This is a genomic window from Sedimentitalea sp. (assembly GCF_039973035.1).
GTDB lineage: Bacteria > Pseudomonadota > Alphaproteobacteria > Rhodobacterales > Rhodobacteraceae > Sedimentitalea.
The window spans coordinates 395,532-443,434 of record NZ_JBDWLR010000020.1 but is presented as its reverse complement, the minus strand read 5'-3'; the positions used below and the strand labels follow the sequence as shown (position 1 = coordinate 443,434).

The 47,903-nt window shown below is 59.2% G+C and carries 44 protein-coding genes and 1 pseudogene (1 of these 45 only partly in view); 23 read left to right on the top strand and 22 right to left on the bottom strand.

Going from position 1 to position 47,903, the window contains the following annotated elements:
- Positions 1-145 (top strand): annotated as a pseudogene (locus ABJO75_RS04995) (IS481 family transposase); the annotation flags it as partial.
- Positions 146-232: 87 nt separating this feature from the next.
- Here the strand turns inward: ABJO75_RS04995 and ABJO75_RS04990 are convergent.
- Positions 233-703, bottom strand: a complete 471-nt coding sequence (locus tag ABJO75_RS04990) for a glutathione peroxidase (RefSeq protein WP_348131944.1) — start codon at positions 701-703, stop codon at positions 233-235.
- A 196-nt stretch (positions 704-899) separates the two neighbouring features.
- Here ABJO75_RS04990 and msrB point away from each other — a divergent pair, with 196 nt between their 5' ends.
- A complete protein-coding gene (gene msrB / locus ABJO75_RS04985) occupies positions 900-1,349 on the top strand; it encodes a peptide-methionine (R)-S-oxide reductase MsrB (RefSeq protein WP_348131908.1) in 450 nt (149 codons plus the stop codon).
- Positions 1,346-1,852 carry a peptide-methionine (S)-S-oxide reductase MsrA gene (gene msrA / locus ABJO75_RS04980; protein ID WP_348131905.1) on the top strand — a complete coding sequence of 169 codons (507 nt, stop codon included), beginning with the start codon at positions 1,346-1,348 and terminating at the stop codon, positions 1,850-1,852. The genes msrB and msrA overlap by 4 nt, the downstream gene beginning before the upstream one ends.
- On the opposite strand, the gene ABJO75_RS04975 is transcribed toward msrA, so the two are convergent.
- From ABJO75_RS04975 to mtgA, 4 genes are all read right to left on the bottom strand, one after another.
- A complete protein-coding gene (locus ABJO75_RS04975; RefSeq protein WP_348131902.1) occupies positions 1,849-3,855 on the bottom strand; it encodes a hydantoinase/oxoprolinase family protein in 2,007 nt (668 codons plus the stop codon). The two genes, msrA and ABJO75_RS04975, sit on opposite strands and share 4 nt — an antisense overlap.
- 71 nt (positions 3,856-3,926) lie before the next feature.
- Positions 3,927-4,958: a tRNA epoxyqueuosine(34) reductase QueG gene (gene queG, locus ABJO75_RS04970; protein WP_348131899.1), complete on the bottom strand. Its 1,032-nt coding sequence runs from the start codon at positions 4,956-4,958 to the stop codon at positions 3,927-3,929.
- Positions 4,959-5,033: 75 nt separating this feature from the next.
- Positions 5,034-5,699 (bottom strand): glutathione S-transferase family protein, encoded by a 666-nt coding sequence (locus tag ABJO75_RS04965; protein ID WP_348131896.1) that lies wholly within the window; start codon positions 5,697-5,699, stop codon positions 5,034-5,036.
- A gap of 57 nt (positions 5,700-5,756) precedes the next feature.
- Positions 5,757-6,512: a monofunctional biosynthetic peptidoglycan transglycosylase gene (gene mtgA / locus ABJO75_RS04960; protein WP_348131941.1), complete on the bottom strand. Its 756-nt coding sequence runs from the start codon at positions 6,510-6,512 to the stop codon at positions 5,757-5,759.
- 150 nt (positions 6,513-6,662) lie between these two features.
- Here mtgA and ABJO75_RS04955 point away from each other — a divergent pair, with 150 nt between their 5' ends.
- The 7 genes from ABJO75_RS04955 (at position 6,663) to ABJO75_RS04925 (ending at position 14,630) form a co-directional block, all read left to right on the top strand.
- Complete coding sequence (locus ABJO75_RS04955; protein ID WP_348131893.1) at positions 6,663-7,115, top strand: GAF domain-containing protein; 453 nt, start codon at positions 6,663-6,665, stop codon at positions 7,113-7,115.
- Positions 7,116-7,208: 93 nt separating this feature from the next.
- Positions 7,209-7,781 (top strand): XRE family transcriptional regulator, encoded by a 573-nt coding sequence (locus tag ABJO75_RS04950; protein ID WP_348131891.1) that lies wholly within the window; start codon positions 7,209-7,211, stop codon positions 7,779-7,781.
- 4 nt (positions 7,782-7,785) lie between these two features.
- Entirely contained in the window at positions 7,786-8,409 is a 624-nt protein-coding gene (locus tag ABJO75_RS04945) for a LysE family transporter (RefSeq protein ID WP_348131888.1), read from the top strand.
- Positions 8,410-8,411: 2 nt separating this feature from the next.
- The gene (locus ABJO75_RS04940; protein ID WP_348131886.1) at positions 8,412-8,792 is read left to right on the top strand and encodes a GFA family protein; all 381 of its coding nucleotides are present in this window, start codon (positions 8,412-8,414) and stop codon (positions 8,790-8,792) included.
- Between the two features lie 11 nt (positions 8,793-8,803).
- Positions 8,804-11,251 carry an FAD-dependent oxidoreductase gene (locus tag ABJO75_RS04935; RefSeq protein ID WP_348131883.1) on the top strand — a complete coding sequence of 816 codons (2,448 nt, stop codon included), beginning with the start codon at positions 8,804-8,806 and terminating at the stop codon, positions 11,249-11,251.
- A complete protein-coding gene (locus ABJO75_RS04930) occupies positions 11,248-12,144 on the top strand; it encodes a homocysteine S-methyltransferase family protein (protein WP_348131881.1) in 897 nt (298 codons plus the stop codon). Before ABJO75_RS04935 ends, ABJO75_RS04930 begins: the two co-directional genes overlap by 4 nt.
- A gap of 47 nt (positions 12,145-12,191) precedes the next feature.
- A complete protein-coding gene (locus tag ABJO75_RS04925; RefSeq protein WP_348131878.1) occupies positions 12,192-14,630 on the top strand; it encodes an FAD-dependent oxidoreductase in 2,439 nt (812 codons plus the stop codon).
- Positions 14,631-14,714: 84 nt separating this feature from the next.
- Here the strand turns inward: ABJO75_RS04925 and ABJO75_RS04920 are convergent, their stop codons facing one another.
- A complete protein-coding gene (locus ABJO75_RS04920) occupies positions 14,715-15,125 on the bottom strand; it encodes a nuclear transport factor 2 family protein (RefSeq protein ID WP_348131875.1) in 411 nt (136 codons plus the stop codon).
- Between the two features lie 110 nt (positions 15,126-15,235).
- Between ABJO75_RS04920 and ABJO75_RS04915 the strand changes: the two genes are divergently transcribed.
- On the top strand, positions 15,236-15,889 hold the full coding sequence (locus ABJO75_RS04915; protein WP_348131872.1) for an RluA family pseudouridine synthase: 654 nt from the start codon (positions 15,236-15,238) through the stop codon (positions 15,887-15,889).
- 6 nt (positions 15,890-15,895) lie between these two features.
- On the opposite strand, the gene ABJO75_RS04910 is transcribed toward ABJO75_RS04915, so the two are convergent.
- Entirely contained in the window at positions 15,896-16,735 is an 840-nt protein-coding gene (locus tag ABJO75_RS04910) for an alpha-1,2-fucosyltransferase (RefSeq protein WP_348131869.1), read from the bottom strand.
- A gap of 118 nt (positions 16,736-16,853) precedes the next feature.
- On the opposite strand from ABJO75_RS04910, the gene ABJO75_RS04905 reads away from it, so the two are divergent.
- Positions 16,854-17,693: an alpha/beta fold hydrolase gene (locus ABJO75_RS04905; RefSeq protein ID WP_348131866.1), complete on the top strand. Its 840-nt coding sequence runs from the start codon at positions 16,854-16,856 to the stop codon at positions 17,691-17,693.
- A 44-nt stretch (positions 17,694-17,737) separates the two neighbouring features.
- On the opposite strand, the gene ABJO75_RS04900 is transcribed toward ABJO75_RS04905, so the two are convergent.
- Entirely contained in the window at positions 17,738-19,177 is a 1,440-nt protein-coding gene (locus tag ABJO75_RS04900) for an aldehyde dehydrogenase family protein (protein ID WP_348131863.1), read from the bottom strand.
- A gap of 167 nt (positions 19,178-19,344) precedes the next feature.
- Between ABJO75_RS04900 and ABJO75_RS04895 the strand changes: the two genes are divergently transcribed.
- Positions 19,345-19,998 (top strand): peroxiredoxin, encoded by a 654-nt coding sequence (locus ABJO75_RS04895; RefSeq protein ID WP_348131860.1) that lies wholly within the window; start codon positions 19,345-19,347, stop codon positions 19,996-19,998.
- On the opposite strand, the gene ABJO75_RS04890 is transcribed toward ABJO75_RS04895, so the two are convergent.
- From ABJO75_RS04890 to sseA, 4 genes are all read right to left on the bottom strand, one after another.
- The gene (locus ABJO75_RS04890) at positions 19,995-20,711 is read right to left on the bottom strand and encodes a glycosyltransferase family 25 protein (RefSeq protein WP_348131857.1); all 717 of its coding nucleotides are present in this window, start codon (positions 20,709-20,711) and stop codon (positions 19,995-19,997) included. The genes ABJO75_RS04895 and ABJO75_RS04890 overlap by 4 nt on opposite strands.
- Positions 20,712-20,840: 129 nt before the next feature.
- Entirely contained in the window at positions 20,841-22,973 is a 2,133-nt protein-coding gene (gene pnp, locus ABJO75_RS04885; protein WP_348131854.1) for a polyribonucleotide nucleotidyltransferase, read from the bottom strand.
- Between the two features lie 219 nt (positions 22,974-23,192).
- Positions 23,193-24,377 carry an amino acid aminotransferase gene (locus ABJO75_RS04880; RefSeq protein WP_348131938.1) on the bottom strand — a complete coding sequence of 395 codons (1,185 nt, stop codon included), beginning with the start codon at positions 24,375-24,377 and terminating at the stop codon, positions 23,193-23,195.
- The gene (sseA, locus tag ABJO75_RS04875) at positions 24,377-25,231 is read right to left on the bottom strand and encodes a 3-mercaptopyruvate sulfurtransferase (RefSeq protein WP_348131852.1); all 855 of its coding nucleotides are present in this window, start codon (positions 25,229-25,231) and stop codon (positions 24,377-24,379) included. The genes ABJO75_RS04880 and sseA overlap by 1 nt, the downstream gene beginning before the upstream one ends.
- A gap of 167 nt (positions 25,232-25,398) precedes the next feature.
- Between sseA and ABJO75_RS04870 the strand changes: the two genes are divergently transcribed.
- Both ABJO75_RS04870 and ABJO75_RS04865 read left to right on the top strand, forming a co-directional pair.
- Entirely contained in the window at positions 25,399-25,974 is a 576-nt protein-coding gene (locus ABJO75_RS04870; protein WP_348131849.1) for a hypothetical protein, read from the top strand.
- A gap of 21 nt (positions 25,975-25,995) precedes the next feature.
- Positions 25,996-26,337 carry a hypothetical protein gene (locus ABJO75_RS04865; protein WP_348131846.1) on the top strand — a complete coding sequence of 114 codons (342 nt, stop codon included), beginning with the start codon at positions 25,996-25,998 and terminating at the stop codon, positions 26,335-26,337.
- A gap of 12 nt (positions 26,338-26,349) precedes the next feature.
- Here ABJO75_RS04865 and smpB read toward each other — a convergent pair whose 3' ends face one another.
- Positions 26,350-26,826, bottom strand: a complete 477-nt coding sequence (gene smpB / locus ABJO75_RS04860; protein WP_348131843.1) for an SsrA-binding protein SmpB — start codon at positions 26,824-26,826, stop codon at positions 26,350-26,352.
- 174 nt (positions 26,827-27,000) lie between these two features.
- Between smpB and ABJO75_RS04855 the strand changes: the two genes are divergently transcribed.
- Positions 27,001-28,113: a lytic murein transglycosylase gene (locus ABJO75_RS04855; protein ID WP_348131840.1), complete on the top strand. Its 1,113-nt coding sequence runs from the start codon at positions 27,001-27,003 to the stop codon at positions 28,111-28,113.
- 30 nt (positions 28,114-28,143) lie between these two features.
- On the opposite strand, the gene ABJO75_RS04850 is transcribed toward ABJO75_RS04855, so the two are convergent.
- Complete coding sequence (locus tag ABJO75_RS04850; RefSeq protein WP_348131838.1) at positions 28,144-28,962, bottom strand: sulfotransferase family protein; 819 nt, start codon at positions 28,960-28,962, stop codon at positions 28,144-28,146.
- A gap of 143 nt (positions 28,963-29,105) precedes the next feature.
- Between ABJO75_RS04850 and ABJO75_RS04845 the strand changes: the two genes are divergently transcribed.
- A complete protein-coding gene (locus ABJO75_RS04845; RefSeq protein WP_348131835.1) occupies positions 29,106-30,683 on the top strand; it encodes a DUF5928 domain-containing protein in 1,578 nt (525 codons plus the stop codon).
- A gap of 88 nt (positions 30,684-30,771) precedes the next feature.
- Here ABJO75_RS04845 and ABJO75_RS04840 read toward each other — a convergent pair whose 3' ends face one another.
- From ABJO75_RS04840 to ABJO75_RS04825, 4 genes are all read right to left on the bottom strand, one after another.
- Complete coding sequence (locus ABJO75_RS04840) at positions 30,772-31,650, bottom strand: DmsC/YnfH family molybdoenzyme membrane anchor subunit (RefSeq protein ID WP_348131832.1); 879 nt, start codon at positions 31,648-31,650, stop codon at positions 30,772-30,774.
- Positions 31,650-32,429 (bottom strand): 4Fe-4S dicluster domain-containing protein, encoded by a 780-nt coding sequence (locus tag ABJO75_RS04835; RefSeq protein ID WP_348131829.1) that lies wholly within the window; start codon positions 32,427-32,429, stop codon positions 31,650-31,652. Before ABJO75_RS04835 ends, ABJO75_RS04840 begins: the two co-directional genes overlap by 1 nt.
- Positions 32,426-35,221, bottom strand: coding sequence for a molybdopterin oxidoreductase family protein (locus ABJO75_RS04830; protein WP_348131826.1), 2,796 nt, complete (start codon positions 35,219-35,221; stop codon positions 32,426-32,428). The genes ABJO75_RS04835 and ABJO75_RS04830 overlap by 4 nt, the downstream gene beginning before the upstream one ends.
- A gap of 118 nt (positions 35,222-35,339) precedes the next feature.
- On the bottom strand, positions 35,340-36,476 hold the full coding sequence (locus ABJO75_RS04825; protein ID WP_348131823.1) for a citrate/2-methylcitrate synthase: 1,137 nt from the start codon (positions 36,474-36,476) through the stop codon (positions 35,340-35,342).
- 33 nt (positions 36,477-36,509) lie between these two features.
- Here ABJO75_RS04825 and ABJO75_RS04820 point away from each other — a divergent pair, with 33 nt between their 5' ends.
- A complete protein-coding gene (locus tag ABJO75_RS04820; protein WP_348131821.1) occupies positions 36,510-37,361 on the top strand; it encodes a phosphate acyltransferase in 852 nt (283 codons plus the stop codon).
- Positions 37,362-37,409: 48 nt separating this feature from the next.
- Here ABJO75_RS04820 and xsc read toward each other — a convergent pair whose 3' ends face one another.
- The 4 genes from xsc to ABJO75_RS04800 all read right to left on the bottom strand — a co-directional run bounded on the left by xsc (position 37,410) and on the right by ABJO75_RS04800 (position 43,366).
- On the bottom strand, positions 37,410-39,185 hold the full coding sequence (gene xsc, locus ABJO75_RS04815; RefSeq protein ID WP_348131818.1) for a sulfoacetaldehyde acetyltransferase: 1,776 nt from the start codon (positions 39,183-39,185) through the stop codon (positions 37,410-37,412).
- 123 nt (positions 39,186-39,308) lie between these two features.
- Positions 39,309-40,766 (bottom strand): PLP-dependent aminotransferase family protein, encoded by a 1,458-nt coding sequence (locus ABJO75_RS04810; RefSeq protein WP_348131816.1) that lies wholly within the window; start codon positions 40,764-40,766, stop codon positions 39,309-39,311.
- A gap of 59 nt (positions 40,767-40,825) precedes the next feature.
- Positions 40,826-41,773 carry a class I SAM-dependent methyltransferase gene (locus tag ABJO75_RS04805; RefSeq protein ID WP_348131813.1) on the bottom strand — a complete coding sequence of 316 codons (948 nt, stop codon included), beginning with the start codon at positions 41,771-41,773 and terminating at the stop codon, positions 40,826-40,828.
- Positions 41,774-41,974: 201 nt separating this feature from the next.
- A complete protein-coding gene (locus tag ABJO75_RS04800) occupies positions 41,975-43,366 on the bottom strand; it encodes an aminotransferase class III-fold pyridoxal phosphate-dependent enzyme (protein ID WP_348131810.1) in 1,392 nt (463 codons plus the stop codon).
- Between the two features lie 406 nt (positions 43,367-43,772).
- On the opposite strand from ABJO75_RS04800, the gene ABJO75_RS04795 reads away from it, so the two are divergent.
- From ABJO75_RS04795 to ABJO75_RS04775, 5 genes are all read left to right on the top strand, one after another.
- Positions 43,773-44,771 carry an ABC transporter substrate-binding protein gene (locus ABJO75_RS04795; RefSeq protein WP_348131807.1) on the top strand — a complete coding sequence of 333 codons (999 nt, stop codon included), beginning with the start codon at positions 43,773-43,775 and terminating at the stop codon, positions 44,769-44,771.
- An 84-nt stretch (positions 44,772-44,855) separates the two neighbouring features.
- Positions 44,856-45,263, top strand: coding sequence for a RidA family protein (locus ABJO75_RS04790; protein ID WP_348131804.1), 408 nt, complete (start codon positions 44,856-44,858; stop codon positions 45,261-45,263).
- Positions 45,264-45,286: 23 nt separating this feature from the next.
- Positions 45,287-46,093: an ABC transporter ATP-binding protein gene (locus ABJO75_RS04785; RefSeq protein WP_348131801.1), complete on the top strand. Its 807-nt coding sequence runs from the start codon at positions 45,287-45,289 to the stop codon at positions 46,091-46,093.
- A complete protein-coding gene (locus ABJO75_RS04780; protein ID WP_348131798.1) occupies positions 46,090-47,358 on the top strand; it encodes an ABC transporter permease subunit in 1,269 nt (422 codons plus the stop codon). The genes ABJO75_RS04785 and ABJO75_RS04780 overlap by 4 nt, the downstream gene beginning before the upstream one ends.
- A gap of 289 nt (positions 47,359-47,647) precedes the next feature.
- Positions 47,648-47,903 carry the 5' end (the start) of a hypothetical protein gene (locus ABJO75_RS04775; protein WP_348131795.1) on the top strand. Its footprint extends 275 nt past the window's final position, so 256 of the gene's 531 nt are visible here — the first part of the coding sequence; the start codon lies at positions 47,648-47,650; its stop codon lies off the right edge, out of view.

The window sequence follows — 47,903 nt, the reverse complement described above, 5'->3', positions numbered from 1 at the left end:
TCGCTACGTTTGGCTTTACAACCAGCAGCTTCCGCAGTCAGCATTAGGCAGCAAAACGCCCTTGCAAGCCATGAAGGACTGGCACAAACTCAAGCCGGAATTGTTTGAGAAACAGCCATACTATCGTCCGGGATGTGACACCTAGCCACCAGTGCCGACCCCATTGGATGCCCGGCGGAGATCCTTTTCATACCGTCAGAGACAGATGCTGGCGACAGTCCCTCAATTGCCCCTACTGAAGTAGAGCTTCGATTTCCTGCGTGATCTTCCGAGAGGTGGGTTTGACAGAAGATCCCCAAGTCGCAGGCACGGTTCCATCCGGCGCGATCAGGACCTTGTTGAAATTCCACGTGGGCTCGAAACCGGTTTCCTTTCGAACCGCTTTGTAAAACGGATGGGCATCGGCCCCTTTTACCTTGCTGATATCAGTCATCGGCAGATCAAGATCGTAGTTCAGCTCGCAAAATTCCTTAACTTCGGATGCTGATGCGAGCTCCTGATTGAAATCGTCCGAGGGAACGGCGAGCACGATCAGGCCCTGATCCCGGTATTTGTCATACAGGCTTTGCAGGCCAGCATACTGCCCGGTAAACCCGCATTGCGAGGCGGTGTTCACCACAAGCACAGGTTGGCCACGCCAATCTTCGATGGTCAGTGACCCTCCGTCGATGGAAGGAAACGTTCCACCAACCTCACGTGCCATTCCCATCTGGGCGATGACTGCAAACAAAACTGCGAGAATCAATTCTTTCATGTCGTCCTCCAAGCACGTGAATGTTACGTCACGAAGTGCCTGTCAGATCAATACTAGCACGAGTGCGCGACGGGGATGAAACAAACCTTTGATTTCCGCCGCGCCAGACCATTTATTGTTTCGCACCACTTGGCGGAGGATCATCATGCCGAACTACACCAAAGACCCGGACCGTATCGCCGCGCTCAGCGCCGAGGAGTTCCATGTCACTCAGGAAAGCGGAACGGAACGCCCTGGCACCGGTGCGCTTCTTAACAACAAGGAACCGGGCATCTATGTCGATATCGTATCGGGCGAGCCGCTTTTTGCCTCATCAGACAAGTATGAATCCGGCTGTGGTTGGCCCAGCTTTACCAAGGCCATCGAACCGGCGCTGATCAACGAAATTGAAGACCGCACACTGGGCATGATTCGGACAGAAGTGCGCAGCACCCATGGTGACAGCCACTTGGGCCACGTGTTTCCCGATGGGCCGCGTGACCGGGGTGGCATGCGGTATTGCATCAATTCTGCCAGCCTGCGGTTTGTCCATCGTGACGAAATGGAAGCCGAAGGATATGGCGCCTATCTGGATCAAGTGGAGGACGTGGCATGACCGAACGTGCAGTACTGGCAGGCGGGTGTTTCTGGGGGATGCAGGATCTGATCCGCAGGAAACCCGGCGTCGAAAAGACCCGCGTAGGGTATACCGGCGGTGACGTACCCAATGCGACCTATCGCAATCACGGGACACATGCCGAAGGGATCGAGATAACCTTCGACCCGGCAAAGATCAGCTATCGCGAATTGCTGGAACTGTTCTTTCAGATCCATGATCCAACCACGATCAATCAGCAGGGCAATGATCGCGGTCTGAGCTATCGGTCGGCGATCTATTATGTCGATGAAGCGCAAAAACAGACCGCACTGGATACCATTGCCGATGTCGAGGCGTCGGGACTTTGGCCGGGTAAGGTCGTGACCGAAGTTGAACCAGTTGGCGATTTCTGGGAGGCAGAGCCAGAACATCAGGATTATCTGGAACGCATTCCCAACGGCTATACCTGCCACTTCGCGCGTCCGGGCTGGGTGCTGCCCAAGCGCGCCAAGGCGTCCTAGCCAGAGGCGTTCCGGGGCCGCCCGCTTGCTTCGACCGTCAGTATCGCTTCAACGAACACGTCGCGCGCCTCGGCGCGGGCGGTCTTGATGTCCTGCTCGACAGAAAACTGAATGCCTGCGGCCCCGGCGGAAAGGGCCGCTGCCTCGGTACTGGCACGCAACACGGATTGCAGACGTTCCAGTGCGTCAGAAGCCGCTGCAAAATCCTCAGGACCCGTTTCCAGATGCACCCGAAACCTGCCTTCGCTGGGCGATGTGATCGTGCCGGTGTGGCGCATCGTGATGCGTCCGACGACCGCACCAATGGCATTGGCGACACCAGCATGCTGCGGTAGGATCATCCGGCAATGCAGGCGCTCACCCACAGCAGGGTAATAGGTGGGGGCCGAGGCCCCAAGTCCGACGACATCAACATTAAGTGCTGCGTCCAGCGCGAGTAGCCCGCGATGCCCTCCAAGCCCTTTTTGCATCAGGACGTGACGCGCCAGCAGGTCCGGCGGCAATCCGAATTCCGTTGTTTCTTCGGCAAAGGCGGTTTCCAGCAGTGTAATCGCAGTCTGTTCGGTCAGTTGATCGACAATCATCTGCGCGAGGTCGGTGGCGTTTGCAGCTAACATGTCACCTGATCCCGTTCTGCGCCGGGCCAGCAGGGTCAGCGCCTTGTCCGCCGCCTCGCCGTCCCACTCGTTGAGCGTGCCGAGCACATGACTGGCATCCGACGGCGTGACACCCGCGATCTGGATCAACCCAAGATCAACCAGCCGCCCCAATGCGCCAGTTTCCATGCGACTGCGCAGGATCCGCCCCAATGGGTGGACCTGATCGCCGATCCGCGAAAGCAACTCTGTCTCACGGGGGGGCATGTCGCCCCTTGGCAATCCGGGCAGCGCGCGCACGAACCGGCCATCGTGATCTGTGGTCGTAGCATTGCGCAATTGCGCGTCCAGCGCGGCATGAATGACGTCGGGGGCATCCTGCGCGATCAGGGCAATGGGAATAACCCGGCGCGGGCCGAGAAACACGCCGCCCGCCAGCCCTTGGGTTTGCACATGGACCTGGCTGTCGCCGCCAAGCCCACTGGTGCGCATGGCAACCGCCTCGACCATGGTGCGAAATCCGCCGACACGGGCACCTTGCGGATCGATCGCCGGTTTGCCGTTGCGCAGCACCGCAACATCGGTGGTGGTGCCGCCAATATCTGAGACCAGCGCCTCGTCTGCACCGGTCAGCCAGCGTGCGCCGACTATAGATGCCGCCGGTCCGCTGAGAATGGTTTCGATGGGCCGCTCGCGCGCTTGGTCTGCTGACATCAACGCCCCGTCACCCCGCACCACCATCATCGGCGCACCGATTCCCAGATCGTTCAGAACATCCTGCGCGCGCCCGATCAACCTGTCGATCATCCCGATCAGACGGGCGTTCAAGATTGCAGTAACCGCCCGCTTGGGACCATTCAATTTGGCCGACAAGTGATGGGAACACGTGACCGGCGCGCCGGTGCGTTCGCCGATGATACGCGCCACTTCAAGTTCGTGCGCGGGATTGCGGGTCGCGAATTGTGAGGCGACGGCATAGCCGCTGACGCCGCTCGCGTTGGCGTCGAGAAACGCGATGAGGCCCGGAACATCAAGCGGGGCCGCTTCGCCGCCCGCATGGTTATGACCTCCGGCCAGGGCCACGACCGGATCACCCTTGAGAGCATCACGCAACCCATGTTGCTCCAAATCAGACGGGCGAAACCCGACAAAGACCAGCGCGACACCTTCGCCTTGCCCTTCGACCAATGCATTGGTGGCCAGCGTTGTTGAGAGGGAGGCCAGCGAAATGGCCTGTGGTTCAACACCAGACTGATCCAGCACCGCCCGAATTGCCGTGCCGATGCCAATTGCCAAATCGCCTCGCGTGGTCAACGCTTTGGCGCTGGCAATCACGTCCTTCTCGTCGCGCAGCAGCACCGCATCGGTATAGGTGCCCCCCGTATCCACCCCCAACAGCAGAGCCATCCGGGCCTCCTTTGAAACTCATTTCACCCGGTGTAGCCGCTAAATTTGCATCGTCCAGCCAGAAATGCGCGTCAGTCCAATTGTTGCACGGCCCAGCGTGCTGCATCCGCGACAGCGGGATCGGGGTCGTTGGAAAGCGCGGCCGCCACGTCGCGCAGGGTGGGATCGCCCGAGTTGCCAATGGCATAAAGCACATTTCGCACGAACCGGTCCCGCCCAATCCGCTTGATCGGAGAGCCTGAAAACATCTGCCGGAACGCTGCGTCATCCAATGCCGCGAGTTCGGCCAACCGTGGCGCCGTCAATTCGGGCCGGGCCGCATAGCGCATGTCACTCGCGGCAACGGCAAACTTGTTCCACGGACAGGCGGCCAGACAATCGTCGCAGCCATAGATGCGATTGCCCATCAGGGCGCGCAACTCTTCGTCCACTGGACCGTGATGCTCGATGGTCAAATAGGAAATGCAGCGACGGGCGTCCAATTGGTAAGGCGCGGGAAAGGCATCGGTTGGGCAGGCATCAAGACAGGCCCTGCACGACCCGCAGTGATCCACATCCGGCGCGTCCGGTTCCAGATCAAGCGTCGTAAAGACCGACCCCAAAAATGCCCAGTTGCCCCAATCCCGGCTTACGAGGTTGGTGTGCTTGCCTTGCCAACCCAACCCCGCAGCCTGCCCCAATGCCTTTTCCGGCACCGGAGCAGTATCCACAAAGACTTTCACCTCGCCGCCGCTTTCCGCGATCAGCCAGCGCGCCAGCCGTTTCAGGCGCTTTTTGACCATATCATGATAGTCACGATTGCGGGCATAGACCGAAATCGCGCCTCGGTCGGGCTGGCTGATCACCTCCATCGGATCCTCGTCGGGCGTATAGCTTTCCGCCAACATGATAACCGATTTCGCCTCGGGCCAAAGCGCCACCGGGTCACCGCGCCAATGCATCCGTTCGGCCATCCAACCCATTTGCCCGTGATAGCCAGCCTCGACAAACGCACCGAGCCGTTCGGGAACTTCGGGAACATCCCAGGGCCGACAGATTCGGCAGGAAACAAAACCCTCCGACAGGGCCTGCGCGATCAGGCGCGTTTTCAGGCGGTCGGGCATGTTTCATCTTTGCGGCAATACTCCGGGGGAGTCGCGCAAGCGACGGGGGCAGCGCCCCCATTCCACCGGATGCGATCAGAAATCCAGATCGGCATAGTGTGGCGGGGGCCGGAACCCGGAAACCTGATCAACCAAAATCGACCGGAACGCCGGACGCGACTTGATCTTGGCGTACCAGTCCTTAACCGCTGCAGACCGATTCCAGTCGACATCGGAAATGTAGTCGAGCGAGGATAAATGCGCGGCGGCCGCGAAATCTGCAAGGGTCATCACATCTCCCGCCAGCCAGCGGCGGTGATCCAGCAACCATGTCATGTAATCAAGGTGATACTTGATCGCCCGCGCCCCATCCTTGACGTTGCGACTGTCTGGGTACCCTTGCCCGGTGACTTTCTTGTTGATCCGCTCATAGAGCAGTTTCGATGTGACTTCGTGGTGAAATTTGTCGTCAAACCAGCCGATAAGTCGACGAACTTCGTACCGGTCCTCCGGTGTCTTCGGCAAAAGCGACGGTTCGGGGCGAGTTTCCTCGAGATATTCGCAAATCGCGGCGCTTTCGGCCATCATGCGCCCGTCCAGCTTCAGCACCGGCACCTTGGCCGCCGGATTGCGGCGCAGGAAATCGGCGTCCGCCTCCCAATACCGTTCCTCGACCAGCTCGACTTCGATTTTCTTTTCGGCAAGCGACAGCCGAACCTTGCGGCAGAAAGGGGACAACGGGACATGAAACAGGCGGGCCATAAGATTCCAAGCGATGGTCAGGGGTTTTCACTTCAATGCCCCGCCGCGCCGGGATTTTCAATCCTCGAAACAGGCGGCGCGCCCATCTGCGCGGATGGTGGCCGCACCGTCAACGATCTGGACCGCACGTTTGCGTACTCTTGCGGATGGTTTGCCTGCCGAGCGCGTTTTGGGCGACGGCAGCACAGCCGCCAGACGCGCAGCCTGTGTCGCGCTGAGCTTGGCGGGGGGCACCCCGAAATAGTGGTTTGATGCCGCGCCAACTCCAAACACGCCTTCGTCCAGCTCGGCGATATTGAGATAGACTTCGAGGATCCGTTTCTTGGACCAGACAGCCTCGACCGCCGGGGTGATCCCCGCTTCCAACGCCTTGCGCGGCCAACTGCGCCCTTGCCAGAGAAACACGTTCTTGACGACCTGTTGCGAAATGGTCGAGCCGCCGCGCTTGTTGCCCTCTGAAATCGCGGCTCGGATGGCAGCGACATCAAACCCCCAGTGCAGGCAAAAATTCGCATCTTCTGCCGCGACGGCAGAGCGGACCATGACGGGCGCGATGTCCTCAATCGACACCCAGTCCTGTTCAACGGGTTTGCCGAGCCTGCGCCCTTCAGACCACATCGTCTGAGTTGTAGGCGGGTTCACAAAGGCAAACAGCAGGACCAGCAGCAGAATCACCCCGACGATAGCCAATACCGCGCGGATTAGCAGGCCCCGCATGAACGCCAGCGGACGCGTGCGCAGTTGCGTCAACGCCTTGCCCAGACGGCCTTGTGTCCGGCTTTTGGTTTTTTTCTTGCTCGCGGTCTTTGCCATGCGCGCAGCTATATCACTCCCGGCTGCGGGCAACAGCGTCTGCGTGGGTTTTGCATGAAATTGCGTACCGTCGCGCAACAGCGTCGGGTTGACAATCTCCGATGTGGTCTGCTGCATCACACGGCAATATAGGTGGGATATCGAACGGCCATGTCACTGGATTACAAGACGCTTGCACAGACAATCGATGCGCTGACAAGCGGTGAAACCGACGAAGTTGCGCTGATGGCAACCGTCGCCTGCGAGGTACATCATGCGGATGACCGCTTTGATTGGACCGGCTTTTACCGTGTTGTCGCCCCCGAGCTTCTCAAGATCGGTCCCTATCAGGGCGGACATGGATGCCTTGTGATTCCTTTTTCCCGCGGTGTCTGCGGCGCAGCAGCGCGCAGCGGGGAGGTGCAACTGGTGGCGGACGTCGAGGCCTTTGAAGGACATATCGCCTGCGCAACATCAACCCGGTCGGAACTGGTGATTCCCGTAAAGGATCGCGATGGCAGGCTGATCGGCGTCTTTGATATCGACAGCGATCAACCGGATGCCTTTTCGCACAAGGATGCCTCCGAGATGAGCGCGATCCTGGCTTCGGTGTTTGGCCGGTAGTCGGTCAAATAACCACTGACGTGAAATTTGCATTGCTTTTTTCACCGACTCAGCGCAGCGTGAAAAAGAAGATGATTTTTTCACGGCGAGCCGATGCTGCATTCCGACACGACAGGTTCACAGACATTGGGCGCCGACCTGCGGGCGCTGCGCAAGTCGCGTGGGATAACGCTGGCCGATCTGGCCGAGACACTGGGGCGTTCGGTGGGCTGGCTGTCGCAGGTTGAGCGAGACCTGTCAGAGCCGTCGGTCACCGATCTGCGCCACATAGCAGCGCGTTTGGGCGTGCCGGTGTCGATGCTGTTCGGACATGCGCCTGCGCCTGCCGATGAATCCGGCTATGTCGTGCGTGCCGGTGCCCGTCGGACCATCGGATCGGGTGCGGCGGGGTTGGTCGAGGAATTGCTGTCGCCCGACCTGACGGATGATTTCGAGATGGTGCATTCCACGTTTGAACCACATTCGCGGATCGGCGAAGTCGTGACCCGCGCCACACAGGAAGTCGGGTACCTCGTGTCCGGCAAGCTGGACCTCGTGATTTCCGGGCGGCGTTTTACCGTCAACCCGGGCGACAGTTTCCGCATCCGGGGCGAGGCGTTTGAATGGATCAACCCCTATGACGAACCGGCGGTCGCGATCTGGGTGATCGCCCCACCGGTCTATTGACGCCATGAGCTTCGAGGCCTGGACCATATTCGCGCTGTTCTGGGTGGTCTTCGTGACCACGCCCGGCCCCAATGCGGTGAATTGCATCACCAACGGGATGAACCTGCCGTTCCCAAAGGCGATGATTGGTGTTCTGGCGATTCTGACCCAGGCCAGCCTGTTTCTGATCCTGTCCGCACTTGGCGTCACCGCATTGATCGCCGCATCCCCTACCGGGTTCTTCGTTGCAAAACTGGTCGGCGCCGGGTTCCTGATCTGGCTGGGCATCCGCGGCTGGATTCGCGCCACGATACCGGTACAGGCCGAAGAGCGCCCGGCGCGGCACATCTATCTGCACGCACTGGCGATCGCAGTCATCAACCCCAAGAGCGTCGCGGGCTATCTCGCGGCGTTTTCCCAGTTTGTTCAACCGGATGTGCCGATCATGCAGCAAATGCTGGTCATCATGCCGACCGCCCTGATCATCACAGCGCTCAGCTATACCGGGTTTACGACCTTGGGCGCTGTCCTTGGCCGCGCGGCACTGGGGGCGGTGTTCAATGTCTGGGTGCGGCGGGTCATGGCGATCTGTTTCATCATCTACGGTGTTTTGCTGGGAACCAGCGCGGCACCCCAAGCGCGAGGATAGCCATGCATACCGGGTCCTGTAACTGCGGCGAAGTTGTGTTCGAGATCGATGGTCAACTCGCACCCCCTTCGGTCTGTCATTGCGGGCAGTGTCGCAAGCAGTCGGGTCATTGCTGGTCGTCAACCGGGATCAACAAAACACAATTGCGGCTCACCTCCGAGGAGACGCTGCGCTGGTACAACGCCAGCGAGACTGCCAAGCGCGGGTTCTGCGGAACCTGCGGCGCATTCCTGTTTTGGGCCCATAATGACGAAGACCAGATATCCGTAGCGATGGGCGCGCTTGATGCACCCACCGGCGTGCAGCTTTCAAGGCACATCTTTGTCGCCGACAAAGGCGATTATTACGACATTTCAGATGGTTTGCCCCAGCGGGGACAATAGGGAGAGACACAATGGCTGATTTTCCGACAACGGCCCGCGTGGTCATTATCGGCGGTGGTGCGGTGGGGGCCTCGTCGCTTTATCACCTCGCCAAGGCGGGCTGGACCGATTGCGTTCTGCTGGAAAAGAACGAATTGACGGCAGGCAGCACCTGGCACGCAGCCGGGAACGTTCCGACGTTCTCGACAAGCTGGGCGATCATGAACATGCAGCGCTATTCGACCGAGCTGTATCGCGGTCTGGGCGAGGCCGTTGATTATCCGATGAACTATCACGTCACAGGCTCGATCCGGCTGGCACACAGCAAGGAGCGGATGCAGGAATTCGAGCGGGCAAAAGGCATGGGACGCTATCAGGGCATGGACATCGTGATGATGTCACCCAAAGAGGCGCAGGACATCTATCCTTTCCTTGAACTGCATGATCTGCACGGCACCCTTTATGATCCGAATGATGGCGACATTGATCCCAGCCAGCTGACACAGGCGCTGGCCAAAGGCGCGCGTGATATGGGCGCGCGGATCGAACGGTTCTGCCCGGCAACGGGTGTCAGCCGTGAAAACGACGAGTGGATTGTGCACACCGACAAGGGCAATATTCGCTGCGAATACGTGGTCAATGCCGCTGGATATTATGCGCAACGGGTCGGGGAATGGTTCAAGCCCTATGGCGGGCGCACTGTGCCGATGATGGTGATGAGCCATCAATACATGCTGACTGACGAGATCCCCGAGATCGAAGCCTTTACCAAGGAGCATGGCAAGCTGCCGCTGCTGCGTGACGTCGACAGCTCTTATTATCTACGGCAGGAAAAGACCGGGCTGAACCTTGGCCCTTACGAACGCAACTGCAAGGCACATTGGATCACGCCTGATGATCCGATGCCGCAGGACTTCAGCTTTCAGCTCTATCCCGACGATCTTGAGCGGCTGGAATGGTATATCGAGGATGCCATGGCGCGGGTGCCGCTGTTGGGGCAGGCCGGGATCAACAAGGTGATCAACGGGCCAATCCCTTATGCGCCGGACGGGTTGCCGTTGATCGGGCCGATGCCGGGCGTCCCCAACGCGTTCGAGGCTTGTGTCTTTACCTTTGGCATCGCGCAATCGGGTGGTGCGGGCAAAGTGCTGGCCGAATGGATCACCGAAGGGCAGACCGAGTGGGATATGTGGGCCGTCGATCCGCGCCGCTATACCGACTACACCGATCCGGATTACTGTATCGCCAAGGGGATGGAGACCTATGGCCACGAATACGGGATGCATTTCCCGTGGAAGGCCTGGGACGCTGGACGCGACAAGAAACAATCGGCACTGCACAGCCGGTTGCAGGACGCCGGCGCGGTGTTTGGAGCCTATAACGGCTGGGAACGGGCCAACTGGTTCGCACAGCCCGGCGATGACACCTCGATCGAGACTACCGAAACCTGGGGGCGCGCCGGTCCGTGGGAGCCGCGCATCCGCGAAGAGGTCGAGGCCGTGCGCGACCACTGTGGAATGTTGCCGATCACCGGGTTTTCGCGGATCAAGGTCGAAGGACCGGGCGCGCGCGACTATGTCGACAGCCTGACTGCCAGCCGTTTGCCCTCACCGGGGCGGGTATCGTTGGCCTATTTCCCCGACAATCGCGGGCTTTGCCTGACCGAAATGTCGGTGATGGTGCATTCCGAGGACGAGGTTGGCCTGATCACCGCTGCCGTGGCGCAATGGCACGACGCCGAGATCCTGTCGCGCAATGCGCCGCAGGGCATCTCCGTCACCGACCACACGCACGAGGTCGAATGCCTTTTGGTCACCGGCCCCAAGGCACGCGATATCCTCGCCCCGCTTACACAAGGGCACGATCTGTCCGCCGGTTGGCTGCGTGCGAGCTTTGAGGGAACGGTCGCGGGGCAGGAGGCTGCACTGTTGCGGGTGAGCTTTGCAGGCGAGTTGGGTTGGGAAATCCACGCCGCACCCGAGGCGATGCCTGCAATCTGGGATGCGTTACTGGAGGTGGGGGTGAAACCCTTTGGCATGTGGGCGCTGAATTCGATGCGGGTCGAAAAAGGATACAAGGCGTGGAAGGGCGACCTGTCGACCGATTACTCGCTGCTGGAACTGGGACTGGACCGGTTCGTCAAGCTGGACAAGCCGCAGGATTTTCCCGGCAAGGCAGCGTTGCAGGCAGAAAAACAGCAAGGCAGCGCCAAGAGCTTTGTGACCTTGTTGGTCGACGCAGGCGATGCTGACGCACCTTATATGTCAACGCTGTGGCATGACGGGCAGGTGGTGGGCGAAACCACATCCGGTGCCTGGGGTTACCGGATCAACGGGTCCGTGGCGCTTGGCTTGCTGCGCACTGATCTTGCCGAACCGGGGACCCAGATCGAGGTCGAGATCTATGGTGAGCGCCGTACTGCGGTGGTGCAACCGGGTCAACCTTTGTGGGATCCACAAAACGAACGGATGCGCGGATGAGCGATATAACCCTTCTGGACGGCTCCATCGGACAGGAACTCGTGAAACGCAGCGGTGATCGGGCGACGCCGCTGTGGTCGACGCGCGTGATGATCGACCGGCCCGATCTGGTAGCCAAGGTGCATCTGGATTACTTCAACGCCGGTGCGACGGTTGCCACAACCAATACGTATGCCGTTCATCGCAGCCGTCTGGTGCGGGTTGGGCTGGAGGACGAGGTTCTGTCATTACTTGCGGTGGCTGTCGATCAGGCCAAACAAGCACGAGATGCCCATGGCCGCGGGCGGATTGCCGGTGCACTCGGGCCGTTGCTGGCGACTTATCGACCTGATCTGAAACCTGACCCCGACGAGGCGGAACAGAAGTTTGGCGAGCTCGTCGCGGCGATGGCCCCGCATGTCGATCTGTTTCTGATTGAAACCGTGTCATCAATTCTGGAAGCCGAAGGCGTACTGCGCGCGACACTACATGGCGGCAAACCGGTCTGGCTGGCCCTGACCGTTAATGATTACGACGGCACCCATCTCAGATCCGGAGAGCCATTGAGCGATATTGTGCCGCTGTTGGATCGCTTTGATCCCGAGGCGGTCCTACTGAACTGCTCCCGCCCTGAAGCGATTACGCAAGGCATGGACATCCTCGCAGGGTTCGGCCGCATGTGTGGGGGCTATGCCAATGGCTTTACGCGCATATCTGATGGCTTTCTCAAGGATGCTCCAACCGTTGATGCCCTCGAACAGAGGGTTGATCTCGGGCCATCGGTCTATGCGGATCACGCGATGCGCTGGGTCGAGCACGGAGCCACAATCGTCGGGGGCTGTTGCGAAGTGGGACCCGAACATATTGCAGAACTGGCCCGCCGCCTGCGTGCGGCTGGACACAGGATTGTCTGATCCTGCGTTGCCGGGAACGTCTATTACCTCATTTGGGAATCGAGAAAATGACCAACCTTCCTGACAAGGCACGTGTCGTCATCATCGGCGGCGGTGTCATCGGCTGTTCGGTGGCCTATCATCTGGCAAAGCTGGGCTGGACAGATGTTGTGTTGCTGGAGCGCAAACAGTTGACCAGCGGTACAACCTGGCACGCCGCCGGGTTGATCGCACAATTGCGGGCAACCGCCAACATGACGCGGTTGGCCAAGTACAGTCAGGAACTCTATGGCGATCTCGAGGCTGAAACCGGCGTCGCAACTGGGTTCAAGCGGGTCGGATCAATCACCGTTGCACTGACCCAAGAGCGACGCGAGGAACTCTATCGTTCTGCCGCGATGGCGCGGGCCTTTGGCGTGGATATCGAAGAGATCAGCCCGGTAGAGGTGGGCGAACGCTATCCACATCTGTACCTCGAAGATGTGGTCGCGGGCGTCTATCTCGACAAGGACGGTCAGGGCGATCCTGGCAACATCGCGCTGGCATTGGCCAAGGGCGCACGTCAGCGCGGCGCGGTCGTCGCGGAACATACCCGCGTGACAGGTGTGCGGCGCGACGGGCGACGGATCACTGGTGTGGACTTCGACGGCGCATCGGGTGCCGGGCACATTGCCTGCGATAACGTGGTGAATTGTGCGGGCATGTGGGGACATGACGTGGGCAAGATTCTGGGCACCAACGTGCCGCTGCAAGCCTGCGAGCATTTCTATATTGTGTCCGAACCAGTTGCCGGGCTCACGCAGCTACCGGTGCTGCGGGTGCCGGATGAATGTGCCTATTACAAGGAAGACGCGGGCAAGATGATGCTGGGCGCGTTCGAGCCTGTGTCAAAACCGTGGGGGCCGATCCCCGATAGCTTTGAGTTCGACCAGCTGCCCGAGGATTTCGATCATTTTGAACCGATCCTCGAAATGGCTGTAAACCGGATGCCGATGCTTGGTTCCGCCGGGATTCATACGTTTTTTAATGGCCCCGAGAGCTTTACCCCCGATGACGCCTATCATCTTGGGCAGGCGCCCGAGATGGATAACGTCTGGGTCGCGGCTGGCTTTAACTCGGTTGGTATCCAGTCTGCGGGCGGCGCGGGAATGGCGCTGGCGCAGTGGATGGACGATGGTGAGAAACCCTTTGATCTGGGCGATGTAGACATCTCTCGGATGCAGCCCTTTCAAGGCAACAAGCGGTACCTGATGGAGCGTTCAACCGAAACGCTTGGACTGTTGTACGCCGATCACTTCCCCTTCCGGCAAAAGGCCACAGCGCGTGGTGTTCGCCGCTCGCCTTTTCACGCGCATCTGGCCGAGCGTGGCGCGGTGTTTGGCGAAATGGCCGGGTGGGAGCGGGCCAACTGGTTCGCACAGGCCGATCAACAGGCGGAGTATCAATACAGCTGGAAGCGGCAGAACTTTTTTGACAACGTCGCCGCCGAAGTGAACGCCGTGCGCACCAATGTTGGCATGTACGACATGTCGTCCTTTGGCAAAATACGGGTCGAAGGGCGCGATGCCGAGGCGTTTCTGAACCATGTCTGCGGTGCCGACATGTCGGTGGCGACGGGCCGGATCGTCTATACCCAGTTTCTGAACGCACGCGGCGGGATCGAGGCGGATGTGACGGTGACCCGCCTTTCGGAAACGGCCTATCTGGTGGTGACGCCCGCCGCGACAAGGCTGGCGGACGAGACATGGCTGCGGCGCAATCTGGGCGATCGGGCCGTGGTGATCACCGACGTGACAGCTGGCGAAGGTGTTCTGGCAGTGATGGGGCCAAACGCACGCAAGCTGATGCAAGCGGTATCACCCAACGATATGGGCAATGACTCGCAACCGTTTGGCGCCGCACGCGATATCGAGCTGGGCATGGGGCTGGCCCGTGCGCACCGGGTGTCCTACGTGGGCGAACTTGGCTGGGAGCTGTATGTCAGCGCAGACATGGCGGCGCATGCGTTTGAAACGCTGTATACGGCGGGTCAATCGATGGGTTTGACGCTGTGCGGCATGCATATGATGGACAGTGCGCGCATCGAAAAGGCGTTTCGCCATTTTGGTCATGACATCACCTGCGAAGATCACGTTCTTGAGGCTGGGTTAGGGTTTGCGGTCAAGACTGCCAAGCCCGCCTTCATCGGTCGTGATGCCGTTTTGGCGAAAAAGGACGAGGGGTTGAACCGGCGCATGGTGCAGTTTCGGCTGCGAGATGCGGAGCCGCTGCTCTATCATAACGAGCCGATCCTGCGGGATGGTGAAATTGTTGGTTACCTGTCGTCAGGCGCCTATGGGCACCATCTGGGCGGTGCAATCGGGCTGGGCTATGTGCCGTGTCGTGGGGAAACGGCGGCAGAGGTATTGGCCTCGTCTTTTGAGATCGACGTGGCCGGGGTGCGTGTGGCGGCGGATGCGTCGCTCAAGCCGCTTTATGACCCCAAGTCAGAGCGGGTGCGGATGTAGCCGCCCGGAGTCTTTTATGGTCCGGCGTTCAGGGAACGTCGGACGGCCTCCGGCGGGGGTATTTTCAGCAAGAAAAAGCGCGCGTCAGGAAAGGGCCTTGCGGTACTCCAGAAAGCGCGGATCGGTCATGACGCGAGCGTTCATCGCCTCGCGCAGGGCACCGACGCTTTTGTGCGGGCGCATGACGACTTCAAAGGTCTGGATCAGCCCTTCGTCGTTCAGGGTGATCAGGTCAACGCCAACGGCGTCCAGATCGCCGATCTTGCACTGGAACTCCAGCGCCCAGTCACTGCCTGATCCCATAACCCGGCGATAGCTGAAATCGCTGAACACCTGGCCAACGTGCCCAAGGACGGCGGCGACCGGTTCACGTCCGGTCCATGTGGCGAAATAGGTTGGCGGCAGGAACTGCACGTCTTCGGCCAGCAGGCCCGCAATTTTGGTGTCGTCGCCCTTGGCGATCACGTCCTGCATTCTGGTGATGGTGGGGTGCATTGATCCGCTCCTTGGTCTTGCTTGCGGCAGACTTGCCCAGGGCGGGGAACAGTGCAAGCTGGACGTTGCGGGAGCTTGTCCTCGGCGCACGCTGACGCTAGGCAGACGCAATGGTCGTTTCCAGTGAATACACCCCGCCTGACACGCCTTTGGATGTGCTGCATGATGACGCCCAGTTGTTGGTGGTGAACAAGCCCGCCGGTCTGCTGAGCGTGCCTGGGAAAGGCGAACATCTGGCCGATTGCTTGCTGTCGCGTTTGCAGCTGGCGTTTCCCGATACCTTGCTGGTGCATCGGCTGGACAGAGATACATCGGGCGTCATGGTGTTTGCATTGACACCGCATGCGCAGCGACATTTGGGTTTGCAGTTTGAAAAACGGTATACCCGCAAGACGTATGTGGCGCGGCTGGACGGAGAGCTTGAGCCCAAAACAGGGACAGTTGATCTGCCACTTATCGTGGATTGGGAAAACCGGCCCCGGCAAAAAGTGTGTCACGAGACCGGGCGGTCGGCACAAACCGATTGGCGGGTGTTGCGGCATGAGGGCGGCACCACGCGAGTGCGGTTGATGCCCAAAACCGGGCGCAGCCACCAGTTACGCGTGCATATGCTGGCGCTTGGCCACCCGATACTGGGTGATCCGCTTTATGCCACCGGAGCGGCGGCGGATCATTCGCGCATGTATCTGCATTCCGAGGAATTGCGGCTCAAGCATCCGGATGGCGGTGCGTCGATGAAATTCCGTGCGCCCGCAGATTTCTAACAGGCGTCAGACTGCGATTTTCAGCCAGCGATCCGGCAGAATGTCAGGATTCACCAGCTTTGGATCGCCAAACCATTGCGCCGGGCCAGCGACCCGTTTGCCGGGATTGGCGTTCAACCACGCGCCCCACCATGAAAACGATGAATTGCCGATGATGTTGTGATCGCACAGGCTCATCAAACGCATGTCTTCGAAATCGGTGTCGGACCCGTTGATATCGACAACGACGCGAGTACAGGGCAGGGGCAGGTTATCCTTCACCCAGCCGGGATCGTCGGAAAAGACATAGACTGTAGGGGAGGCTTCCAACCCGTCAAGAATGCGGGTCAATGCCGCGTCGTAATAGGCCTGATCGCAGAGCGTGTGCGCCCCAAGTGAGAGATAGTCACCGCGCCGCACGTGCAGCGCAATCGCCAGCCCGCCGCCAATCTGGGCCGCCATTTCGGCATTCTCGGGCGAAGAAAACGACGGAAAGGCAAAGTCGCGGCGAATGTCCTCGGCAACATCGGCAAAATAGCGTTCCGATTGCCAGTATCCGTGCAGATAGCTGCCATCGGCAAAGTTCTCGAATGCGGGGTTAAAACCCAACCCGTTTTCCCTGCGAAAACGCGGGCTGGTCAGTCGCCACGCGGCGTAACGCAAGGGTGCTTCGGCCTTGAGAGGCGGCAGGATGTCTGGCGTGCTTACGGGAAGGTCAAACACGCGCGTCAACACGCCCTCACCCCTCGACTGGGCCAGGCGTGCATCCAGCGCAACCTCAGCGCCGAACCGTGCCGCCAGCCCGCGCGCGGCGGCGTATTGAAACATCTGGTTGCCGAGGCGGCCATGCAGGCGGGTGGTGATCATCCCCTTTGTCTAGGGCGAATTCGATGTCAGTGCCAGCGACTTTGCAGTGGGGAGTAGGCAGGCGCGGGTCGCTGTGTCAGGCTTGAGACGCAATGCGAATCCAACAGGGGAAAAGACCATGCAACGAGTTCTGATCACGGGTCTGGCGGCCTGTATGGCGGTTGCGGCCTATGCAGCCGAACAATGGATGACGATCCCACCGGCACCTGAAATGCCCGAAGCGGTCGAGAGCGGGACCGCAGATGTCAACGGGATCGGCATGTATTATGCCATCTACGGCGAGGACGCCGGTGTGCCGATCCTGATGATCCACGGTGGTTTGGCCCATGCCGATGTCTGGGCCGCCGAGGTGGCTGATTTGATGCGCGATCACAGGGTGATCGTGGCCGATACCCGTGGACATGGGCGGTCAACCAACGACGACAGCGCCTATTCCTATGATCTGCTGGGGCAGGACTATCTGGCGCTGCTGGACCATCTTGGTGTCGACAAGGTCCATCTTGTCGGTTGGTCGGATGGCGCGAACATCGGTTATGGTTTGTCGACCACGGCGCTGGATCGGCTGGCCAGCCACTTTGCACATGCGGGCAATGTCACGCTGGACGGGATCGATCCCGAGGTCGAGAACAACGCATTGTTTGGCGAGTATGTTGGCATGATGGCGCAGGACTATGCCAGCATGTCCCCGACACCGGACGGGTTTGATGCGTTTCTGGGTGGCGTGGTCGAGATGTGGGGGACGGAAAAGCCCGGCGGGGTCGAGGCTTTGAAATCCATCACCGTGCCGACCCTCGTGGTGCAGAGCGCCCATGACGAGGCGATCCTGATGCAGCATTCGCAGATGATCGCCGACACTATACCCGGCGCAGAACTTCTGGTTTTGGAAAATGTCAGCCACTTTGCCAATTTTCAGGCGCCGGATGACTATGTGGCCGCGATCCGGGACTTTATCGACTGATTTGCGTCGGCCCCGCGCAGCACGCGGGGCCGATACTTATTCGCTTATGCGGGTGTCCAACCACTCACGGCTTTGACTTCGAGGAAATCCTCGATCCCGAACATGCCGCCTTCGCGACCATTGCCGGATTGCTTCATGCCGCCAAAGGGCGACCCGGCGGCACGGGACGTGCCATTCATCTCGACCATGCCGGCGCGCAGGGCGCGGGCCATGCGATTGGCGCGGTCGCTGTCCTGTGTCTGGACATAATCGGTCAGACCATAGGGCGTGTCATTGGCGATCTCGATGGCCTCGTCTTCGCTGTCAAACGGGATCATCGACAGGACCGGACCAAAGATTTCCTCGCGTGCGATGGTCATCTGGTTGTTCACATCGGCAAAGACCGTGGGTTTGACGTAGTAACCCTTGTTGAACCCCTCGGGCCGACCGGTGCCACCTGCGACGAGGCGTGCGCCTTCCTCGATACCTTTCTGGATCAGGTCCTGGATCTTGTTCCACTGCAGCTCGTTCACGACGGGGCCGATATGACGACCCTCTTCGTGGGCATTGCCGACGCTGACTTTTTGCGCGACTTCGGCGGCGGTTTCGACTGCCTGATCATAGATGTCACGCTGCACCAGCATCCGGCTGGGCGCGTTGCAGGACTGACCGGTGTTGTTCATCATGTGCAGAACACCACGTTTCACCGCCTTTTCATCGGCATCGGCAAAGATCACGTTGGCGCCTTTGCCGCCCAGTTCCAGATGCACCTTTTTGAGCGTATCTGCTGCCGACTTGGAAATCGCCGTGCCTGCGCGGGTCGAGCCGGTAAAGCTGACCATGTCCACGTCCGGATGCGCCGAAAGCTGGCTGCCGACACCGACGCCGTCGCCATTCACGAGGTTGAACACGCCTGCCGGGAAGCCAGCCTCATCCATCATCTCGGCAAAAACCATTGCGTTCAGCGGGCTTTGTTCAGAGGGTTTCAGAACCATTGTGCAGCCTGCAATCGCTGCGGCGCCGACCTTGAGGGTGATCTGGTTCATTGGCCAGTTCCACGGTGTGATCAATGCGGCAACGCCAACGGCTTCATAGATGATCCGGTCGTTTGGTGCGTGATCGCCCAGCGGACGGTCAAATTCAAACGCCTTGGCTGCGGCGACGAAATTGCTCAGATGCCAGATGCCGGCGCCAACCTGCTGGCTGCGCGCCATGTCAATGGGCGCGCCCATCTCGCCGCTCATCGCCTGTGCCAGATCTTCGCCCCGGCTCTTGTAGATGCCGATCAGCTTCTCGACCAGCGCGATGCGTTCCGCCACCGGGGTCGCCATCCAGCCGGGCAGCGCCGCCTTGGCGGCTGCAACGGCGGCGTCGGTATCGGCCTGATCGCCGAGGGAAATCACCGCACAGGGATCTTCGGTCGATGGGTCGATGACCTCAAAGTCATTCGCCTTGGAGGGGGCGGCCCATTGTCCATTGATATAGAAATCACGTTTCTCGATCATTTTCAGCACTCCCAATTCTGCCAAAAGCCTGACCGGTTGGTCAGGGATTCGCGGCACTCTGTCATTGCTGTTGATCCGGGGCAAGGGAGGGGATGCAAGAGCGCGATGAAGGGACTAGGTTGGCCGTGACGTGAGTCGTCACAAGACACATGGAAAGGAAGAGCGACATGGGTTTGCGCATCAACGATACGGTTCCGAATTTCACGGCCGAGACAGATCAGGGTACCATTCAGTTTCATGACTGGATCGGCGACAGCTGGGCGATCCTGTTCTCGCACCCCAAAGATTTTACCCCGGTCTGCACCACGGAATTCGGTGCCGTGGCGCAGCTGGCCGATGAATGGGCCAAGCGCGGTACAAAGGTGATCGGAGTATCTGTCGACGGGGTCGAAGATCACAAGAAATGGAAGGGTGATATCGAGAAATTCGCAGGCACGTCTGCCGGGTTCCCGATCATCGCGGATGATGGTCTTGCGGTCAGCAAGGCGTTCGATATGCTGCCAGCCGAGGCCTATATGCCAGATGGCCGCACTCCCGCCGACAGCGCCACAGTGCGTGCGGTCTTTATCATCGGGCCGGACAAGCAACTGAAACTCAGCATGACCTATCCGATGAACGTTGGCCGCAATTTTGCTGAAGTGCTGCGCGCACTGGACGGGTTGCAGACCGCTGCGAAAGAAAATGTCGCGACCCCGGCCAACTGGACCCCCGGTGGCGATGTCGTGATCCCCGTGGCGGTCTCGGATGCAGATGCTACGGCGAAATACGGTGAGTTCACCACCCATTTCCCCTATCTGCGGACAGCCAAGCTGCCGGGCTAAGGTGTCTGTGGGCGCAGGGCAACCTGCGTCCGATAGAGTGCCCGCTTGAATTCGCGCGTCAGCTTGCCGCTGGCGCGCGTCTTCGTCTGGATGGTCGAGCCGCCAATCTGGCTAGCGATCTCGGCGTTTCCGGCTCCGAGGATCGTGTGCATGGGTTGGCGCGTGATCCAATGCATCTGAAGCAAGGTATCGACCGGGCGATCAATCTTGTCCGTTGCCGCCAGCAGGCGGGCCGCGGCATCGCGCCCGACCACCTGACAGATGCATTGCAATCCGATCACGCGCGGCAGGACGAACTGCATGTCATTGTCGCTCGCCAGCACATGCACGGGCTTTTCACGCTGTTTCACCGGCAGGCGGATGTACATCTCGGGGCTCGCGTGATCGCGGATCATGGCTAGAGCCCGGTCGAGCCGTACTGGATCAATCTGCAAATCGTCTTCGGTAATCAGGGCATAGTGCCAGCCTGCCTCGACGATCTTGCGCCAGCAGCGGCGATGGCTTTCGAACACGCCGATCTCTGCGGGACGCAGGGGAAAGGGATAGTGAGGCCGGTGCAGGTTGCCGGGCAATGGGGTAACATCCGGTGCGCGGTCCGGATCCCGCCCGTCAACCGCCTCGATCAGTTCGGCGTCGGGCAAATCATCCCGCAAACGTTCGGCATTTGGCCGCCGGGCGGTGCTGGAGGACATGTGAATGATGAGCGAGTGCATGTTTGCTGATTACAGTGGAAGCGAGTCCGTTGAAAGAGTGTGCGTTTCTGAGGGTCGCGCGTCTGTGCCATAAAAAAAGGCCCCGGACGTTCGGTCCGGGGCCTTTCTGAATTAGTTCTGACGCAGGTATCAGTCTGCGGCTTCTTCTTTCTTGATCTCTTCGCCGGTTTCCTGGTCGATCATTTTCATCGACAGGCGGACCTTGCCGCGATCATCAAACCCCAGCAGTTTGACTTTGACTTCCTGGCCTTCCTTGAGAACGTCCGAAGGATGGTTCAGGCGGCGGTTTTCGATCTGGCTGACATGCACGAGGCCGTCACGCTTGCCAAAGAAGTTCACGAATGCACCGAAATCGACGATCTTGACGACCTTGCCGGTATAGATCGCGCCTTCTTCGGGCTCGGCCACGATGGCGTGGATCATCTCGTAGGCTTTCTTGATCGACTCACCGTCTGGCGATGCAATCTTGATGATGCCGTCGTCGTTAATATCGACCTTGGCGCCCGACACTTCGACGATTTCGCGGATGACCTTGCCACCGGAACCGATGACTTCACGGATTTTGTCGGTCGGAACCTGCATGGTTTCGATACGCGGCGCGTGAACCGAGAATTCCGCAGTGCCGGACAGCGCCTTGTTCATCTCGCCCAGAATGTGCAGACGACCATCTTTGGCCTGCTCCAGCGCTTTCTCCATGATCTCGGCGGTGATGCCGGCAACCTTGATGTCCATCTGCAGGCTGGTGATACCGTTTTCGGTACCCGCAACCTTGAAGTCCATGTCGCCAAGGTGGTCTTCGTCACCCAGAATGTCCGACAGGATCGCATAGGAGCCATCGTCTTCCAGAATCAGGCCCATCGCCACACCGGCAACCGGCGCCTTGAGAGGCACACCGGCGTCCATCATCGACAGGGAGCCGCCGCAGACGGAGGCCATCGAGGACGAGCCGTTGGATTCAGTGATCTCGGAGACTACGCGGATGGTGTAAGGGAAATCGGTGCTTGCGGGCAGAACCGCCTGCAGCGCACGCCAGGCCAGCTTGCCGTGGCCGATTTCGCGGCGTCCGGTAAAGCCAAACCGACCCACTTCGCCAACCGAGTAGGGCGGGAAGTTGTAGTGCAGCAGAAAGTTGGATTTGAAGTTGCCATGCAGCGCGTCGATGAACTGTTCGTCGTCACCGGTGCCCAGCGTAGTTACAACCAGACCTTGGGTTTCACCGCGTGTAAACAGTGCCGAACCGTGGGTACGGGGCAACAGACCTGTTTCAGCAACGATATCGCGGATTTCGTTGGTCTGACGTCCGTCGATCCGCTTGCCGGTTTTGACCACGTCACCTCGCAGAATGCCGGCTTCCAGCTTTTTCATGGCTGAGCCGAGGTTGGGGTCTTCCTGCTGCTCTTCGGTCAGAGCGGCGAGGATGGTATCGCGTGCAGCGGCAACAGCGGCTGTGCGCTCTTGCTTGTCGGCGATCGCAAATGCTGCGCGCATTTCGGTTTCGCCTGCGGCTTTCACGGCCTCGTAGAGGTCCGAGTAATCAACCGGCTGGAAATCAAACGGCTCTTTTGCCGCTGCTTCTGCCAGTTCGATGATCAGGTCGATCACCGGTTGAATTTGCTCGTGTGCAAATTTCACCGCACCCAGCATTTCGGTTTCAGACAGTTCGTATGCTTCGGATTCGACCATCATCACGGCGTCTTTGGTGCCGGCGACAACCAGATCCAGACGCTGTTCGGGGTTCAGGCGCAGGTCCTGCATGTCGTCCACGGTTGGGTTGAGAACGTATTCGCCATCCTCAAAACCAACACGGCACGCACCAATCGGGCCCATAAACGGCGCACCGGAGAGTGTCAGCGCGGCGCTGGCGGCGATCATTGCAACCATGTCCGGGTCGTTGACCAGATCGTGCGACAGCACGGTACAGATCACCAGAACTTCGTTCTTGAAGCCGGGAACAAACAGCGGGCGGATCGGACGGTCGATCAGACGGCTTGTCAGCGTCTCTTTTTCGGTCGGCCGCGCCTCGCGCTTGAAAAAGCCGCCCGGGATTTTACCGGCGGCATAGTATTTTTCGTTGTAGTGGACCGTAAGCGGAAAGAAATCCTGCCCCGGTTTTTGCTTGCGGGCAAAGGTCACGTTGGCCATGACCGAGGTTTCGCCCAGTGTCGCGATGACCGAGCCATCTGCCTGACGGGCAACCTTGCCTGTTTCCAGAGTGAGGGTTTCTTCGCCCCACTCCATCGATTTCTTCGTAACGTTAAACATATATCGTTTCCTTAAGGGAGCACTCCCGGCCCTCCGGGTCTCCCGTTTGCATAGCGGCCCCATTGCCGCCGACCCCATCATTTATCGTTTCGAGCACCGGGGTCCGGGTGCAACGTCTCAGATTGCGTGGCCATACATCAGTTCGCGTCAGATGGAAAGGGGCCGCAAGACGGCCCCTGACGTAGTAACGCGAAGTGTTTCAGGGTTTCCCTCGGGGCCTCAGACCCCTGCGTCGATGATCGCCTTGGCCAGTACAGGAACGGTTTGCGCGTTCAGCCCGGCGATGTTCATCCGGCTGTCTCCGATCATATAGATACCGTGCTCGGCGCGCAGTTTTTCTACCTTTTCCGGCGTTGTACCAAGGCGCGAGAACATGCCGCGATGCTGCGCGAGAAAGGCAAACCGGTCAGAGCCGGACAGCCGCTGCAATTCATCCGCCAGCGACTTGCGCAGGTCCAGCATGGACAGGCGCACATCTTCCAGTTCTGCCGCCCATTCGCTGCGCAATGCGTCGTCTGTCAGGATCATCGTGACCAGCCGCGCCCCGTGGTCGGGCGGGAAGGAATAGTTCTGCCGGTTCAGAAACGCCAGCGTTCCCTGATTCAGCCCGTGTTGCGATGTGTCCTGGCTGATCGCCATCAGCAGGCCGGTGCGTTCGCGGTAAATGCCGAAGTTCTTGGAACAGCTCGCCGCGATCAGGCATTCGGGCACCTGTGACGCCACCATCCGCGTTGCGGCAGCGTCTTCTTCCAGACCATCGCCAAAGCCCTGATAGGCGATGTCGACCATCGGGATCAGGCCTTTTTCGTTCAAAAGGTCGATCACCGCCTGCCATTCAACCGCATTCAGGTTGGCACCCGTCGGGTTGTGACAGCAGCCATGCAGCAATACCACGTCACCTGCGCGCGCGGTGCCGAGATCTTCCAGCATGCCGCCAAAATCCACGGCGCGGGTCTCGTCGTCAAAATAGCGGTAGGCAACGGTTTCGATACCGAGGTACTTCAGGATCGAAAGGTGGTTAGGCCAGGTTGGATTGGAGACAAAAACCCGCGCATCGGGGTTTGCCATCTGGATCAGCTCGAACGCCTGCCGGCAGGCACCGGTTCCGCCCGGAGTTGCTGCTGCTGCCACGTTTTCACGCGCGACCGCATCCCCCAGAACCAGACCGATCATCGCGTCGGAGTAAGCCGGGTCGCCGGTCAAACCGGTATAGGCCTTGGTTGTCTGTTCTTTCCAGAGACGGTGTTCGGCGGCCTTGACCGCGCGCATCACCGGGGTGATGCCCTCGGCGTTCTTGTAGACGCCGACACCCAGATCGACCTTGTTGTCGCGCGGGTCTTCACGAAAGGCCTGCATCAAAGTGAGGATTTTGTCGGCGGGCTGGGCTTTGAGGTTTTCGAACATCATGCGTCTCCGGTTGCGACGGGCAGGGTGGGGAAGGCACCCCATTCAGACCAGGACCCGTCATAAAGCGAATGGTCAGCCTTGCCCATGCGTTCAAGTGCAAGGCTGAGAATGGCGGCGGTCACACCTGATCCGCAGGTGGTAATAGCGGGCTTGCTGAGATCAACGCCGGCAGCCTCAAAGACCTCGCGGCAGGCCTCGGGCGATTTCATCGTGCCATCATCGTTGAACAGGGTGTTGAACGGGACGTTTTGCGATCCGGGAATATGACCGCCGCGCAGCCCTTCACGTGGCTCGGGGTCTTGACCACGAAAGCGGCCTGCCGACCGTGCGTCGATAATGGCGTGATCGCCCAGCTTGCTGGCCTGGCTGACCTGTGTGACATCGCGCACGAGGCTGTTTTGCACACGCACCGTCATGTGTCGGTCGCGAACGACGGGTGGCAGATCTTCGATCGGGTGACCTTCGGCCCGCCATTTCGGCAACCCGCCATCCAGCACCGCGACATTGTTCTGTCCCATCAATCGGAACAGCCACCAGACACGCGCGGCAGAAACCAGCCCGGCGCCATCATAAACCACCACCTGATGTCCGTCACCCACACCCATGGCGCGCAAGCGCGACATGAACTTTTCCACGGGCGGCACCATATGGGGCAAATCCGAGCGGTGATCAGAGATATCATCAATGTCAAAGAACCGCGCACCGGGGATATGTCCGGCGTCATACTCGGCCTTGGCATCACGATTCACACCGGGCAGGTACCACGATCCATCAAGAACCCGCAGATCGGGGTCCTTGAGATGTGCCGCAAGCCAATCGGTGGAAACCAGTGTTCTCGGATCGTCCTGCATCTCAGCCAGCCCCCTTGTTTGTCCGCGTCATTGCTACGCGGCGGATGTCAGCGTTGCAAGACCGAGGGTGCAGTTCATCGCTTGTTCCCGGCGGCTTCTGGTGGCTTGGGACCATACAGACAATTCAGGGGAAATATGTTAGGATCTTCGGCATTGGAGAACGTATTATGTTTGAAAAATATAGCAATATCGGCGGAATTCTGGCCGCCATCTATCTGGTCGCAGGGTGTTCGGAACTGAGTCTGGTTCCCGCCTATGATCCCGAAATCGAATCCGGACTTAATGCCTATCACGTAGAAGTTCTGGATTTCATTTCCACGATGGAAACCAGCCGCGCGTCACTGAACGGATCTTACAAGGGCGAGAAGGTCAGCGCTTATTACGCTGCGTCCAACGCAGCACTTGGTAATCTCGTCATTCAGGCCGAAGCGAGCGAACCCAATGCTACCTGCGGTCAGACCCGATTTGCAGGGCTGGGCCTTGCGGGGCTCAGCCAGCGCACCGAGGAACTGGCTAATGATCTCGGAAACGCACTGGGCAGCGATCTGGTGCCTGATGGGGCTGAGATCGCACAGGGGAGTTGCACTGCCATCACGCTCAAGGTGCTGCAGGCCAATCATAAGTCGATGCAGGACTTGCACCGGATCGAAGGACGGCTGGTGCCGCCAACGTCGACGATCACCCGCGATCTCCTAAACGATTCGGTGCGGATCGCGCTGACCACGGAAAAGGCTAAGAAATAGGTATTTGTGAAAGGAATTGTGATGGTAAACTTGGAAGCACTGAATGCCGACGTTCTGGTCCCCAGAATGGTGTCGACCGCCACCGGGATCGCTGGCCCGCTCTGGGCCGACATCAAGACCACCGCTACGCACGAATTCAAGGTTCTGGCCAGCCGCATTCGCGAGATCGGCAGCGTGGTCAGGGACGGTGAACTCAGCAAGACGTCGGCGCGGATACTGCTGCGGATGGCGCGGCGCAACCTGATCGCCACGGTGGCGATGCTGACGGTGATGGTCGACGCGGCTGTTCAGAAGCTGGTGAACGGCGTCATGTCCGAACTGAAGAACCACATCAACTCGGCCATCGGCTTCAGCCTCGTCTGATCCCTTTTCGATCTAACGGTTGTCTTTCAGAAGACGTTGTTTTTGGCGCGACCAGTCGCGTTTGGCCTGCGTTTCCCGCTTGTCGTGGTTTTTCTTACCCTTGGCGATCCCGATCTTGAGCTTGGCGAGCCCGCGATGGTTGAAATACATCACGATGGGAACAAGAGTCATCCCCTTGCGCTGTGTCGCTGTCCACAGGTCGGCGAGCTCCTTGCGCGAGACCAAGAGCTTGCGCCGGCGCCGTTCTTCGTGGCGAAAGGTTTTCGCCTGTCCGTAGGGTGCGATATAGCTGTTCACCAGCCACAACTCGCCGTCCTCAACCGCCGCATAGCTTTCGGCGATGTTGCCGCCATTGGCGCGCAGGGATTTCACCTCCGACCCTTCAAGAAAGATGCCGCATTCCAGATCATCCTCGATGGCATAGTCAAACCGTGCCCGCCGGTTCTCGGCGATCACCTTGTAGTTGGGATCTGATTTTGTCTGTGCCATGACGCGCAGATGTAGGCGCTCGGCCCGGCCTGTGCAAGTCGGGCCGTGGTGGTCATTTTTCCGCCAAAGGCAAAGTGGGCTGTTTGCCTGCGCTGCGCGCTGCGCTATGGCTTGGAAAAACAAGCGCAGAGGGCAGGACAGATGCGGATCACGCGACGGACGATGACATTGAGTATGGCAGCAACCGCCCTGGTGGGGTGTTCCAGCGCCGGAACCGGACCAACGGCGGCAACTGTCACGCGAATGCAGACAGTGCCAAATGCCGGGTATAACGCCTGGGTTGCCGGGTTCAAACAGCGTGCGGCAGCCAAGGGGATCAGCCAGAGCACGATTGACCGCGCGTTTCGCGGGGCCGGCTATTTGCCGAGAGTGATCGAACTGGATCGCAACCAGCCCGAGTATAAACGCTCGCTCGAAGATTATCTTGCGATTGCGGCATCTGATGAGCGGGTTGCCGATGGCAAGACGATGGTTCGCAAATACAATTCCACGCTGTCGCAGATCGAAGCGCAGTATGGTGTGAGCAAGTACATCGTTACCGCGATCTGGGGGCTGGAAAGCCGGTATGGGACGCGGCGGGGCAATGTGGAGGTGATCTCGGCCCTGTCGACATTGGCCTATGACGGGCGACGCGGATCGTTTTTCGAGAGCCAGCTGATCGCGGCCCTCAAGATCTTGCAGAATGGCGACACCACGCCTGACAAGATGACCGGCAGTTGGGCTGGCGCAATGGGTCATACGCAGTTCATTCCGACCTCTTATCTTGCCTTTGCCGTCGACTTTACCGGCGATGGACGGCGCGACATCTGGGATGATGATCCTACCGATGCGCTTGCCTCGGCCGCAGCATACCTCGCCAAGAACGGTTGGGTCCGTGGACAGACATGGGGTGGCGAAGTTGGTTCGGCGGCGGCAGCATCGCAAACACCCGTCGCGGTGATCCAGCCGCAGGTGCCAGGCCCAAAATTTGCCGTGTTCAAGAACTTTTATGTACTCAAGCGTTACAACAATTCCGACAGCTATGCGCTTGGCGTGGGTTATCTGGCGGATCGTATAGCGGGTGGTGCGGCGCTCAAGGCGCAATTTGGCCCCGACGCGAATGGCCTGACGCTTGCGGACCGCAAGGAACTCCAGCGGCGACTAACCTCTGCCGGGTTTGATACGGACGGTGCCGATGGTGTGATCGGTGCGAAATCCGAGGCCGCGATCAGCGGCTATCAGCGCAGTGTCGGACTTCCTGTTACGGGCCAGCCTTCAATGGACTTGCTGAAACGTCTGGGCGGTTAACGCCATTGAAACGAGGTGCCGGCTGGCCGTTCAGGCGCCCAGCTTGGCATGCACCTCATCGAGATCGATCTCGCCCACCGGCATCTTGTTGCCCGGGTTTTCAAAGTCGTATTTGAACAGATTGAAATCGCGCTTGTAGATTTCATAGACCAGATGCATCGACAGATCGTCGAAATAGTCGGCGACCGCGTGCGCGCGTCTCGGACCGTGATTTTCGCTTTCGTTAAAGCGTGGGATCGCACCCAGATCAATGCTGTGCGGCGTCTGGACCGCGTCTAATACGCGCTGCATCCCTTCGTCGAACTGCTCGGTCCAGAAGATATTGTCGTAGGTGCCGCCGTTGACGATGAAGGTTGATATGTGACCTGACATCGCCGACCAGTGGATGTCCGGATCCATCGGGCGACGCCAGCGGATGGTGTCGCGGGCGAACAGAAGAAATCGGCGAAAGGACCGAACCTGATCGAATTCTTCCTTGCCGTCCTCACCCCCGAATTCGATGCCGTACCGGGCTGCCAGCATTGGCACTAGGTTGCCTCGATAGCGTTTGCCGTTGCGCTGGATGCCGCAGATTTTGTCAAAGAACGAACTCAGGATCCGCGTGTACGGGTTGCGTACGCTGGTGAATGCATAGGACTGATGGGATTGGACATTGCGCGAGATCGGGTCTTGGCTGTTGTCCAGCGCCCATTTGTGAATGCCGGATTTGGCGTCATGGATATCGCCGTCATAGTATTCGCCGTGGTCCGAGTAATACATGATCTGCCCAATGGTCGAGCAGGCACATTTGGGCACGACACGGTACACCATGCTCTCGGTTTCGGTCATCCATGTTCCGGGAAAACCCATGTGCTGCCTCCTCTGGTCCGTATGGTTTGATCGGAACACGGACATTTTCGCGCCAAGAAAGCAAAAAATGCAGGTTTATTCAATCCGTCTTCACCTTTAACAGTCTATGAACGGAACCAGTTCACGGACCTTGTGCAAGCGTAATGGCGAAAATCGCGTATATCCTGTTGTGCCACAAGGATCCTGACGCGATCATTGATCAGGCCAAACGCCTGACTGCTGCAGGCGACTGTATCTCAATCCATTTTGATGCCCGCTCGGGAGCCGATGATTTTGATCGGATTAAGTCCGCTCTGGCAGGTGATGATAACGTCACCTTTGCAGGCAAGCGGATCAAGTGTGGCTGGGGAGAATGGTCGCTGGTGCAGGCCACACTCCATGCCTTGCAGGCGGCTGAACAGGCGTTCCCGCGCGCGACGCATTTCTACATGCTGTCCGGGGACTGCATGGCGATCAAGACCGCGCAGTACATTCACCGGTTTCTGGATGACCGGGATGCCGATTATATTGAGAGCTTTGATTTCTTTCAGAGCAACTGGATCAAGACCGGGATGAAGGAAGACCGGCTGATCTACCGGCACTTCTTTAACGAGCGAAAGAACAAGACCCTGTTCTATGCCTCGGTCAACGTGCAACGACGGTTGCGCGTGCAACGCGAGATTCCCGACGATTTGCAGGTCCAGATCGGCAGCCAATGGTGGTGCCTCAGGCGGCGCACGGTCGAAGCGATCCTTGCGTTCATTCAGGACAGACCGGATGTGATGCGGTTTTTCCGGACGACATGGATTCCGGATGAGACGTTTTTTCAAACCCTTGTGCGGCATTTGGTGCCTGAGACCGAAATAGAGACGCGGACGCTGACGTTTCTGATGTTCTCCGACTATGGCATGCCTGTAACGTTCTACAATGATCAGTATGATCTGTTGCTGGGGCAGGATTTTCTGTTTGCCCGCAAGATCAGCCCCGAGGCGGTTGATCTCAAGGCCCGGTTGGGCGAACTCTATGCCGCGCGCGACGTGGAGTTCAAGATCAGCGACGAAGGGCGCAACCTGTTTGATTTTCTGACCCAAAGAGGGCGCGTCGGGCGGCGGTTTGGACAACGCGCCTGGGAGACGGGGAGCACGCTGGGCCGCGAGCGGGAACTGATGATCGTCGTCTGCAAAAAATGGCATGTGGCCAAGCGCTTGCTGGAACGCATCCGGCAGGTCACCAACCTGCCGGCAGTCGAGTATCTTTTCAACGAAGAGAACACGCCGCTGCCCGATCTGGGCGGGATTCAGAGTAGCCTTGCCAAACGGACGCGGCATCGCCGCACGCTGACACGATTGCTATTCGAGCAATTCGAGACCGACAGGTTGATCGTGTGCATGGATCCGTCGAGCTTTGATTTGATGCAGGACTTTTTCGACGATCGGTCAAAAACGCGGTTGCTTGAGGTTTCCTGTGCCTTTTCGGATGAATATCTGATCGGCCACGCAAGACGGGTTGGATTGTTGGGGCATCTGACAAACGAGGCCTCTCTGGAGCATCTGCTGCCGACGATCCGCAATGATATCGAATACGAAAGCGACCGTATCCGTGACGCCGCATTTGCGACTTATACGCAGATGTCAGAACAGTTCGCGATGGACGAGAATGCGACGGCGTTACAGCATTTTCTGTCGATCCCGCGTGAAAGAGCCGTTGAGATCGTCAACATGGACCATCTGTTCTCCGATTAGGAAGATAGCGGCAACCAGAGGGGGCGCTGCCCCCGCCGCCCTGTGGGCGACTCCCCCGGAGTATTTAGGCAAAGATGAAATCGGAGGCTCAGGGCGTTCGCTTGCCGTAGTATATGCCTACGACATGCTCGGCTTCGGCAAAGAACAACCACCGTGACACGATGGCGCCGAGCAGGTGTGACAGCACGGCAAATGCAGCAAACATGTGGTTGAATGGCAGCAAGATCAGGATGATCGGGAGCAGGATCATCAGGACCAGCGAGATTACACGCAGTTGCAAGCTGTGTTTGCGCCCGACGACGTAGACGAACTCCTTTAGCAGGTAGTTGGTGCCAGTATGAGGCGGTTCAAACGCGCTAAGCGTTCCTGTGCCACCCAGACCCGTCGCCGTTGCGAGGGTACTGCCGGATGCCGCCAGTGCCTTGTCGCCGACGATCCATGTCGTGATCTGGATTGCACCAGAAAGGGCCAGGAGGCCGATGGAGATGCTTGATTGTCCCGTCAACAAGGCACCGCCCGCGATGGACAGTGACAGCAGCAATGTAGGCGTCAAAGGTGAGTGCCAGCGCGGAACAGTGCGCAGCTGGGCATAGATCATCGAGGTGGTGAAGACGGTCAGAATGCTGGCAAGCGCACCGAAAAGACCAAGGGCGGTCCATCTCGTGTCAAAAAAGACCAGCCCACCCCCGTAGACCGCCATAACCAGCAGAGCCAACACCGCGCAGCAGCCTTCGCGGCTGAGCCAGCTTGTGCGCCATTGGCCGAACGCCTTGATTGCACGTTCCGGGTGGCCGAGGTGGAAGGTCGACGCCATCAGCCCGCCCACGGCAAGAACATACGCGATGGCAAAGAATGTGAAGGCGACCCAGCCGGTGACGTCGGGCATGCCCAGGCCAAGAAACGCAAGCATTCCAAAACCCGCGCCGGACATCACGGTGAACAGTATGACAGAAGGGGCGGGATGCATCAGCGTGTCTCGTCTTTTTGTGACGATCCGGGCAACCGGTCCAACGCCTTGTCCAGCCAGCCGAGAAAGCCTGTGGCTTCCTCGGCAACGGGTGCCAGAAGAGGGGCCAGTATATCAATCTGGTCTTCAAGCTGGTCCTTGGGGCGGGGCGGAAGATATTTGTTGACCGGTTTGGTGCCTTGTTCAGGCAACAGGTCGATGCCGCCGCGTTCCGCGCTCAACCGGGATACGTTGCTGTCGGGATCGGCGAAATCGCCGAAATGACGCGCCCCAGCTGGGCAGGTGCGCACGCAGGCGGGAACCCGGTCGGCTTCGGGCAGGTTTTCGTTATAGATCCGGTCCACGCATAGGGTGCATTTCTTCATCACGCCCTCAGCCGCGTCGAGTTCGCGCGCGCCGTAAGGGCAGGCCCAGGCACAGAGGCCGCAGCCGATGCAATCGCTCTCATTGACCAGAACGATACCGTCTTCGACACGTTTGTAGCTCGCACCGGTGGGGCAGACGGTGACACAGGGTGCATCGGTGCAATGCAGGCAGGATTTCGGGAAGTGAATCAGTTGAGCTGCGCCGGTTTCGGGCTGTACCTCGTAGCTGTGCACGCGGTTGAGAAAAGTGCCTGTGGGATCGGCACCATAGGCGTCCTGATCGGAAAGCGGTGCGCCGTAGTTTTCGGTGTTCCAGCCCTTGCAGCTGATCACGCAGGCGTGGCAACCGACGCAGGTGTCCAGATCGATGACAAGGCCCAGTTTCTTTTTGGTGCTGTTCGGAAGGCTGGTCATTTGCCGACCTTCCATGCGAGGTCCGTGGGGCCTTGGCCGACCGGGGACTGGATTGGCGGAAAGGCCGGGTCGCATTCGGCCGGGGCTGCAACCTTTTCGACTTTCACCCGCAGATCAAACCACGCCGCTTGGCCGGTGATCGGGTCAGAATTAGACCAGCGCAACCCATCGCCCTTTGGCGGTTGCAGCTCATGGATCAAATGATTGAGGAGGAAGCCTTTGGTCGCTTCGGGTGCGTCCTGATCAAGCGCCCAAGCGCCTTTGCGTTTGCCGATGGCGTTCCAGGTCCAAATCGTGTTCTCGTTCAGCCCACCATGATGCGCCACGGGGACGATGATTGACCCGTGGGCCGAGGTGATGCGCGCCCAGTCACCATCCTGAAACCCGTGTTGTTTCCAGAGCTTGGTCGGCACGTAGAGCGGGTTGCGCCCGTGCAACTGCCGCAGCCATGCGTTTTGGCTGCCCCAGCTGTGGTACACCGCCATCGGTCGTTGCGTCAGCGCGTGGATCGGGAAGTCACCGGTATCGACATTGTCGTCCTCAAACGGCGGATACCAGATCGGGAAGGGGTCCATGGTCTGCATGATGCGATCACGCAGGTGGTCGGGCGGTTGGCGTTCGCCATGGCCTTCGGCGGCGCGTTGGAATTTGCGCATCGGTTCGACGTAAAGTTGGAACAGGTAGGGCTGGGGGCTGTCAAAAAGGCCCATTCCGACAGCCCAGTTCTGGTATTCCATGTTCCATGGTTTGTAGTAGTCGGCCCCGGTTGGAATGTGATTGACGAAGAAACCACCGTTTTCGATGTATCGGTCAAGTTGTTCAGGGTTCACATCACCGCGTCCGGACTGGGTGCCATCGCCTCGATACCCGGCGAGCGGACCGATGCCCGGGCGGCGTTCGTGGTTCACGATATAATCGGCGTAATCGCTCCACCTGGGGCTGCGGTCCTCATTGGTAAAGCCGGGCAGTTTCATCCGGTTGGCCAATTGTACCAATGCCGTTTGAAATCCGCGCACATCGCGGTCGGGTTCGACCACGGGCCAGCGGATCGCGTCTGCTGCGGCGTCTGCCTCGCAGATCGGGCGATCCAGCAGGCTGATACAATCGTGCCGCTCCAGATAGGTGGTGTCGGGCAGGATCAGATCGGCATAGGCAACCATTTCGCTGGAATAGGCGTCGGAATAGATGATGTGGGGGATGACGTAATCGCCGTTCTCATCCTTGTCGGTCAGCATCTCCATGACGCCGCCGGTGTTCATCGACGAATTCCACGACATGTTCGCCATATACAGAAACAGCGTGTCGATCTTGTAAGGATCACCTGCGTGGGCGTTCGAGATCACCATGTGCATCAGACCATGGGCACTCATCGGGTTTTCCCATGTAAACGCCTTGTCGATGCGCGCAGCACTTCCATCTGGTTTGAGCGCGAGGTCTTCAGGACCCCGGACAAACCCCAGGTGCGGGCCGTTCAACGCGGCATCCGGTTGTGCGGCACAATGTGGGGTCGGATGGGCCTCGACCGGCTTGGGATAGGGCGGTTTGAAACGAAAGCCGCCGGGGACCTCGACCGTGCCGAGTAGAATCTGCAGCACATGCAGGGCGCGACAGGTCTGAAACCCGTTGGAATGGGCCGACACGCCGCGCATGGCGTGCATGGAAACGGGTCGACCGGTCATCTTGTGGTGCTTTTCACCGCGAAAATCGGTCCATTCCCGTTCGATTTCAAATGCTTCATCAAAGGCGACGCGGGCGAGTTCTGCGGCAATGGCTCGGATACGGTCCGCCGATATGCCGCAGCGCTCGGCGACCGCTTCGGGGGCGTGGTCCTCTGACAGGTATCGGTCGGCCATGTGTTGAAACACCGTTCGGTGGCCATCATGCGTGGCGCTCAGATCCGGGTAGATGCCGGCCGTGTCAAAGGCGGTGATCGCGCCGCTCTTGCGATCCCGGACCAGCGGCTTGTCATCATCGTCGCGCAGGAACAATCCGGTATCCTGATCCAGCAGCACGGGCGCGTTGGTGTAGCGAGACAGGTAGTCGAGATCGATCTTGCCCGCTTTCATCAGGCAATGAATCAGCGCCAGTACGAACAAGCCGTCCGTACCCGGCGTAATGCCGACCCACTCATCGGCGATTGCATTGTATCCGGTGCGGATCGGATTGACGCCGATCACCTTGGCGCCGCGTTCCTTCAGCTTGCCCAGACCCATCTTGATCGGGTTGCTGTCATGGTCCTCGGCGACACCAAACAGCAGGAACAGCTTGGTGTGATCCCAATCGGGTTGGCCAAACTCCCAGAAGGCCCCACCCATCGTATAGATACCGCCCGCCGCCATATTGACCGAACAGAACCCGCCATGCGCCGCATAGTTGGGCGTGCCATAGTTCTGCGCCCAGAAGCTGGTGAAGCTCTGGCTTTGATCGCGACCGGTGAAAAACGCGAGCTTTTCCGGCGCGTCGTGGCGGATGTTTTCCAACCAGCCGCAGGCGATCGACAGCGCGTCATCCCAGCTGATTTCCTGAAATTCGCCCGATCCGCGCGGCCCGACCCGACGCAGCGGTTTGCGCAGGCGCGAGGGCGCGTTGTGCTGCATGATGCCCGCTGACCCCTTGGCACAAAGAACGCCCTTGTTGACGGGATGATCCCGATTACCCTCGATATAGGCGACCTTGCCGTCCTTGAGGTGTACGTTGATGCCGCAGCGGCAGGCGCACATGTAACAGGTCGTTTTGCGAATCTCGTCAGAGACCTTGGGTGAAAGATCAAGCATCGGCTGGGTGTGAGGCATTCGGTCTCTTCCTGATTTCGATCACCCTAGGGAGTGGGATTGTTTCGGTAAAGATGTTTCGTTCCAGGCGGCCACAAAGAAATTTGTTCTGCAGATTTGGTGTATGGGAGAATTTTCGTTACCCGCGCGCCTCAATCGGCACATAGTCGCGGGCCTCGGGACCATTGTAGAGTGTCAGTGGCCGGATCAGGATATTGCCGCGTTGTTGTTCGATGCACTGGATCACCCAGCCAGGCATGCGACCGATTGCAAAGATTGGCACATAAAGGTCCATCGGAATGCCGTGCAGCTGATAGATCACGCCGGAATAGAAATCGACATTCACGTTCAACCCGTGACGCGCATAGGGCTTCATCGCTTCGACAACGGCCTGCAGGATCTCGTACCATTCCGGCGCGCCCATTTCCTCGCCGAGCTGACGCACACCTTCACGCATGTGCCGTGCGCGGGGGTCTTCCTTGCGATAGACGCGATGACCGAACCCCGTCACCGCTTCGCGGGCGCCTCGCTTGGCTTTGACGTAGGCGGCAGCGTTTTCCGGTTTGCCGATTTCATGCACCATTTTCATCACGTCTTCGGCGGCGCCGCCATGCGCAGGACCGGCGAGGGTCGACAATGCGGTCACGATGCCACCGTGCAGATTTGCCTCGGTTCCGATGGTGACGCGGGCGGCAAAGCTGCTTGCGTTGCTGCCGTGTTCAGCGTGCAGGATAAAATCCACATCCGCGAGGCGCGCAGCCTCGTCGCTCGGCTTTTCGCCTTTGAGCATCCACAACCAGTTGGCCGCATGGCCCAACGTTGCATCCGGTGCCACCGGATCGCGCCCATTGCGGATGGCCTCATGCGCGGCGATGATCATCGGCACCTGGCTGGTCAGGCGGAGGCCATTGGCGATGAATGCATCTTCGCCCACGGTCTGGCTGGCCGGTTCCAGCGCTGCCAGTGCTGAAACCGCCGTGCGCAACACATCCATCGGATGCCCGTCTTTGCAGGCGGCGATGATGTCAAAAACCTCGGTCGGCAGCGTGCGGGCAGCCTTGAGTTCTGCATCGAACGCAGCCAGTTCATCGGCGCTAGGCAACTCTCCGTGGATCAGCAGAAAACAGACCTCTTCAAAGCTCGACTTCGTGGCAAGATCGTGGATCGAATAGCCGCGATAAGTCAGTTCTCCGGCGGCGCCATCAATATCGCTGACAGCGGATCGTTCAAAATAGACGCCCTTGAGGCCACGGTTGATCTTGACGTTTTCGGTCATCGCTGTCTCCTTCGGAGCAAAACGGGGGATAAGATGTCGGCACTGGAACGGGCAGTCGATCGGGCAAAGGCAGGCAACGCGCGGGTGGTGTTTCCTGAAATGGAAGAGCCGCGCATTGCCGAGGCCGTGGCGCAGATGCAGGCCGAGGGCCTGTGCGTGCCAGTAGAGTTGGCCGAGGCCGACGATGAATTGGTTGCGGCGTTGGTCGATGCGCGCGGCATGAAAGAGGCGCTGGCTCGGCGGATGTTGTCGCGCCCTCTGTACCGCGCGGCGGCGATGGTCGCAGCGGGGCAAGCTGACGCAATGCTTGCCGGTGTGGTGCATTCGACCAAAAAGGTCATCGAAGCGGCGAGCATTGCCATCGGTCTCGCCGACGGGGTCGCGCTGCCATCGTCGTTCTTTCTGATGCGCTTTTCAGATGGTCGCGAGTTGATCTTTTCCGATTGTGGCCTGAATGTCGCGCCCGATGCCGAGGAACTCGCCGCGATTGCGCGCGCGTCTGAAACGACCGGACGGGCGCTACTGGGGCAGGCGCGGGTTGCGCTGCTGTCGTTTTCAACGGGCAGTTCCGGGTCGGGCGGCAGCGTGGACAAGGTGCGCGCCGCCGCCGCCGCGACGGGTTTTACAGGCCCGGTGCAGGGCGATGCGGCGCTGAACCCGGCAGTTGCGGCGCTGAAAGGATCAGGGCAAGGCGACGCCAATGTATTGATCTTTCCCGATCTCGACGCAGGCAATATCGCGTACAAACTGGCGCAGGAACTTGCGGGTGCGCAGGCCATCGGGCCGGTCCTGCAAGGATTTCGCAAGCCGGTCTGCGATCTGAGCCGGGGTGCGACAGTGCCCGACATCATCGCGGCCACCGCCGTGACATTGGCGCTGGCCTAGCGTTCGGCCCCATCGCGCTGCAACGGGGCCTCAGGCTGGTGTTGGCGATCATACCTCTTGAGGCCGCATGTCCTTTGCGCTGATCCCTGCCACTTGAACCGGGTTTTTCATCGCATCGCGGCGGAAGGGTTCGCCAAGCTCCTGATTGATCATCGCTTCGATCAGCGTGGTCGTCCCCGCCTTTTGATCGCGAACCGCCTGATCGAGTGCTTCGGTCAGTTCGTCCATTGTCCGAGCCACGACGCCTTTAAGGCCACAGGCATTGGCGATGCCGGCATAAGACACGTCGGTGTCCAGTTCAGTGCCGACAAAGTTGTCGTCAAACCACAGGGTCGAGTTGCGCTTTTCCGCGCCCCATTGATAGTTGCGGAACACAATCTGGGTCACGGCAGGCCATTCTTCGCGGCCGATCGCGGTCAATTCGTTGACCGCGATGCCAAAGGCACCATCGCCCGAAAATCCGACGACTGGCACATCCGGGCATCCGATCTTGGCCCCGATTACGGCGGGCAGGCCATAGCCGCAGGGACCAAACAGACCCGGTGCCAGATACTTGCGGCCTTCCTCGAACGAAGGATAAGCATTGCCGATGGCGCAGTTGTTGCCGATATCGGAACTGATGATCGCATCTGCGGGCAGCGCGGATTGGATTGCACGCCATGCCATGCGCGGGCTCATCCAGTCGGGTTTGTCCGCACGGGCGCGTTCGTTCCAGCTGGTGCCGGGATCATCGTCTTCGTGATCCATTGACGACAGTTGTTGCGCCCAACGGGATTTGGTTTCTGCGATCCGCGCCTTGCGGTCCGCGCGGCCTGCGTCGCCCGCATCATCAGACAGTTGCGCCAGAATACCGTTGGCGACCTTGGCGGCGTCACCGACGATGCCCACGGTGACCTTCTTGGTCAGGCCGATCCGATCCGGGTTGATATCGACCTGGATAATCTTGGCATCCGCCGGCCAGTATTCCATGCCATATCCGGGCAGGGTCGAAAACGGATTCAGCCGGGTGCCGAGGCACAGAACAACGTCTGCGGATTTGATCAGGTCCATGCCCGCCTTGGAGCCGTTGTAACCCAGTGGGCCAGCGAACAATGGGTGATTGCCGGGAAAGGCGTCGTTGTGTTGATAGCCGACGCAAACAGGGGCATCCAGACGCTCGGCCAGCGCCATTGACGCGGCGATCCCGCCTTTGGACAGCACCACGCCAGCACCGTTCAGGATCACCGGGTTTTGCGCTTCGCTCAACAGTTTGGCGGCCATCGCGACCGAGTTTTCGCCACCGGGAGAACGTTCAAACTCAATTGGTTCGGGAATTTCGATGTCGACCACCTGTGTCCACATATCGCGGGGGATGTTCAGCTGTGCGGGTCCTGACAGGCGCTTGGCCTGCGCAATCACGCGGGTCAGAACCTCGGCGACGCGCGACGGATCGCGGACCTCTTCCTGATAGGCGACCATGTCTTCGAACAGTTTCATCTGCTCGACTTCCTGAAATCCGCCCTGACCGATCGTCTTGTTGGCGGCCTGCGGAGTCACCAGCAACAGCGGCGTGTGGTTCCAGTAGGCAGTCTTTACGGCGGTGACAAAGTTGGTGATGCCGGGGCCGTTCTGGGCGATCATCATGCTCATCTTGCCGGTGGCGCGGGTATAGCCGTCGGCCATCATCCCGGCGCTGCCTTCGTGGGCGCAGTCCCAGAACGTGATACCGGCCTTGGGAAACAGGTCGGAAATCGGCATCATGGCCGACCCGATGATCCCGAACGCATGTTCAATGCCGTGCATTTGCAGCGTTTTGACAAAGCCTTCTTCGGTGGTCATTTTCATCTGGAAATCTCCCCGGAAACACAATTTGCCGACGATGCATGTCGGCTTGGTTGATGATGTTCTAAGGGTCGCGCAGAATGCCGGTTAGGGCCAGATTGCCAATCAATTTAGGTCCAGAAACTTTCAGGCTTTCAAACATTGGGCGATCCGTTCGATTCCCGCAGGAATTCTGGATGCCGGAATCGACGAGTACCCCAACCTGTAGAAATTCTCTGGTTGCTCCGGACCGGAAAAGAACGGCTTGCCGGGTTCGATCAATACCCCGTTTCGAGCCAGAGACTGCGCGACAGTTGACATATTCGCCCCGTTCTCGGCCCGCATCCACAACGATGAACCACCATAGACACCCCGACCCGCGATGGTCAGGCCATGCTCGTCCACGGCCTGTTCAATGACCTGCCGGCGTTCATGCAGGGCCTTGGACATGCGCCGGATTTGTGCATCAAAATGTCCGAGGCTGAGGAAATAGGCGGCGGTGCGCTGCAAATGGCCGGGCGGATGGCGCAATACGCTGGCGCGCAGCGCACGGGCCTGCCGGATGAACGGTTCGGACCCGACAATGTACCCGAGCCTAAGCCCCGGACAGAGAGATTTTGAAAAACTGCCGACATAGATCACTCGCCCGTCGCTGTCCAAGGACTTGAGCGAGGGGGAGGGGGCAGCAAGGAACGCCAGTTCGAACTCGTAATCATCCTCAACGATCAGAGCATCCAGTTCGCGGGCGCGATCAAGCAAGACGCGCCGACGCGCCAGCGGCATGGTCGCCGTGGTCGGCGATTGGTGGCTGGGCGTGGTAAAGATCACGTCGGTGTCGGATGGCAACTCCTGTGGCGGCAATCCATCGGCATCCACCCGCAGTGGGGCCATTTGGCACCCTGATTGCCTGAGAATATCGCGCAGGGCGTGATAGCAGGGATCTTCGACTGCCGCCTTGCGCGTGGGATCGAGCAACACCTGAGCGGTCAACCAAAGCGCGTTCTGCGCGCCCATTGTGATCAGGATTTCCTCGGGCCTGGCCGCAATTCCGCGCCGGGGAAGGGTGTGGCGCGCGATGAATTCCACCAGCAGTGGATCGTCCTGATCGTAGTAATCCCCGGTCAACGAGGTGAAATCCTTTTGCCCTAATGCGCGCAACGCGCAGAGCCGCCAGTTTGCATGGTCAAACAGGGTTGGATCAGCCTGACCGTAAATGAACGGATAGCGATAGCTGTGCCAGTCACCGGGCTTTTGAGGCGTATCTCCGCCGGTAAACGTGCGGCTGAAGGCACGGGGCCAGTCGACCCGATCCTGCCTACGGTGCGACGGGGCATAGACCGGCGGCACGGGCGCATTGTCGGACACGAAATAACCCGACCGGCCACGCGACGTTAGATAATCGTTCGCCAGCAACTCGGTATAGGCCAGCGTCACGGTAATCCGACTGACGCCGAGATGGTTGGCCAGTTTGCGCGAGGATGGAAGTTTTTCGCCCCGGTGAAACCGGCCCGACAGAATGCCCTCGGCGACCACCTGCTGGATCTGCGCTTGCAAGGTTCCCTGCGCGTCCGGATTCAGAAAAAAGGTCTCAACCGATATTGCCATGCTGCAGGATAGACTGGACTTAAAATTCTTGCAATCTGGACTTAACGACGCAGCCCTGTTCAGCCGGTTTTCTTCCAAATCCCATGAGCACCCGAGACACAACTGAGTTCCGGAAAACGCACCAGATCCTCGGGCAGCACTGCAATCAGATAGGCGGACTGTTGCATCGATGCGACAAGATGCGACTCGTATCGCTGCATCATGTCCGGATCGTGAAACGGTCGAAAGGAAAAGATCACGTCGTGCCCGGCGTAATCATAGATCATGGCATCCGCGACGCTCAATTCCGTGTCGAGACCAAACGCGGCCTTGCCCTCTGCAATCCGGTTCGCGTCGATATCAAACCCGGCGAGCGCCTTGGTTTTGAGCACGTTGCCTGTACGTGCCAGCGCGAGATTGCGCCCGGTGCCACAGCCGACATCGAGAAACCGAACAGGGCGGTGGCGCAAGACGGGATCATCATAGTCCGGGTCGAGCGCCAGAACCCGTTCGATCAGAATGAGCAGATCAAAGAATCGCGCGGGATTGATCGGGAGATACCCAAAGGAGCCTTCATGACCCTTGAGCGTCTGAACGTCCTGTGTGCCGCGCGCGAAGTCCTTTGGGTCGAGCCAGGCTGAAATGCTGCGGGACAAGGCGCCTTTGCAGCGTTCGGCCTCTGCCAGTTCGACCTGCGCGAGGGCGAGCGCATCCGTGTGCTGTTCATGCTTGCTGGCATAGGCCTGCGAGGCTTGATGGTATCCTTTGCGCGCACTGGCAAAGTTTCGTCGCGCCCGGTCGAGCGCTTTGCGCAACATTTCGCTGCGGGCGTTCAACGAGCGCAGGTTCGCCCCCAGATTGGCCGATGGAGATTTTGTGGTGTTGACCAACAGGGTATCGATCCGGCCACTGACGGCATCGAATTTCTTCTGCACCTCGTCCAGCTCGATCATGGCGTTGTCCAATGTACCAAGCGCGGCATGCAGCCGGGAAGAAGCGCGGTCTTGCGAGGTATCAGGGGCGTGCATGGCAGCGTCCTTTGCGAGCAGCGGCGGTTACGCCATTCTGCACAGCTTGGACAATGGACAAAGACCTTTCGGCTAAATTCATGTGGGGCAGGCAAACACCAATCCGCAATCATGGCGCCGATTTCCGCCGGGGGCTGTGGTCGGGAAAGCAGCGAATGCCGGAGCGGGATGGTCTCTGCCTGCCGCTCCGGCCTCTATCAGTTAGCCAAACACCCGGCCCAATGCACCATCCACCGCGTCGGTGATGCGATCGATGTCATCCGTCGTGGCAATCAGCGCGGGCGAGAAGCAAAGTGTGTTGTTATAGCCCGGCACTGAGCGATTGGTCATGCCGATGATGACGCCTTGTGCCATGCATTCGGCAACCACCGCCGCCACCTTCTTTTCCGCCATCGGCGCGCGGCTGTCACGATCCTGAACCAGCTCTGCACCAAGGAACAGGCCTTTGCCGCGCACGTCACCGATGACCGCGTGTTTCTCCATCAGGGCATTCAGGTTGTCCATCATCCGCGCGCCCATCTGGGTGGTGTTCTCCAGCAGGTTTTCGGCTTCGATGATGCGGAGGTTCTCCATCGCCGCAGCCGGCCCGGCGGTGCAGCCGCCAAAGGTCGAGATATCGCGGAAATAGTCGAGCGGGTCGTCGGCATTCGCCTTGAACTTGTCGAACACACCTTCGTTGGTCACGAGGCAGGCGATCGCGGCATAACCGGACGCAACGCCCTTGGCCATTGTCACCATATCGGGTTTCACGCCGTAGTGTTGATAACCAAACCAGCTTCCTGTGCGACCCACGCCACAGACGACCTCGTCGATATGCAGCAACAATTCATATTTCTTGCAGATCTCTTGCACTCGCTCCCAATAACCGCTCGGCGGGGTGATCACGCCGCCGCCTGCTGTCACCGGTTCAAGACATAGTGAACCGACGGTGTCGGGACCTTCGCGCAGGATCGCTGCTTCGATCTGGTCGGCGGCCCACAGGCCATAGTTTTCGACCGGCGCGCCCTCCTGTTCAAAGGCGCGGTATTCCAGACAATGAGGGACGCGTACAAAACCGGGTGTGAACGGGCCATATTGCGCGTTGCGCTCGTCCTGACCGCCTGCTGACAGGCACCCGATCGTGGTCCCGTGGTAATCGCGGTCGCGGTACAGGATCTTGTGCTTTTTGCCGCCAAACTTCTTGTGCGCGATCTGGCGCACCATCTTGAAGGCTTTCTCGTTCGCCTCAGACCCCGAGTTGCAGTAGTAGACCCGGCTCATGCCCGGCATCTTTTCGATCAGCTTTTCGGCGAACATTGCGCCCGGGATCGATCCGGCGGACCCGGCGAAATAGTTAAGCTTGATCAGTTGGTCGCGCACCGCGTTGGCGATGGATTCCCGCCCGTAGCCGACATTCACTGTCCAGACGCCACCAGACACCGCATCCAGATGCTCTTTGCCCTTCTGGTCCCAGACACGCATGCCTTTGCCCTCGACGATGATCTTGGGATCAATCGTCTCATAGGGTTTGTGCTGGCTCAGGTGGTGCCAGATATGGGCTTTGTCGGCCTCGACCACATGAGAAATATCATTTTCGTTGAACGTACCGTCCATGGCATGTCCTTTCAGGAAACAGGGGTGCGCATGACACTTCGGGCATCGTTTGCCAGAGTCGCCATCCTGACAGCTTGAGCGCAATTCGCGAGCAGTTCGTAGGGCCAGATGCGCCTGCAGAATAAGTCCAATTTCGCACCGAAGTCGTTGCGGCACCAACTGAAAATCAGTCTAAACTATTGAATTTTAATATCAAAGTATGAATGCGTGAGGCTTCCCTGACATCCACACATTGCCTTGCCGCTCAAGAGCGACCCATAAAACCATTGATCGAGATGCAGAATTGCGCTCCGATTGACGTAAGGTGCCAGTTCTGCGGATCGCAGCGATGGCGTCATGCCAGAGACGGTTGACCGTCCGACTAGTTGAAAATCTGCCGAAAGGGCAGAGAACAGGGAGAAACTGAATGAAACTTAAATCCAGACTGATGGGTGCTGTGGCTGGCGTGGCAGCTTTGACCGCGGCACACGCGGCCTCTGCCCAAGAGATCACCGTCGGCTATTTCCTCGAATGGCCAATGCCGTTCGAATACGCCAAGGTGCAAGGCACATATGACGAAGAAATGGGCGTGACCGTCAACTGGGTCAGCTTTGATACCGGCACCGCGATGAGTGCTGCGATGGCCTCGGGCGATGTGCAGCTTAGCGTCAGTCAGGGTGTTCCGCCATTTGTTGTCGCCGTCAGTGCCGGGCAGGATTTGCAGGCGCTGGATGTTGCCGTTTCCTATTCTGAAAACGACAACTGCGTTGTGCATGCCGATCACGAGATCGACAAGGAGTCCGCCAGCGAACTCGCGGGCAAGAAAGTGGCTGTACCTTTGGGAACAGCGGCCCACTACGGCTTTCTGAAGCAGATGGATCATTTTGGGGTCCCTCTGGACAGCCTTGAAGTCGTTGATATGGCGCCGCCTGATGGCGCTGCCGCGCTCGCACAAGGTGCGGTTGACATGTCCTGCGGGTGGGGCGGATCGCTGCGCCGGATGCTGGAACATGGCAACATCCTGTTGACCGGTGCCGAAAAAGAAGAACTGGGCATTCTGGTCTTTGACGTCACATCGGGGCCGGCGAACTGGGTTGCCGAAAACTCTGACCTCGTGGCAAAGTTCCTCAAGGTGACGGCGGATGCCAACGCGATGTGGGCCGATGAGGACAACCGCGCGATGATGTTGCCGGTCATCGCCAAGGATGCCGGTATGGATGCAGACGCGACCGCCGAAACGCTTGCCACATTCCGGTTCCCCACGGTTGAGGAACAGCTGACCGCCAAGTGGTTGGGCGGCGGTGCGCAAGGCTTCATGAAGGGCGTTGCAGACGTGTTTGTCGCGTCCGGCAGTATCGATGCGGCCAAGGGCAGCTATGAAAATGCGGTAAACACCGGCCCACTTGCGGCCGCTGGCGGATCGTAGGACCGTCCGGGGCCGAGCGATGATTTCTCGCCCGGCCCGACTACAAACGAGCCCCCGACAAAATTGCTGTTTGGAGACGCCCGGATGACCTATCGACGGCAATTGATTTCGAACGGTAATCCGATGGAAGCCGTGGTCGGATTCAGCCGAGCGGTTCGTGTCGGGCCCTACATAGCCATCGGAGGCACCGCACCGGTTGACGCGGACGGCAATACCGTTGGCATCGGGGATGTGGCCGCGCAAACGCGCCAGTGTATCGAGATCATCAAGTTGGCGTTGGAACAGGCGGGTTCGGGCCTGCAGGATGTGGTGCGCACACGGGTGCTTCTGACGGATATCGACAATTGGAAAGCGGCGATCGACGTGCGCAAAGAATATTTTCGTGATGTGCGCCCCGTTGATACGATCATGGCCGTCAGCCGGTTTGTGAACCCCGAATGGCTGGTGGAACTGGAAGCTGACGCAATCATTGCCGGTACCGCCGGCCAATAAGGCAGAAGGGAAACGCCAATCTCATGACCGGACTTGCCCTCGAAAAGTTGTCCATGCGTTTTGAATTACCTGACGGTGGTTCGGTACAGGCGCTCAAGGACGTGTCACTGACCTTGAATCAGGGTGAACTGTTGTCGGTTCTCGGCCCGTCAGGGTGTGGCAAGACCACGCTACTTAACATCGTGGCAGGGTTCCTCGCCCCAACCGAAGGGCAGATTGTCCTGAATGGACATACGGTGACCGGCCCGGATGCCGAGCGCGGCATGGTGTTTCAGCAAGGCGCCTTGTTTGAGTGGATGAGCGTACGCGAGAATGTCGGCTTTGGCCCGCGCATGAAAGGGATGCCTAAGAACGATATGGCCGAAACTGTGGATCATCTGCTTGATGTGGTCGGCTTGGGGGATTTCAAAGACAAGGCGGTCTATGAACTCTCTGGGGGCATGCAACAGCGGGTGGCGCTGGCGCGATGTCTGGCCAATGATCCCGATGTGATCCTGATGGACGAACCACTTGGCGCGCTTGACGCGCTGACACGGGAAAAGATGCAGTCGCTGGTCCTGAAGCTCTGGAAGGAAACTGGCAAGACCATCATCCTGATCACCCACTCAGTCGAAGAGGCATTGCTGTTGGGCGAACGGTTGCTGGTCATGGCGCCGCGACCGGGGCGCATCCACAAGGAATATCGCCTGCCCTTTGCCGATCTCGGGGTCGGACAGGACCTTCGAGAGGTCAAGAAACACCCTGACTTCGCGGTCAAACGCGAAGAGATTCTTGGCATGATCTGGGATATGGAAGAAGAAATCATGGGACGTACGGAGGCCAGCACATGATACCTCTGCTGATTTATGTTGCTATCTTTGTGGTCTCTTATTTTGTGGTCACCAAGCTGATCCACCATGCGGCCCGCAATGACTACACATCGCTCAAGACAGTGACGTTCGGAGACGAGAGTGCGGTCACGCCGAATCGGGCGGCTTCGGTCATCTCTATCCTGTCTTTGTTTTTGCTGTGGGGCATGTTCACCGGATCGGTTCTGTTGCCCAAGTTCCTGCATATGCCGGGACCGTTCGAAGGCACGGCCAGCTTTGAGTATACCGCACAATTGCCGGACGGGACCCGTGATACTGCAACGGTCACGGTGCTGGTACATCCCGTGGATCAGGAGGTGACCGCTCCGGACGTGGACCCAGGGGATGGCTGGGCCAAGAATGATTCCGCCAGCATCGGCGTCTGGCGCAGCGGTCTGATCAGGGTCGACAGGAATGACGAAATGGGCCGCGATGAGGGCGCAGAGGTTGTTGCGGTCAACGGCACACCGATCGCTCCGGGTGGTGAGGTCGACACCGAATTTGGACGCGTCGGCATGAGCCCCAAGGGCACGTTGAACTTTGAACCGGCCAAGGGTTGGCAGATGGAGCCGATCTGGCTGCCCGCACCCGAGGACGTGGTCAAGCGGGTCGCCGAAATCGCCAGGGAAGGCTTTCGCGGATCAACCCTTTGGGAGCATCTTGGGTATTCTCTGTTCCGTGTCGTGCTTGGTTTCTTCTTTGGGGCGCTGATCGGTATTCCGCTTGGCTATGCGATGGGGCTTTCGGACTGGTTCCGGGGCTGGTTCGATCCAATTGTCGAATTCATGCGACCTGTTCCACCTCTTGCGTTGATCCCGTTGGTCATCATCTGGGCCGGAATCGGGGAAACAGGAAAGATCATCCTCTTGTTTCTTGCAGCGCTCTGGATCATGGCGATCGCGGCGCGTTCGGGCGTGTCTGGCGTCAACATCTCCAAGGTCCACGCGGCGTATTCTCTCGGCGCCAGCAAGAGCCAGATCATGCGCTATGTGATCGTGCCCAATTCGTTGCCAGAAATCTTTACCGGTGCGCGGGTCGCGATGGGTGTGTGTTGGGGCACGGTGGTTGCCGCCGAACTTGTCGCCGCCGAAAAGGGTGCGGGCATGATGATCATGGTCGCATCCAAGTTTCAGAATACCGATATAGTGATCATGGGTATCATCCTGATCGGCATCATCGGATTCGGGATCGACATCCTGATGCGGTGGGCCGAACGGGTTCTCGTGCCGTGGAAAGGCAAAGGCTGAGCAGCCACGCCATTCGGTTCTGAAAGCGATCCCATGCCGGCGGGTTTCTGGCATGGGACCGGCCTAATTTCAAAAGCCAGACCGGATAATTGCACGCGCCCGATATTGCGCCGAAGTTCTTTCGCTTTTGGCCTTCCAATTTGCGGGAAATACTGCATTTTGCCTTCATGACGCTTTCGGCGAGTAGGCGTCGCTTTTAACACGCCTTAGCTGAGTTCAGGCGGGTCTGGGCGGTGCCGCTCTTGCCGAATGCGCGTCTTGAATCAAACGCAAACTCATGGAGTTTTTAATGACTATTACGCGAAACGTTGCGACAGCATGTGCTGCTCTTTCTCTGTCGGTCGGTGCCGCACTGGCGTCTGACGGCGTTCTGCCGTCGAGCGACAGCGTGTTCACCAAGTGGGGCGAGACCGAAGGCTGGACAATCTATCAGGATGAGACACGTAAATCCTGCCTCGCCGAGCGCGTCGACGATCTCGGCAACGTCTTGCAAATGGGGCTGACCGCCGACCACGCGCTTGGCTATATCGGTGTGTTTACGCAGG

Excerpts from the sequence above, each read along its gene's own strand:
- ABJO75_RS04965 (WP_348131896.1), bottom strand. The coding sequence starts at position 5,699 with ATGGCCCGCCTGTTTCATGTCCCGTTGTCCCCTTTCTGCCGCAAGGTT.
- ABJO75_RS04935 (WP_348131883.1), top strand. The coding sequence starts at position 8,804 with ATGGCTGATTTTCCGACAACGGCCCGCGTGGTCATTATCGGCGGTGGT.
- ABJO75_RS04790 (WP_348131804.1), top strand. The coding sequence starts at position 44,856 with ATGACCTATCGACGGCAATTGATTTCGAACGGTAATCCGATGGAAGCC.
- ABJO75_RS04925 (WP_348131878.1), top strand. The coding sequence starts at position 12,192 with ATGACCAACCTTCCTGACAAGGCACGTGTCGTCATCATCGGCGGCGGT.
- msrB (WP_348131908.1), top strand. The coding sequence starts at position 900 with ATGCCGAACTACACCAAAGACCCGGACCGTATCGCCGCGCTCAGCGCC.
- ABJO75_RS04905 (WP_348131866.1), top strand. The coding sequence starts at position 16,854 with ATGCAACGAGTTCTGATCACGGGTCTGGCGGCCTGTATGGCGGTTGCG.
- ABJO75_RS04855 (WP_348131840.1), top strand. The coding sequence starts at position 27,001 with ATGGCAGCAACCGCCCTGGTGGGGTGTTCCAGCGCCGGAACCGGACCA.
- queG (WP_348131899.1), bottom strand. The coding sequence starts at position 4,958 with ATGCCCGACCGCCTGAAAACGCGCCTGATCGCGCAGGCCCTGTCGGAG.
- ABJO75_RS04820 (WP_348131821.1), top strand. The coding sequence starts at position 36,510 with ATGTCGGCACTGGAACGGGCAGTCGATCGGGCAAAGGCAGGCAACGCG.
- ABJO75_RS04845 (WP_348131835.1), top strand. The coding sequence starts at position 29,106 with ATGGCGAAAATCGCGTATATCCTGTTGTGCCACAAGGATCCTGACGCG.
- ABJO75_RS04800 (WP_348131810.1), bottom strand. The coding sequence starts at position 43,366 with ATGGACGGTACGTTCAACGAAAATGATATTTCTCATGTGGTCGAGGCC.
- ABJO75_RS04795 (WP_348131807.1), top strand. The coding sequence starts at position 43,773 with ATGAAACTTAAATCCAGACTGATGGGTGCTGTGGCTGGCGTGGCAGCT.
- ABJO75_RS04780 (WP_348131798.1), top strand. The coding sequence starts at position 46,090 with ATGATACCTCTGCTGATTTATGTTGCTATCTTTGTGGTCTCTTATTTT.
- ABJO75_RS04950 (WP_348131891.1), top strand. The coding sequence starts at position 7,209 with ATGCTGCATTCCGACACGACAGGTTCACAGACATTGGGCGCCGACCTG.
- ABJO75_RS04900 (WP_348131863.1), bottom strand. The coding sequence starts at position 19,177 with ATGATCGAGAAACGTGATTTCTATATCAATGGACAATGGGCCGCCCCC.
- ABJO75_RS04870 (WP_348131849.1), top strand. The coding sequence starts at position 25,399 with ATGTTTGAAAAATATAGCAATATCGGCGGAATTCTGGCCGCCATCTAT.
- ABJO75_RS04840 (WP_348131832.1), bottom strand. The coding sequence starts at position 31,650 with ATGCATCCCGCCCCTTCTGTCATACTGTTCACCGTGATGTCCGGCGCG.
- ABJO75_RS04955 (WP_348131893.1), top strand. The coding sequence starts at position 6,663 with ATGTCACTGGATTACAAGACGCTTGCACAGACAATCGATGCGCTGACA.
- ABJO75_RS04895 (WP_348131860.1), top strand. The coding sequence starts at position 19,345 with ATGGGTTTGCGCATCAACGATACGGTTCCGAATTTCACGGCCGAGACA.
- ABJO75_RS04850 (WP_348131838.1), bottom strand. The coding sequence starts at position 28,962 with ATGGGTTTTCCCGGAACATGGATGACCGAAACCGAGAGCATGGTGTAC.
- ABJO75_RS04990 (WP_348131944.1), bottom strand. The coding sequence starts at position 703 with ATGGCACGTGAGGTTGGTGGAACGTTTCCTTCCATCGACGGAGGGTCA.
- ABJO75_RS04880 (WP_348131938.1), bottom strand. The coding sequence starts at position 24,377 with ATGTTCGAAAACCTCAAAGCCCAGCCCGCCGACAAAATCCTCACTTTG.
- ABJO75_RS04915 (WP_348131872.1), top strand. The coding sequence starts at position 15,236 with ATGGTCGTTTCCAGTGAATACACCCCGCCTGACACGCCTTTGGATGTG.
- ABJO75_RS04830 (WP_348131826.1), bottom strand. The coding sequence starts at position 35,221 with ATGCCTCACACCCAGCCGATGCTTGATCTTTCACCCAAGGTCTCTGAC.
- ABJO75_RS04835 (WP_348131829.1), bottom strand. The coding sequence starts at position 32,429 with ATGACCAGCCTTCCGAACAGCACCAAAAAGAAACTGGGCCTTGTCATC.
- msrA (WP_348131905.1), top strand. The coding sequence starts at position 1,346 with ATGACCGAACGTGCAGTACTGGCAGGCGGGTGTTTCTGGGGGATGCAG.
- sseA (WP_348131852.1), bottom strand. The coding sequence starts at position 25,231 with ATGCAGGACGATCCGAGAACACTGGTTTCCACCGATTGGCTTGCGGCA.
- ABJO75_RS04785 (WP_348131801.1), top strand. The coding sequence starts at position 45,287 with ATGACCGGACTTGCCCTCGAAAAGTTGTCCATGCGTTTTGAATTACCT.
- ABJO75_RS04865 (WP_348131846.1), top strand. The coding sequence starts at position 25,996 with ATGGTAAACTTGGAAGCACTGAATGCCGACGTTCTGGTCCCCAGAATG.
- smpB (WP_348131843.1), bottom strand. The coding sequence starts at position 26,826 with ATGGCACAGACAAAATCAGATCCCAACTACAAGGTGATCGCCGAGAAC.
- ABJO75_RS04945 (WP_348131888.1), top strand. The coding sequence starts at position 7,786 with ATGAGCTTCGAGGCCTGGACCATATTCGCGCTGTTCTGGGTGGTCTTC.
- mtgA (WP_348131941.1), bottom strand. The coding sequence starts at position 6,512 with ATGGCAAAGACCGCGAGCAAGAAAAAAACCAAAAGCCGGACACAAGGC.
- ABJO75_RS04940 (WP_348131886.1), top strand. The coding sequence starts at position 8,412 with ATGCATACCGGGTCCTGTAACTGCGGCGAAGTTGTGTTCGAGATCGAT.
- ABJO75_RS04930 (WP_348131881.1), top strand. The coding sequence starts at position 11,248 with ATGAGCGATATAACCCTTCTGGACGGCTCCATCGGACAGGAACTCGTG.
- ABJO75_RS04890 (WP_348131857.1), bottom strand. The coding sequence starts at position 20,711 with ATGCACTCGCTCATCATTCACATGTCCTCCAGCACCGCCCGGCGGCCA.
- ABJO75_RS04975 (WP_348131902.1), bottom strand. The coding sequence starts at position 3,855 with ATGGCTCTGCTGTTGGGGGTGGATACGGGGGGCACCTATACCGATGCG.
- xsc (WP_348131818.1), bottom strand. The coding sequence starts at position 39,185 with ATGAAAATGACCACCGAAGAAGGCTTTGTCAAAACGCTGCAAATGCAC.
- ABJO75_RS04825 (WP_348131823.1), bottom strand. The coding sequence starts at position 36,476 with ATGACCGAAAACGTCAAGATCAACCGTGGCCTCAAGGGCGTCTATTTT.
- ABJO75_RS04805 (WP_348131813.1), bottom strand. The coding sequence starts at position 41,773 with ATGCACGCCCCTGATACCTCGCAAGACCGCGCTTCTTCCCGGCTGCAT.
- ABJO75_RS04920 (WP_348131875.1), bottom strand. The coding sequence starts at position 15,125 with ATGCACCCCACCATCACCAGAATGCAGGACGTGATCGCCAAGGGCGAC.
- ABJO75_RS04810 (WP_348131816.1), bottom strand. The coding sequence starts at position 40,766 with ATGGCAATATCGGTTGAGACCTTTTTTCTGAATCCGGACGCGCAGGGA.
- pnp (WP_348131854.1), bottom strand. The coding sequence starts at position 22,973 with ATGTTTAACGTTACGAAGAAATCGATGGAGTGGGGCGAAGAAACCCTC.
- ABJO75_RS04910 (WP_348131869.1), bottom strand. The coding sequence starts at position 16,735 with ATGATCACCACCCGCCTGCATGGCCGCCTCGGCAACCAGATGTTTCAA.